Consider the following 56449-nt stretch of genomic DNA (forward strand, 5'->3'; position numbering starts at 1 on the left):
AACCCGGCAGCGAATCCGTAAAGTACGCATCCGCTGCCGGGGACGCCAAGCGTTACCAGCGGTGAAGAAGGTCGAAAAACCTTCGGTTTGTCAGGAAGTTGGCGCCATCTGTTGGTTGGGTTGATCGCTCGCTTCACGCGCTGAAAACAGCCCTTGACAAACACCACGGAATGCGTAGAATACGCCTTCCTCGCTGAGGCAGCACGGTTCAGGTCACCGAGCCGGCCACAGCGAACTTAAGAAAGTTGCTCTTTAACAATTTGATCAGGTAATTCATGTGGGCGCTTGCCGATGAGGGTGAATCATCACCCAATATCAAGGCAAGCGAACACCAAGATACTCTTCGGAGTATCGCAGTGAATTCGTTTGAACCTTGAGCCAAGTTTGATCCGCTTTTGTTGCCTTCGGGCAGCGAGTAAGGATCGCATTGATCTTAAACTGAAGAGTTTGATCATGGCTCAGATTGAACGCTGGCGGCAGGCCTAACACATGCAAGTCGAGCGGTAACAGGGGTAGCTTGCTACCCGCTGACGAGCGGCGGACGGGTGAGTAATGCATAGGAATCTGCCCGATAGTGGGGGATAACCTGGGGAAACCCAGGCTAATACCGCATACGTCCTACGGGAGAAAGGGGGCTCCGGCTCCCGCTATCGGATGAGCCTATGTCGGATTAGCTGGTTGGTGAGGTAACGGCTCACCAAGGCGACGATCCGTAGCTGGTCTGAGAGGATGATCAGCCACATCGGGACTGAGACACGGCCCGAACTCCTACGGGAGGCAGCAGTGGGGAATATTGGACAATGGGGGGAACCCTGATCCAGCCATGCCGCGTGTGTGAAGAAGGCCCTCGGGTTGTAAAGCACTTTCAGTGAGGAAGAACGCCTGGTGGTTAATACCCATCAGGAAAGACATCACTCACAGAAGAAGCACCGGCTAACTCCGTGCCAGCAGCCGCGGTAATACGGAGGGTGCGAGCGTTAATCGGAATTACTGGGCGTAAAGCGCGCGTAGGTGGCTTGATAAGCCGGTTGTGAAAGCCCCGGGCTCAACCTGGGAACGGCATCCGGAACTGTCAAGCTAGAGTGCAGGAGAGGAAGGTAGAATTCCCGGTGTAGCGGTGAAATGCGTAGAGATCGGGAGGAATACCAGTGGCGAAGGCGGTCTTCTGGACTGACACTGACACTGAGGTGCGAAAGCGTGGGTAGCAAACAGGATTAGATACCCTGGTAGTCCACGCCGTAAACGATGTCGACCAGCCGTTGGGTGCCTAGCGCACTTTGTGGCGAAGTTAACGCGATAAGTCGACCGCCTGGGGAGTACGGCCGCAAGGTTAAAACTCAAATGAATTGACGGGGGCCCGCACAAGCGGTGGAGCATGTGGTTTAATTCGATGCAACGCGAAGAACCTTACCTACTCTTGACATCCTGCGAATTCGGTAGAGATACCTTAGTGCCTTCGGGAACGCAGAGACAGGTGCTGCATGGCTGTCGTCAGCTCGTGTTGTGAAATGTTGGGTTAAGTCCCGTAACGAGCGCAACCCTTGTCCTTATTTGCCAGCGCGTAATGGCGGGAACTCTAAGGAGACTGCCGGTGACAAACCGGAGGAAGGTGGGGACGACGTCAAGTCATCATGGCCCTTACGAGTAGGGCTACACACGTGCTACAATGGTCGGTACAAAGGGTTGCCAACTCGCGAGAGTGAGCCAATCCCGAAAAGCCGATCTCAGTCCGGATCGGAGTCTGCAACTCGACTCCGTGAAGTCGGAATCGCTAGTAATCGTGGATCAGAATGCCACGGTGAATACGTTCCCGGGCCTTGTACACACCGCCCGTCACACCATGGGAGTGGACTGCACCAGAAGTGGTTAGCCTAACGCAAGAGGGCGATCACCACGGTGTGGTTCATGACTGGGGTGAAGTCGTAACAAGGTAGCCGTAGGGGAACCTGCGGCTGGATCACCTCCTTAAACGATGTCTTCCCCTCGCGGCAAGCGCTCACAATGAATTACCTGATCAGAATGCTGTTGATGAGCAGTGATAAGCGTTTTCTTCACATTAAAAAAAGAAAAAAGGTCTTTCTTTTTCTTTTGAAGTGAAAAAAGCATCCGCTTACCACTGCGCATAGCAGTCGCTCTTTAACAATGTATATCATGCTGACAGAAACGCGTTGAACGCGTTTCTACGTAAATTGTATTGTGATACGTCTCAAGCGTATCCGGCAATCGTTATCATTGCGAACCCCAGACCCCTTCGGGTTATAGGGTCAAGCAATGAAGCGCACACGGTGGATGCCTAGGCAGCCAGAGGCGATGAAAGACGTGGTAGCCTGCGATAAGGTTCGGTGAGGTGGCAAACGACCTGTGACCCGGACATCTCTGAATGGGGAAACCCACTCATCACAAGATGAGTATCTTGCGCTGAATACATAGGCGTAAGAGGCGAACCAGGGGAACTGAAACATCTAAGTACCCTGAGGAAAAGAAATCAACCGAGATTCCCCTAGTAGCGGCGAGCGAACGGGGACCAGCCCTTAAGCGTGTGACTGATTAGACGAACAGACTGGGAAGTCTGGCCATAGCGGGTGATAGCCCCGTAGTCGAAAATCTGATCACGTGAAATCGAGTAGGTCGGGGCACGAGAAACCTTGACTGAAGACGGGGGGACCATCCTCCAAGGCTAAATACTCCTGGCTGACCGATAGTGAACCAGTACCGTGAGGGAAAGGCGAAAAGAACCCCGGAGAGGGGAGTGAAATAGATCCTGAAACCGTGTGCGTACAAGCAGTAGGAGCCCACTTGTTGGGTGACTGCGTACCTTTTGTATAATGGGTCAGCGACTTATATTCAGTGGCGAGGTTAACCGTATAGGGGAGCCGTAGGGAAACCGAGTCTTAACTGGGCGACACAGTCGCTGGATATAGACCCGAAACCGAGCGATCTATCCATGAGCAGGGTGAAGGTTGAGTAACATCAACTGGAGGCCCGAACCAGGATCTGTTGAAAAAGATTTGGATGACTTGTGGATCGGAGTGAAAGGCTAATCAAGCTCGGAGATAGCTGGTTCTCCTCGAAAGCTATTTAGGTAGCGCCTCACGTATCACCGCCGGGGGTAGAGCACTGTTTCGGCTAGGGGGTCATCCCGACTTACCAACCCGAGGCAAACTCCGAATACCGGTGAGTGCCAGCGTGGGAGACACACGGCGGGTGCTAACGTCCGTCGTGAAAAGGGAAACAACCCAGACCGTCAGCTAAGGTCCCCAAATCCTGGTTAAGTGGGAAACGATGTGGGAAGGCTCAGACAGCTAGGAGGTTGGCTTAGAAGCAGCCATCCTTTAAAGAAAGCGTAATAGCTCACTAGTCGAGTCGGCCTGCGCGGAAGATGTAACGGGGCTAAACCAGGTACCGAAGCTACGGGTTCATCCTTACGGATGAGCGGTAGAGGAGCGTCGTGTAAGCCGATGAAGGTGTGTTGAGAAGCATGCTGGAGGTATCACGAGTGCGAATGCTGACATGAGTAACGATAAAGGGAGTGAAAAACTCCCTCGCCGGAAGACCAAGGGTTTCTGTTCGACGCTAATCGGAGCAGAGTGAGTCGGCCCCTAAGGCGAGGCCGAAAGGCGTAGTCGATGGGAAACGGGTCAATATTCCCGTACCGGACATGATTGCGATGGGGGGACGGAGAAGGCTAGGTGAGCCAGGCGTTGGTTGTCCTGGTGAAAGTGAGTAGGCTTGGGTCTCAGGTAAATCCGGGACCCTCCAAGGCCGAGACACGAAACGAAGACACTACGGTGTCGAAGTCATTGATGCCACGCTTCCAGGAAAAGCCTCTAAGCTTCAGATCATGTGCGACCGTACCCCAAACCGACACAGGTGGTCAGGGTGAGAATCCCAAGGCGCTTGAGAGAACTCGGGTGAAGGAACTAGGCAAAATGGTGCCGTAACTTCGGGAGAAGGCACGCCGGCGTAGGGTGAGAGGACTTGCTCCTTCAGCCCGAACCGGTCGAAGATACCAGGTGGCTGCAACTGTTTAGTAAAAACACAGCACTCTGCTAACGCGCAAGCGGACGTATAGGGTGTGACGCCTGCCCGGTGCCGGAAGGTTAAGTGATGGTGTTAGGATTCGTCCGAAGCTCTTGATCGAAGCCCCGGTAAACGGCGGCCGTAACTATAACGGTCCTAAGGTAGCGAAATTCCTTGTCGGGTAAGTTCCGACCTGCACGAATGGCGTAATGATGGCCACGCTGTCTCCACCCGAGACTCAGTGAAATTGAAATCGCCGTGAAGATGCGGTGTACCCGCGGCTAGACGGAAAGACCCCGTGAACCTTTACTATAGCTTCACACTGGACGCTGATGTTGCCTGTGTAGGATAGCTGGGAGGCTTTGAACCCCGGACGCCAGTTCGGGGGAGCCAACCTTGAAATACCAGCCTGGCATCATTGGCGTTCTCACTCAGGTCCGTGATCCGGATCGAGGACAGTGTGTGGTGGGTAGTTTGACTGGGGCGGTCTCCTCCCAAAGCGTAACGGAGGAGCACGAAGGTACCCTCAGCACGGTCGGACATCGTGCAATGAGTGCAAGAGCATAAGGGTGCTTGACTGCGAGACAGACACGTCGAGCAGGTGCGAAAGCAGGTTCTAGTGATCCGGTGGTTCTGTATGGAAGGGCCATCGCTCAACGGATAAAAGGTACTCCGGGGATAACAGGCTGATACCGCCCAAGAGTTCACATCGACGGCGGTGTTTGGCACCTCGATGTCGGCTCATCACATCCTGGGGCTGAAGTCGGTCCCAAGGGTATGGCTGTTCGCCATTTAAAGTGGTACGCGAGCTGGGTTTAGAACGTCGTGAGACAGTTCGGTCCCTATCTGCCGTGGGCGTTGGATGTTTGAGAAGAGCTGCTCCTAGTACGAGAGGACCGGAGTGGACGACCCTCTGGTGTTCCGGTTGTCACGCCAGTGGCATTGCCGGGTAGCTATGGTCGGACGGGATAACCGCTGAAAGCATCTAAGCGGGAAGCCCCCTTCAAGATGAGACATCCCCGAGGCCTAGAGCCTCCTGAAGGGCCCAGCGAGACCAGCTGGTGGATAGGCACGGTGTGGAAGCGCTGCAAGGCGTTGAGCTAACGTGTACTAATGGCCCGTGAGGCTTGACCCTATAACACCCAAGGGGTCTGGTCGTAGTGATAACGAAAACCGGATACGCAGCAGTGAGCCAAGGCGCTTGCTGACAAGAGACGATCACACAACACGTCAATGACGCCTCAGCATGATATGCATTACCTGTTACGCCTGACGACCATAGCGAGCGTGAACCACCTGATCCCATGCCGAACTCAGAAGTGAAACCGCTTAGCGCCGATGGTAGTGTGGGGTCTCCCCATGTGAGAGTAGGTCATCGTCAGGCACTTATCCCGTAGAAAGCCCCGAGCACACTGTGTTCGGGGCTTTTTGCTGTGCGTTGCATACGTCGAAACACCCAGCCATAGGCTGGGTGTGAGCATCGTCAGGCGCAGAGCGTTTCCATGGCTTCGATAAAGCTGTCCATTTCGTCGTCCGTGCCGATGGTAATGCGCAGGAAGTTGTTCAGCGCCTCGGTGTTGAAGTGCCTGACCAGAATGCCGCGCTCACGCAGGCCAGCGAAGAGCTGGGCACCTTCATGGTGAGGGTGCTGGGCGAACAGAAAGTTGGCCTTGGAAGGCAATACCTCGAATCCAAGCCGCTCCAAACGCTGGCGGGTGCGCTCCCGGGTGGCGATCACGTTATTGCGGCAGGCGTCGAAGTGTTCGGTATCCTTCAGGGCTTCGATGCCCACCAGGCTAGCCAGGCTATCTACGGGGTAAGAGTTGAAGGAGTCCTTGACCCGCTGCAGGCCTTCGATCAGCTCGCTGAAGCCAATCGCATAGCCCAGACGCAATCCTGCCAGGCTACGTGACTTGGAGAACGTGCCCGTGACCAGCAGGTTCGGGTAGCGGCTAATCAGCGACACGGCGCTGTCAGCGCCGAAATCCACGTACGCCTCATCCACCAGCACCACGCGGTCGGTGACTTTCTGCAGAAGCGCCTCGATAGCTTCCAGCGGGTGAGCGTGGCCCGTGGGGGCGTTGGGGTTGGCAAAGATGACGCCGCTTCGCTCACTCGCGCTGGCCAACGCATCCATATCCACTTCCCACTGGGCATTCAAGGGATGCTTGCGCAGCTCTACGCCGTAAAGGTTGGCATATACCGGATAGAAGCTGTAGGTGATGCTGGGTACATCGAGAGGTGCCCCTTGGCAAAAAAACGCCTGAAATGCGAAGGCCAGGACTTCATCGGAGCCGTTGCCCACAAAGGTTTCCGCGACGCTGACGCCGTAGCGGCTGGCCAGGGTTTCACGCAGCGCCAGAGAGGTAGGGTCGGGGTAGAGCCGTAAATGATCGGTAGGGTATTGGGCCAGCGCCTGGCTGACACCAGGGGCCGGGGGGTAGGGGTTCTCGTTGGTGTTGAGCTTGATCACGCGCTCGCGGGGCTGCTCGCCGGGAATATACGGGGTAAGATCCCTGACGGCAGGGCTCCAGTATTGGCTCATGGGGGTAACCTGATTGTGCGGATGTGAATATCCCCATGGTCGCCTGATGGCCGCAAGAGCGCAAGCATTCCCATTGGCCGCGATTCGGCCCATACTTCTCCTGTGAAGGGGTGGGCGTCGCACCTTGTAGCGGTTATGCTGTCATAAGCGCGCGAAAGAAATGTATGTCCAACACCATAAGGAGACACGCAATGCAATTCAGGAGTTTGCTAGCCGGTTCGGCTATGTTGGCACTGCTGGCGGGCTGCGCAGCTGGCCCGACGGATCAGCGCGACGACGCAGGCATGAGTGCCTCACAGACTAACTATCAGGGTACTCTGCCCTGCCGTAACTGTGACGGCATTGACCTGGATGTGACCATGCAGGGTGAAGAAATGGCCGCTCCGGAAGAGCGTACCTTTACCTTGAATGCGACTTACCGCAATCACCCCCAGACACCGCCCGATGAAAACTACGCCGGTAACTGGGAAGTGCTGACGGGTACGCCTGCCGACCCCGACGCGACGGTCTATGAACTGACACCGGACGGTGACGGCCAGATCTACTACTTCCAGCGGATCGACGAGCGTACGCTCGAGCTGATCGACCCGGAGCGTCGTCGCTTTGAAAACGGCGAGATGCTGCAACTGCGTCGCCAGTAATCGCTGAGCGCATCGCATCAAGGCGGCCATTGGCCGCCTTTTGTATGTCTGGCGGTGGTGAAAAAGTAGCAATGACGGTCGTGACAACCGTCTTAACGACCGTCGCAACAACCGTTGTAACAACAGTGGCAAGTACAGTGGCAAGTACAGTCATGCGAGACAGGAGCGGCTAGCGGTGGCAAAAGCAAAGAGCGCCTTTGTGTGTACCGAGTGTGGTGCCGAGTATCGCAAGTGGCAGGGGCAGTGCACCAGCTGTCAGGAGTGGAATACGCTCAGTGAGATCCGGTTGACCAGTGCGCGGCCTGGCAGCGGAACGACGGCGACCGGGCGCGCTGGCTATGCGGGCAACCTCTCGAAGGAAGTCGTGGACCTCAGTAACGTCGACCTCAGCGAAGTGCCTCGACTGACCTCCACTTTTGCCGAGTTCGACCGTGTATTGGGAGGCGGCCTGGTACCGGGCTCGGCCGTGCTGCTGGGCGGGAATCCTGGGGCAGGCAAGTCGACGCTGCTGCTGCAAACGGCCTGCAAGCTGGCTCAGCAACGCCGTATTCTCTATGTGACCGGCGAGGAGTCGCTTTCCCAGGTCGCCATGCGAGCACATCGCCTGCAGCTTCCCACCAACGGCTTGAAAATGTTGGCGGAAACCAGCGTCGAGACCATTCTGGCCGTTGCCGAGCGTGAAAAGCCCGAGATTCTGGTCATCGACTCGATTCAGACCATGCACCTGGAGGATATCAGCTCGGCGCCCGGCGGCGTGGCGCAGGTGCGCGAGTCTGCCGCAGCGCTGACCCGCTTTGCCAAGCAGACGAATACCGTGCTGCTGCTGGTGGGGCATGTCACCAAGGATGGCACCCTGGCAGGCCCCAAGGTGCTCGAGCACATGATCGATGCCTCGCTACTGCTGGAGGGCGGGGCGGACTCGCGGTTTCGCACCCTGCGTGGCCAGAAGAACCGCTTCGGAGCGGTGAACGAGCTGGGCGTGTTCGCCATGCTGGAGCAGGGCTTGAAGGAAGTGAAAAACCCCAGTGCCATCTTCCTGTCGCGCCAGGAAGAGCAGGCTCCCGGCAGCCTGGTGATGGTGGTATGGGAAGGCACGCGGCCGATACTGGTGGAAGTGCAGGCTCTGGTCGATGAGTCAGCCCTGGGGAACCCGCGCCGGGTCGCCGTCGGGGTCGATCAGAACCGCCTGGCCATGCTGCTGGCGGTATTGAACCGGCATGGTGGGCTGTTCACCGGTGACCAGGACGTGTTCTTGAACGTGGTGGGCGGGGTCAAAGTGCTGGAAACCAGTGCCGACCTGGCGGTGCTACTGGCGGTAGTGTCGAGCCTGCAAAACCGCGCGCTGCCCAAGGAGCTGGTCGTGTTTGGCGAAGTGGGGCTTTCCGGCGAGATTCGCCCCGTGCCCAGCGGGCAGGAGCGTATTACCGAGGCGGCCAAGCATGGCTTTTTGCGCGCCATCGTGCCGCGCGCCAATGCGCCAAAGCAGTCGCCCAAGGGCATGGAAGTCATCCCGGTCGACAAGCTTAGCGATGCCCTTGAGGCGTTGTGACATGGACTATGCTGGATAGCAGAAACGCCAGCCCCGAGCACAGCAAAGGAGAGTCACCATGAGTTCGATTCGATTGACCCAGTACAGCCATGGAGCGGGCTGCGGCTGCAAGATTGCCCCAGACGTGCTGGACGGCATTCTGGCCAAGGCGGGCCCCGCCGCGGGGCATCAGCGCCTGATCGTGGGCAACCAGGGGCGAGAAGACGCCGCGGTGTACGACCTGGGCGATGGGCGGGGCATGATTGCCACCACTGATTTCTTCATGCCCATCGTCGATGACCCCTTCGATTTTGGACGCATTGCGGCCACCAACGCCATCAGTGATGTCTACGCCATGGGCGGCACGCCGGTGATGGCGCTGGGCATTCTGGGCTGGCCACTCGACAAGCTCGCGCCCGAAATAGCCGGAGACGTCGTGGCCGGAGCGCAGGCGGTATGCCGCGAGTTGGGCATTGCGCTGGCGGGCGGGCACTCCATCGATGCTCCAGAGCCGATCTTTGGCCTGGCCGTCAATGGCCTGGTGTCGCTTGACCAGCTAAAGCTCAATAGCCAGGCCAAGCCCGGTGACTTGCTGTATCTCACCAAGCCGTTGGGCGTGGGGCTGTTGACCACTGCCGAAAAGCGCGGCCTGCTGGAAGCAGGGCACCAGGGACTTGCCCGTGAAACCATGCTCAAGCCCAACACCATTGGCGTCGCGCTGGCCGGTGTCAAAGGAGTGAACGCCATGACCGACGTGACCGGCTTCGGGTTGGCAGGCCATCTGGCGGAAATGTGCAGCGCCAGTGGCGTGAAGGCCCACGTGGACTTTCGCCGCTTGCCGCGCCTGGCCGAGGCCGAAGGCTACCGCCGCCAGGGAGCCGTTCCTGGTGGCACCCAGCGCAATCAGCAGGCGCTGGGCAGCGCCCTGCCCGCCATGGACGAAGCCCACTGGCAGTGGCTATGCGACCCGCAAACCTCGGGAGGGCTGCTGCTGAGTGTCGACCCCGCCTGGCAGGACGACGTGGAGCGCATTGGTCGCGAGCACGGCGTCACGCTGGAACCGTTTGGCGAGATGCAGCCTGCCAAGGGCAACGCCGTGATCCAGGTGGTCGGATGACGCTGCCCACGCTGCCTGCTTCTTTGGAGCTGGTGGCGCGTAATACGCCCTTGATCGATGTGCGTGCGCCGGTGGAGTTCGCCCAGGGCAGCCTGCCGGGAGCGGTGAACCTGCCGCTGATGGATGATGAAGAGCGCCGCCAGGTTGGCATTGCCTATAAACAGCAGGGCCAGCAGGCGGCGATTGCGCTGGGTGAACGGCTGGTCAGCGGTGCGGTGAAGCAGTCCCGGGTGCTGGCCTGGCAGGCTCACCTGGCGCGTTATCCGGATGCACTGATCTACTGCTACCGTGGCGGATTGCGCTCCCAAATCAGCCAGCAGTGGCTGGCCGAGGCGGGCCTGCTGCGGCCCCGCATCGAAGGTGGCTGGAAAGCACTGCGGCAAAAGCTCTGCCAGCGCATCGACGAGGCCGCCCACCAGCCGCTGCTGGTGGTGTCTGGCCTGACGGGCTGCGCCAAGACGCCGTTGATCAACCAGTTGCCCAATGGCATCGACCTGGAGATGTGTGCCCAACACAAGGGGTCTGCGTTTGGGCGTCAGCCTGAGGAGCCCGCCACGCAGATCGATTTTGAGCATGCGCTGGCCCAGCGGCTGATTGGCCAGCCAGGCAAGCTGGTGATGGAGGACGAGTCGCGGCAGATCGGCAATGCCAATATCCCGCTGCCGCTATGGCAGGCACTGCAACAAGCGCCGCGCATCCGCATTGAAATGCCGCTGGACTGGCGGTTGGACCAGCTGCGCCGGGACTATATCGAAGCGTTGGAGAGAGGCTATACGGCCCGCTTTGGCCCCGATGAGGGGCGTCAGCGCATGCAGCGACAGCTCGCAAGCGCCCTGGAACGGCTGGCCAAGCGGCTGGGGCATGCACGGCTACAGCGCTTGCAGCGGCTGCAGGCCATGGCGTTTCGTGCCCACGAGACGGGCGACGTCCAGGCTCACGAGGCGTGGCTGGCCCCGCTGCTCACCGAGTATTACGACCCGCTCTATCGTTACCACCTGGAGAAACATCAGAGCCACCGGCCGCCCGAACTGCACGTGGGGGACTGGGAAAGCTGCCTGGCCGCCGCTCGGCAGTGGAGTGCCTAGCGGCGGCCAATACGCATCAGAGGCTTTTGAGCCACTGGGTCATGACCCGGTCCAGCAGCGGCGCCAGACGCTGAAAGCGCTTGGGATCTGCCTGTATCTGATCGCCGGTTTGCAGGAAGCGCCCGGCGGAAGGGCTCCTGGCCGTGGGGAGCGCCTCGGCATTCAGCAAGGAAGCCGCGCTGGCCTGGGTCATTTCGAGATGGCATAACAGCGCCACCACGCGACCAGCATCCCAACTGAACCCCTGGAGGGGCGCCGCCGCACTGCCGCCCAGGGGCAGCGCGCCGTCCGGCAGACTAAATACCAGGCGGTGCCACATGAAGGCATCGAACTGCTCGGGCAGGTCAAAGGTGCTCTCCGGCGCTAGGGTGACAGGATGCCAGCCCGTTTCGGGGTAGGTGCCGGGGGCGATGACGGCGCCCAGGGCTTCGGCGATCCATAGCGCCCCCAGGCCAATGCCCATGACGGGCTTTTGGCCATCGAGGTAGCGGTGGATGAGCTTGCGCTCTGCCTTTTGCCAGGCGGGCGGGGTGCTGAACAGCGCGTCGGGGCCGCTCAGCACGATGAGCGCGTCGCACTCGCCAGGGCGCGGGGTCAGCTCCCCTGCGTATAGATGAAAAACGGTGTAACTATGGCCCATGCTCTCCAGCCAGTCTTGCAGGCGAGCGGGTCCATGGTCAGGGCCGTGCTGTAGCAGATGAATATGCATGGTAATCTCCTCGCCGGCCGCACACATCAAGCGCGGCGGAGCTTGCCCGCCGCGAGTGTGGGACGATAACGTATCGCGTCCACTTCACCAATACCGTTTATCAATACCGTATTATCAATACCCTCTTCATCAACACAGTGACCCAGGACATCAGCATGGTGGCAAAACCCACAGGATTCTATCAGCGTCTGCAACTGCTGCCGCTGCCCGCCCAGCAAGCCTTCATGGCGGCCTTGTGCGAGCGGCTGCTACCCAACTACGCCCTCTACGAGCAAACCACGGGCCACGGTGATGGGCATACCCTGCGTACCGTGCTGAGCCTGGTGTGGGAGCGCTTGAGCGTGCCCAATGCCAGTATCGACTTTGCCCGTCAGGCGGAAAAGCTGGCGGAGTGCGAGCCACCGGCCAGCGATGACAGTTTCGGGGCGCGCCGCGCGCTGGACGCCGTGGTCTCGATCTCGGCGCTGCTGGATACCTTGCAGGGTGAGTCGCCGGAGGCGGTGCTGGACGTGAGTCGCACCTCCCGGGCAGGAGTGCGGGCATTCATCGAGCTGACCGAGGGAGAGGTGGAGGCACAGGCGCTGGCGCTGATCATCCGCGACCACCCGCTGATGGCCGATGAAAACGACTTTCAGGATGCGGTGCTGGAAGCCGTCAGCGAGCCGCTCACCAAAGCGGCGTTAAAAGAGATTCGCCTGCTGGGGCGCAACAACGGCATCAGCAACCTGGGGCTTTCACTGGAAGAGGGCGACGAGTAGCCGCCCTTGGGTCTTGCGAACGAACGGCCTTAAAAACGGACGCCCTTAAAAACGGACGCCCGCCGTGATCATCATGCCCGCCGTGCCGAACACGATCAGGTCCGACTCGACGCGCCCCCATTGAATGCCCACGCTGGGCAGAAGGGCGGGGGCGATTTCGTAGCGGTTGAAGGGAATCTTGTCGCGGAACTCATCCTTGTAGCCCCGCAGCAGCCCGCCGGTGAGCTTGGCGCGCACGTTGATGTTGTCGCCCAACTGCCCTAGCGGAAACTCCCGCCCAGCGTAGAAGTACCAGGTGGGCTGGTCGAAGGAGTTCTTGAACCAGGCGGCACCCGCTAGCCAGCGGTCAGGGTTGTGCAGCTCGACGCTCACCAGATCCTGCTGGTTGGTGTGCTCCGGGTCGGGGCTGAAGTGCCGGGTCAACAGGCTGGTTTGCACCAGCGTGTGGTCCAGCTCGAAGGCCGGTGGCCAGTCAGGCATAGAAAAGGCCGAGGCAGATGCGCTCAGCCAAATCATTGCCAGGCCACCTAACCAGGTGCAGGCACGGGGCATGTCACTCTCCTAAAGACGCATCTCGATGCCGCGCTCGGCCATGTAACGCTTGGCCTCGGGAATCGTGTGCTCGCCAAAATGGAAAATGCTGGCGGCCAATACCGCATCCGCACCGCCTTTCAATACGCCGTCCACCAGATGGTCCAGGTTGCCGACGCCACCCGAGGCAATCACCGGCACGCTGACGGCCTCGGAAATGGCGTGGGTCACGCCCAGATCGAACCCGATTTTGGTGCCGTCGCGGTCCATGCTGGTCAGCAGCAGCTCGCCTGCGCCGAACTCGGCCATTTTCCTGGCCCACTCGACGGCATCCAGGCCTGTCGGGCGGCGCCCACCGTGGGTGAAGATTTCCCAGCGGTCGGGTTCGCCCTCCTGAGAAACCTTCTTGGCATCGATGGCCACCACGATGCACTGGCTGCCAAATCGGTCGGCGGCTTCCCGCACGAACTCCGGGTTGGTCACGGCGGCGGTGTTGATCGACACCTTGTCGGCGCCCGCGTTGAGCATGGTGCGAATATCGTCGCAGGTGCGAATACCGCCCCCCACGGTCAGCGGGATGAACACCTCGCCAGCGATCCGCTCGACCATGTCCACCGTAGTGGCGCGGTCTTCGTGGCTGGCAGTGATGTCGAGGAAGGTGATTTCGTCGGCGCCTTGCTGGTTATAGCGCTGAGCGATCTCCACCGGGTCACCGGCATCGCGGATGCCGACGAAGTTCACGCCCTTCACCACGCGCCCGGCATCGACATCCAGGCAGGGAATAATGCGCTTGGCCAGGCTCATGCACGGCCTCCGCTCAGCTCATCGCTCAGGCGCTGGGCCTCGGCGACATCCAGGCTGCCTTCGTAGATGGCGCGTCCGGTAATCGCCCCCAGAATGCCGCTGTCGGCCACGTCGCACAGCGCGCGAATGTCATCCAGGTTGGTGACGCCGCCCGAGGCGATCACCGGCAGGCCGCCTTCGCGGGCCAGCGCCGCGGTGGCTTCCACGTTCACGCCCTGCATCATGCCGTCGCGGGCGATGTCGGTGTAGACGATGCTGGAGACACCATCGTTGGCGAAGCGCTTGGCAAGCTCGGTGGCCTTCACGGTGGACACCTCGGCCCAGCCGTCGGTGGCCACGAAGCCATCCTTGGCATCCAGGCCCACGATGATGTGGCCCGGGAAGGCGCGGCACATTTCACCGACGAATTCCGGCTCCTTGACCGCCTTGGTACCGATGATCACGTAAGAGACCCCGGCGTTCAGGTAGTGCTCGATGGTGTCCGCCGAGCGGATGCCACCGCCGATCTGAATGGGCAGGTTCGGGTAGGCGCGGGCAATGGCCGTCACCGCGTCGCCATTGACCGGTTTGCCTTCGAAAGCGCCGTTCAGGTCCACCAGATGCAAGCGACGCGCACCGGCTTCTACCCAGCGCGCGGCCATGGCCACCGGGTCGTCGCCGTAGGAAGTGGCTTCGTCCATGCGGCCCTGCTTCAAGCGCACACACTGGCCGTCTTTGAGATCAATCGCGGGAATTACCAACATAGTGAAACCTCTCAGGGCGTCCAGGTGACAAAATTTTCCAGCAGGCGAAGGCCTGCGCGGGAGCTTTTTTCCGGGTGAAACTGCACCGCGAAGGTAGCATCGCGGCCAATCGCCACGTGGGCGCTGACGCGACCGTAGTCCGTCGTGCCGAATACCTGGGCATCGTCGGCGGCATTCACGTAGTAGCTGTGCACGAAATAGAAGTGTTCGCGGTCATCGATGCCGGCCCACAGCGGGTGGTCATGATGCTGGGCGACCAGGTTCCAGCCCATGTGCGGCACTTTCAAACGCTGCTCCTGGGCATCGCGCATGTCCGCCGGGAAGCGGTCGACGCTGCCCTGGAAGAAGCCCAGGCAGTCCACGCCGCCATTCTCTTCGCTGCGCTCCATCAGCATTTGCTGACCCACGCAGATACCCAGCAGCGGCTTGGCCTGGCGGGTCAGAATCTCCTCCACCAGCCCGCGCAGCTCGGTACGCTCCAGCTCGCCCACGCAGTCGCGGATGGCCCCCTGGCCAGGCAGCACCACGCGGGTCGCGCCCAGAATGCGCCGAGGGTCACGGGTAATGATCACGTTCTCATGGGTGACGTGTTCGAGCGCCTTGGCGACCGAGTGCAGGTTGCCCATTCCATAATCGATCACGGCAATGGTCATGAAGCGCTCCTTGTCGAGGTCATCGAGCGATGGCTGATCGCTGCGTTAGGCATTACAGGCACCCTTTGGTGGAGGGCATCTGCCCGGCCATGCGGGGGTCTTCCGACACGGCGATGCGCAGGGCGCGGCCAAAGGCCTTGAAGATGGTTTCTGCCTGGTGGTGGGCGTTGAAGCCCTTGATGTTGTCGATGTGCAGCGTCACCCGAGCATGGTTCACGAAGCCCTGGAAGAACTCCCAGAACAGCTGGGTGTCCATGCTGCCGATGGTATCGCGGGTAAATTCCACGTTCATGAAGAGGCCGGGACGCCCGGAGAAGTCGATGACCACCCGTGAGAGCGCTTCGTCCAGCGGCACGTAGGCGTGGCCGTAACGGTAAATGCCGCGCTTGTCGCCAATCGCCTCATGAAAGGCCTGGCCCAGGGTGATGCCCAGGTCTTCGACGGTGTGGTGGTCGTCGATATGCAGGTCGCCCTTGGCGTCGATATCGAGGTCGACCATTCCGTGCCGAGCCACCTGGTCAAGCATATGGTCCAAGAACGGAACGCCCGTGTGGCAGCGAAGACGGCCTTCACCATCAAGGTTGACGCTGACCGTGATCTGCGTTTCGTTGGTGTCACGGCTAACCGTGGCAATACGCGCTGACATGTTGCATCTCCTGCGCCGAGGCGCACTCTGAGGAATAATCGGCGGGCGGCGGCTGCGGCCAAAACAAGCATTATAGAGAATCGGCCCCCCCATCCGCTACAATGCGTGAAATGTCGCCGCCAATTGCGGCGCTCAAACAGCAGCCTGGCTGCATTGGCAACGAGGATTTCACCATGCCGGTGACACTGCAATACGTCGACCAGGCCCGATGGGACGCCGATGAGCAAGTGCGTATCGACCTCGTGCGTATCTATGAAGACGCACCGCAAGAGCGCATGCCACCCCCCAGGGTCTTGCCCTTCATAGAGCAGCATTTACAAGGGCAGCACGTGTTTGCCTGCGCCCTGTTCAACGACCGCCTGCTGGGAGCCGTGGCGGTGCAGGAGGGCGATGACCGCGCCTGGTGGCTATCCGAGCTGTGCGTGCGCAAGACCACGCGGCGGCGTGGCGTGGGCTCACGGCTGATGGCGCTGATGGGCGAACAGGCCAAGGAAGAGGGCCGCGTACTGCGTATTGCCACCACCACGCTGCCGCTGGCCGACCGCGTGCTGCTATCCAAATTGGGCTATCGGCCCATCGCCGATGCCGAGCCAACGGAACCGGGCCTCCCGGCCACCAGTGATTTTGTAGAGCTAGACCCCCAAGGGAAAGGTTAATGAAACAGCTACTCCGTATTTTACTGGCGGCCATCGGCATTCTTGCCATTGCCGCCGTCGCTGCCGTGGTCTACGTCACCACCTTTCTGGACCCGGAAGACTTCAAGCCCCGGCTGACCGCCGTGGTGGAAGAGCAGACAGGGCTCAATCTGGCGCTGGAAGGCCCGATCAGCTGGTCGTTCTACCCGCGTATCGGTGTCAGCGTCGAGCAGGCCCGTGCCTGGCTGCCCGAACAGTCGGTGGACGAGTCTGCTTTCGCGGCGATCAACCGGGCCGAGGTGAGCGTGGCCTTCGCGCCGCTGCTACGGGGTGAAATCGCCGTGGATGGCCTGACGCTCGACGGCATGCGCCTGAACCTGGTGAAAAACGCCGAAGGCGAGGGCAACTGGGAGCCGCTGCTGGAGCGCCTCTCCGAACACAGCAACGAGTCCGCCGAAACCGTGCTGGCACCTGCAAGCGCAGGCCCCAATGCCGATGCGGGCAACCTCTCGGTGGTGCTGAACATCGCCAGCGTAGAAGTCAAAGGGGCGGATATTCGCTACCGCGACGAACAGAGCCAGGCCCTGTGGCGGGTACAGCCGCTGAACATTTCAGGCACCAACGTCAATCCGGTGCGCTCCTTCCCGCTCAAGGCCATGTTCACGCTCTCCCGGCACAACCGCCTGGATGCCGAAGTGCTGGAGCGCACGCCGGACATGACCAGCGAGGTCAACCTGGAAACTCGCCTGCGCCTTGGCCTGCAGGATGAGCAGATCACTCTGGAAAATACCCAGCTCACCACGCAGACCCGCCCAGGCGCCAACAGCGAGCCCCAGCAGCTCAGCCTGAAAGCGTCTGAAATCGTGGCGCGCATGGGCGAGCAGCAGCTCAGCATTCGCCAGGGCGTGCTGGATGCCGGCCTGCGCCATGCCGACAACTGGCAGGGAAGCCTGGCCCTTTCGCTGGCGTTCGGCCTGGAAGGCGACCTGGCCGCTCAGACCGCCCAGTTGAAGGACCTGCAACTGACCGGGCCGGATGGCCTGCGGGTCAGCGGCCACCTCAACCTCGAACAGCTGCTGGAAGCGCCCCAGTACAGCGGCCAGCTCACCGCAGCCCCCTTTACCCTGCGGCCCTGGATCTCGCGCACCGGCGCAACGCTCAATACCACCAGCGAAGCGGCGCTGAGCGACGTGGCCCTGACCAGCCCGGTCGAAGGTGATCTCTCGCGCATCGCCTTGCCACGCCTGTCGTTGGTCATCGATGACAGCACCTTTACCGGCGACGTGAGTGCTGCTCTGGATGGCAGCCAATTGAGTTTCAACCTGGACGGTGACCAGCTCAACCTGGACCACTACCTGCCGCGGCCTGTCGCCCCCGAGCAAGCCAGCCGGGGCCTGCTGCGCAGCGCCTTTGCCCAGGCCGAAGAAGCCCTGCTGCCCCAGGAGTGGCTCAGCGGCCTGACCCTGCAGGGTGATCTCAGCGTCGGCGAGCTGCAGTTGGCGGGCATGACCTTCAACGACACCCAGCTGGCGCTGCGCGGTGACGAGGGCAACCATCGCCTGACCGGCTTCGAATCGCGTTTCTATGGCGGCGAACTCAACGCCACCGGCGCGCTGGACGCCACCGACAGCGTGATGACCTGGCAATTCGCGCCGCGCATCAGCAATGTGCAAGTGGCCCCGTTGATCGAAACCTTCAGTGACGAAGAGGCCCCGCTGCGCGGCCGGTTCAATCTGGAAGGCGACTTGACGACCCAGGGCAACAGCCGTCAGGTGCTGCTCAGCAACCTCAACGGCGAGCTGGATGCCCGGCTGAACGAAGGCACTATCCTGCGTACCAATATCTCCCGTGAGATGTGCGAGCTGGCGGCGCTGCTGGAAGGCCAGGGCACCACCCGTGAGTGGCATCCCGATACGCGCTTCGAGCGCTTCGACGCCACGTTCCAGGTACGCAACGGCGTCGTGCACAGCGATGACTTGTCGATCACTCTGCCGGGTATCGAAGTGCAAGGCGAAGGCGAGCTCAACCTGACCTCTCAGGACTTCATGACGCTGGCCAATGCGCGGCTGGTCGATACCGCCGACGCCGCCTGCCAGGTGAACCCGCGCCTGGAGCAGCTGCCGCTGCCCATCCGCTGTGAAGGCCACCTGGGGGATGATAAAGCCGAATGGTGCCGCTTCGACCGCACCGCGTTCCAGGCCAGCGTGGTGGATTTGCTGCGCACTGAAGCGGGCGGCCGTCTGGAAGAAGAGCTCGAAGAGCGCCTGGGCACCACCATCGAGCGCATCGACGAGCGCCTGGGCGAGGGCGCGGGCCAGGAGCTGCGCGAAGGTATTCGCCGCCTGTTCAATTGATACGCCTGCCTTCCTATAGAGAAGGAGGCACCACCCCCTGCATGCGCCGGCCTTACCGCCGGCGCTTTTTTCATGGCAAGCACTTCAGGAGTGACCATGGCCGAGATGCCTACGCCGTGCCTGGCGGCCGATGAGTTTCAACACCGTCTACTGCGCTGGTTCGACCAGTATGGCCGCCACGACCTGCCCTGGCAGTCACCCCGCAGCGCCTACCGCGTCTGGGTGTCGGAAATCATGCTGCAGCAAACCCAGGTGGCCACGGTAATTCCCTACTTCGAACGTTTCATGGAGCGCTTCCCCACGCTGGAGGCCCTGGCCTGCGCCCCCCAGGATGAAGTGCTGCACCTCTGGACAGGGCTGGGCTACTACGCCCGCGCCCGCAACCTGCACAAGGCGGCCCAGCTGGCGCTGGCCGAGCATGGCGGCGAGCTGCCCACCCAGAGCGTCGATACGCTGATGACGCTGCCCGGCATCGGCCGTTCCACTGCCGGGGCGATCATTGCCCAAAGCACCGGCCAGCAGGCCGCCATTCTGGATGGCAACGTCAAGCGTTCGCTGACACGGCTGCACGCCGTGGCGGGCTGGCCCGGCCAGCCTGCGGTAGAGCGCTCCCTGTGGGCGCTGGCCGAGTACTTCACCCCCACCACGCGGTTGGCCGACTACACCCAGGCGGTGATGGACTTTGGCGCCACGCTGTGCAAACGCAGCAAGCCCGACTGCTCCATCTGCCCGTTCAACGACGTCTGCCGCGCCTACGCCCAAGGCGAGCCGCAGCGCTTCCCGGAATCGAAGCCCAAAAAAGTTACCCCCACCCGTGAAACCCTCATGCTGATGCTGCAGGACCCCCAAGGGCGCGTGTGGCTGGAACAACGCCCGCCCAGCGGCCTGTGGGGCGGGCTCTGGAGCCTGCCGCAGTTCGAGCGCCACGGCGAGCTGAACCACTGGCTGGAGGATAACGTCGTTGCCGCCCGGCGCCTGGCGCCGCTGCCCGCCTTTACGCATACCTTCAGCCACTTCAAGCTTTTGATCACCCCGCAGCCGGTGAGCTGTGAACGGCTCACCGGAGTACGCGAAAATGGCCTATGGTATGACGTTCACCAGCCACCTGCGTTAGGCTTGGCGGCACCCGTCAAATCGCTGCTGAGCCAGCTGGCGCCGTTTGACCTCGACCCAGCACCGGGGCCAGCGCGCTGACCACTGGCACGATTTTCATTAGGCATCCGCCCAGGAGCTATTCCATGAGCAACACCGTTTTTTGCCGCAAGTACCAAAAAGAGCTGCCCGCGCTACCTTTCCCCCCGCTGCCCGGCAAGCAGGGCCAGGAAATACAGGCCACGGTGTCACAGCCCGCCTGGCAAGAGTGGCAGGCCCTGCAAACCCGCCTGATCAATGAAAAGCACTTGAACATGCTCGACCCCGAAGCACGCGCCTACCTGATGGAGCAGATGGAACGCTTCCTGAACAACGAAGCCACCGACCAAGCCGAAGGGTACGTGCCCCCCAGCCAGGCATAAGCCCCCGCCAGGGTACCGCCGTTACCCGCAAAGGGCGCAGGTGTGGCCGTGGCTCACGCGGCCCAATGTGCCCTAAGCATGTGACGAGAAAGAAAGTTTCACAAAGGTGTTGACGAAAACCGAAGCTTTTGGTTTAATACGCACCGTTGGCAAGGGCCAGATAGCTCAGTTGGTAGAGCAGGGGATTGAAAATCCCCGTGTCGGCGGTTCGATTCCGTCTCTGGCCACCACAACGTTGGGGTATCGCCAAGTGGTAAGGCACCGGTTTTTGGTATCGGCATTCCCAGGTTCGAATCCTGGTACCCCAGCCATTGCCAACAAGATTTCTTGTTGATTGGCTAGCTTAACGGCAAATCAATCAAATTTTCAAGAAAACGCGACGCGCCGACATAGCTCAGTTGGTAGAGCAACTGACTTGTAATCAGTAGGTCCCGGGTTCGACTCCTGGTGTCGGCACCACTAAAAGTGGTTTAAAAGCAAAGCGTTAGAGAACATGATCAAGCCGCCCTTCGGGGCGGCTTTTTCGTTTCCGTAGTACTTTACATAGATATGGGCATTTAAATGAGTCTCACATACCAATCTCACGCTGCCGCAGGGGGGCGATATAGCTCACCTGAAACAACGACTGTGTCTGTAAGTATTGACTCGCTAGAGGGTACGTTCATGGACTTCGCTCTAGCATGTCTGCTTTCACACAAATATGTTGAGATGGGGCATACCGGCTATTTGGAGCCATTTGAAGTGCGTGTAAAAAATGACCCAAGAGAGCCCGGTGAGATTTGGTCACCTACTTCTTTCAAGGCCGATCTCAAAAAGGTTAAGGAAGCTCTAGGTATATCTGAAGATGAAAATGTATGGTCTAGAATTAATGAAGCACTAAAAGACAATATAGGTGAATCGATTGTGATCCCTACCTATAAACATATTGACTAAAGTGCAGTTAAAACCCTTATTCTTCACCAGGGTGCCTCACCACCGGCACGCTCAGATCGTTGGTATCCATCATTGAGGCTGAGCGGTGCCCGCTAGCTTCTTGTTTTTCGTGGCGGGTGCCTTTGGTGTCGGTGATGCCGCGCCGTTTTAAGTCGTGAAGGCCGAAGAGCTCTTCCCCTGTAATGATTCCCTCTTCGATGGCCAACCTGATCAACCGCTGCCAGGCAGTGTCTAGGCCCGATTTACGTAGCTCGCTGCTGTCCGCCGCCACGATGAGTGGGCGGTTTTCTGGGTGCATCGGTACCGGTCTGCCTTTGGCTTTCCAAATTCCAGCGCGGCGCTCGGCGGCGGCGGACCAGGCGGCGGATAGTCTTGGGTACCAGCGAACGACATTATCCCGGGAGCCTTTGCGGCGGTTAGTCATCACGCCATCGGCCGTGCTGTTGGCATCGGTTAGCGTGACGACCTCAATCCCGCGTAAGCTGCAAATTTAAGTCAGCTTCATCACGATCCAGAGGTAAGGCGCGCACGCGCCTTTTTCACCGCGTGTGCGTTGGCCACGTTGCTGGGCAAATTCAGTCAGTCGAGCGATGGCGACGTCACCCCATCTTCAGTAGCAGCACCAGTGTAGGTCCAACGATAGGCATAAAAGAAGCAGCTCAGGCCCCGTAGTGTGTTACGGGGCCTGAGCGAGTAGGGGGTCTGTGCAATCAGAGGTGGCGGCTGGTCACTTACTGCAGAACAGTTATGCAGCTGTCATTCACTGTACTAGCTTTAGAGTTGGCTTTCTCAGGGCTTCGCGCATGCTCAGGCCTGTGACTTCCTGAATGAATTTTGGTTGTACTTCAAGTTTTCTCGCTAGCTCAGAAAAACCAAGGTTTTTCTTTTCTAGTAAAACTCTTAATGACTTCTCTAATAGCTCTGGAGGCTCAGGTGCTATTAAATGATCTTCCTTTTCACCTTGTGTTTCGCCGTATTTTCTAAGAGTGATAACGCCTGTTTTGTATTGGGATTCTGTTATGAGGTCAAGTTGCCTGGCTCTATACAATATAGCAGCTTTACTAACTTTCCAGTTTAATTTGAATTCCCTCATCCCCTTCCAGTCTAGCCTATTACCATTTGGGCGAGGATATAGCTTAAGCATCATTGGCCTTGGGAGTAATAAAGCGCTTGCAAACCGATTGGCTTGATTTTCAGTAGTTCTGTCACCAGTGACAATGCCTTCATGCATTACGAGATGTCCGATTTCATGGGCAATGTCGAAGCGTTGTCTACATACGCTTTCTTTTGCTGTGTTTCTCACAATAAAAGGACGCTCAACAGAAACAGATAAAGCATCGACCTCTTTCGATACAATATTAAAATTAGTGACAATTGCACCTATGTTTTCTGCTAAACGAGTCATGTTATGTATAGGTGCTAATCCTAGTCCCCAGTGTTTCCTACATTCCTCTGCTGCTTGTTCGATATCATCATTTCTCATGATGTTTTGAAAGCAGGGGATGTTCACAGGAGGGAATTTTAGCTCTTTCTCCAGCTCCTTAATAAGCAGGTGCATCATCTCTCCTCGAGCTATTGCGACCTGCTTGATGCTATTTTTAGTTGAGAATAGCTTGCGGAAATGAAACTGATCTTCGTTGAGTCGATACTCTTTTTTACTAAAAAAATTAGGCAGAACATACAAAGCATGAGCTAGAGACTCAGACAGCTCCGGCGTAGGCGAGCTTTGCCCCGTCTCTAGCTTATGCAAGTATTGGCGTGTTTTGCCAACCTTCTCAGCAACCTCTTCTAAGGCAAAGTCATTAAATATCCGTGCTAGTCTCAAAGATGATCCGTCAAAAGTAAAGCTCATCGTTATTACTCATCGAGAGCGTCGTTAGAACGCCTTTGTTGAAATGGAATGTTGTCAGCTTCTTCACTGCTATTGGTGTCGTCAAGAACATCAACATCAGGAGACAGTAACTCAGTAGCAGGGGGAGTATCTTTATCAACCGAATGTAGAATAGTGGCGCTAGATGCATACGCCCACGTACTTACCTCGTTTTGATATGCGTTATAGCCAATAAAGAAAGCGCGATCCTCATCCTCTTCAGTCATTGCCCGTTCTACAATGAAACGCCACATGACTGGCTGCTGGTCATCTTCAGCGAATAAATCGTCTACTTGATTGCGTCGAAAGAAACCCTTTTTAGAAGGTGTTTCAGGATCATCCCGGAAAAAGCGGCAGGGAACATTCCCGATAAAGAAAGTTACGTCCATACCAGGACTTGCCAATGTTAGCCAATCGAAGCGGCCGCTTTGACATAGTTGGATAAGAGCATTCCGGGAGCGCCCAAAGGTAGTAGTTTCACGAGTGTATGAGTCATCATGCTCTGAGTTCAGCTCTCTTCGAGTGTTGAACCTGATGTCTAGCAATAGCTCTGCAATAGTTGTCAAGCGTTCATCTGTAAGTTCGGCATAGAAAGCTGAAGGATGAGGTAGGATCATGATGTTTCCTGGCTGATTTTGAGTTTTGTCAACCAAAATATATGGCTATTCTGCGGATTTGTCAACCAGCCTCTTTGCTGATTAAATCAAGCAGCTTTAGCTTGTTCGTCATCATTCGCCGCCCCCTGTGCCCTGTAGAGCGCTTCATTGGTGAACACGTAGTAGCGCACTGCGCCGCCCCTGATGCCGGGTACCTTGATAGACGTTTTGCCTTCATGGTCAAGCTGAAGCACGTCATGGGCCTTTAACACCTTGTTGGCTTGGCGTGCTGAGGGTAGCCCCGCACGGCTCCACACCTCTTTTGTCCACGAGGCTGAACCAATGTAATAGGTCGTGATGGTACGGCACTCAGCGCCGCTACCTAGCGTTTCTGTGCGTCGATAGCCCAGCTTATTGACGGTGCGCGGTGCATGGGTATCGTGCTGGTAATCCACGTTCAGCCGAGAGAATCGCGCCTCTCCGTGCGTTTCAATCAGGTGGCAAAGAGCATCGAGCACCTTGGCTTCTTCCTGACTGCCAGCCCCGCCGCGCTCAGTCAGCCAGGCAGAGAAACACGCCTTAGCGGCGTTCCATGCGGTATAGGCAGGCCAGCCCGTTGCTCCCCACTCGGTGGCGTATTCACCCGCCAAGGCCACCAGGGCAAAGCGAGCAGCGGCGCGGTGCGCTTGCCCGCTGGCATCCTTCGGGAGTGTCTCTTTCTCAAAGGCTTGAAGCGTTTTGGGAAACGCTTTGATGATGGTACGCATGTTATCAGGGGTGGTGAGTGCTTCCAGGAACTTCACTAGCGGTGTGCCGTAATACTTATTAACGCTGGCCTTCAGGGAATCAGACAGATCCGCCGCGTTGTCGAAGCCATGAAGCTCTTGAAACAGGCCCATGCCAGCGCCAGCATCGGCAGGCACGCCAAGCATGCGAATATCCATGCCCGCCCGGTGCATCTGGTTGGCTTCATCCATGTGCTGTTCAAGCGTCTTCTCCCCCGTAGAGAGAAACAACAACCGCCAGCGGCGCACGGGCTTACCGTTGCCGCGATCATTCGCCCGGGCCTTCCCGGCACCGTTGCCCAGCATGTAGACCGTTTCACCGATGATACGCGGGCTACACATGCCTATTTCATCCAGGGCAAGCAGGCCGTCAGAGTGGGCGGAAGCGATCGACTCAAGGGCGTTATCAGTAGAGCGCCAGCTACGCACCAGCTTAGGCGAGCCGTATACGGAAACAGCCGCTTGAAGGTGTGTGGTTTTACCGCCTGAACTCTCCCCGTACAGGTGGAAGCCACCCGACTCTAGCCCCAGCAGGTGAAGCAACGGCCCGGCAAAAGCAACGCACACGCTTAGTGCTAGCCTGTCATTACCAGGGCAGAGCGCCCCAATGTGGGTTTGCCACTCTTCTAGTGTGCCCGCCTCTTCAATGCTGGGAAGCTCAGCACCGTGGTTAGTTTAGTGGTCAGTCCAGTCACTCATTTAGCAGGCTCCTGAGTGTGCCATGTTGTTCGGGATGGGCGATCAGCAAGCTGTTCCATTCGTCGGGATCATCGTGGCCAGCAAGGTCGCTAACCTGGCACCCAGCCTCACGTGCGATGACAATACCCGCTGCAATATCCCAAAGCTCTAGCTCCGCACCTTGAGACCAGAAGGCGTCAAACCTGCCCATGCCTGCATAGGCAATTTCCAATGCCGCAGAGCCGGGGCTGCGAATGCCTGCCACATGGGGCATCAGCGCCGCGAGCTGGCGTTGGCTCGTCATACAGTCGCCTTTATGATGGTACGGCAAGCAAGTGCCAACCAGCATCTCGTTGAGGGGGCGGGCCGATAAGATGGGTAATCGTTCGGACCCTTGGTAGGCCCCTTGGCCGCGCACGGCCCAGAGCATTTCGTCCAGTAAGGGATGATAGACCACACCCTGTGTGAGTGTTGCGCCTTGGCGCACCGCGATAGAAACCGAAAAATGCGGCACCCGGTGCAGGAAGTTGTTAGTGCCGTCGAGCGGGTCGATGATGACGGTAAGGTCGCTACTGCGAGACGACGTAACGCCCGTTTCCTCGCCAAGAAATCCCACCTCTGGATGCGCACGCTGAATGGTATCGATAATGGCGTGTTCAGCTGCCTGATCGTAATGGGTGACGAAGTCCGAGCTTCCCTTGCGTTCGAAGTCGATACCCCCCGCTTTGTGATACCCCTCAGTGAGGACTTTTCCAGCCAGCCGGGCTGCTTCTTGCAGCGTATGCATAAGGTCTGGCTGCGCTGTATGGCTCATCGCGGCACTCCTGGTACGGGGTTTTGGGCAACGTATATCACTATTACCTTAAGAGGGCTATGTGGCAATAGTGTGACATCGAAAGCTCCTTTCTCCGCATTAAAACGATTTATTGATGTTGCTTCGCTTCTTGTCTTTTGTTGTTTTTCTAGTTGGTCGGTTGCTTTCTTATTAATACATATCCCAACACCCAATCATAAACATTAAACGTTCATGATTGTCGTTCTCTTTCCTTGATATGCCCTCGGCGTTCACTAACCTCAAAGGGCTCGAGCGATAAATCGAGCGCTCTCAATCAATGAGTTTTGCCGATTACATGCAATAAGGAGATTGATCATGGCGAATAATCGCAACGATGGCGGAATGAGTCGCGAAGAGGCAGGACAGAAAGGCGGTGAGGCGACTTCCCGCAACCACGGTAAAGAGTTTTACGAAGAGATTGGCCAGAAAGGCGGCCAGAACAGCGGCGGCAATTTTGCCAACGACCCTGAACGTGCCTCGGAAGCAGGCAAGAAGGGCGGCGAAAATAGCCATGGCGGTGGTGGCAACCAGCGCTGACCGCATCGGGCTCGGCCACGCCAGGCGTGGCGTTGATGCCCGTCCAGGAGCGCCAATGTGCCGTTGGCGCTCCCTTTGATCCCGTTGGTTGAACGGGTTCGAAGCCACGGATACCGGTGTGCACTCACGACTCAAGGAGAGATGGATGAATAGTCCCGTGAATGACAAGAACTTCGACATGGTGAGCACGCTTTATCATGCGTCCAAAGGTGTTCAGCTGTGTTCGCAGTTCTCGGAAGATGCCAAACAGCACTCGGACGACGAAGCGCAGCAGTTTTTCGACCGAGTGGCCAAAAGCTATGAAGACATTGCCGAGCAGGCACGGAAGCAACTGAAACAGAAGCTTTGAGTGACTGGCCAGGGGAGTGCCCCTTGGCCATCACCTCGGCTATCAAGGAGGAGATCGCGCTATGTTCCACCATTCCAGCAAGCTTCAGTATCCCGTGAAAGTGGATAAGCCCAACCCCGAGTTCGCCATGTTGCTGCAACAGGCCATTGGCGGCATCGAAGGGGAAATTCGCGTGGCCATGCAGTATTTTTTTCAGGCCATGGGCGCGCGGGGCGATGATCGAATTCGAGACATGCTGATGTCTACGGCGACGGAAGAGCTGTCGCATATCGAGATGCTGGGTCATGCCGTCGCCTTGAACCTGGAGGGCGCGCCCGTGGCCTACCAGGAAGCCACGGCTCAGGATCCGGTGATGAACGCCATTCTGGGTGGCGCCAACCCCCGCCACCTGCTTTCGTCGGGGCTGTCGGCCATGCCGGTGAACGCCAACGGCGTGCCTTTCGACATGAGCCATGTATACGCCACCGGCAATATTGCCGCCGACATGCTGGCCAATGCCACCGCCGAAGCGGGTGGCCGCGTGCTGGCCTCGCGGCTGTACAACTGGACCGACGACCACGGCATGAAGGATTTTCTGTCGTTCCTGATTGCCCGGGATACCTACCACCAGCAGCAGTGGCTGGCGGTCATCGAAGAGCTGGGCGGCTTCGAGAAGCAGTTGCCGATCCCCAACGCGACGCCTCAGGACCATGAGGCCATGCAGCACTCCTACTACTACCTCAATACCCTGCTGGACAAGGAAGCGCCCCAGGGCCGCTGGGCAGAAGGCCCTTCGCTGGATGGCCGCAGTGAATTCAGCGTGCGCAACCAGCCATCACCGGAAGGGCAGGAGCCGAGCCTGGGCGGGGCCAAAGAGAAGTCTGACGCCCAGAAAGAGCAAATCGACCCGAACAAGTAGGCTTGTGACACAAGGAGAGGACACCATGGAAGCTCACTATCTGGAAAACTGGCTGCGCGATGCCCATGCCATGGAAAAGCAGGCTGAGGATATGTTGAAGTCTCAGGCGAAACGTCTGGAACATTACCCTGAGCTGCGCGCCAGAATCGACCAGCACCTGCATGAAACCGAGCACCAGGCCGAGAAGCTGGAGCGGGTCATGCATGACCTGGGCATCGACACCTCGGCCATGAAAGACCTGGGCGGCAAGCTCTCTGCCTTTGGCCAGGCGCTGGGTGGCATGATGGCGGGTGACGAAGTCGTGAAAGGCGGCATTGCCAGCTACGCCTTCGAGTGCTTTGAAATTGCCAGCTATCGCGCGCTGATAGCGGCCGCCGAAAAGGCCAATCAGCCTCAGGTGGTACAAGTCTGCCAGGAAATCCTGCAGGAAGAGCAGGCCATGGCCGACTGGTTGAGCCAGCATCTTGATGACACCACCCAGGCCTTTTTGGCTCGGGCTGAAAATGATGACCTGAAAGCGAAGAGATAGCGCGGCCTAGCCCAGCCCTGCTATGCCCGCTTCCCCGGCCTTTGGCCGGGGTTTTTTGTGGTTGGCCCGCCAGAAAAGCGGGCCGAGCGTCAGAAGATTACAGATGGTCCCGAGGAATCCTCGACGACCAGTTCTTGGAAAACACGCGATACGACTGCTCGTAGGCATCCAGCTGGGCGTGGACGATAAAGTGCGTGTCGGTACAGCTCAGCACCGTGCGGGTATACACCTCGGTATCCCAATCGCCCCGTTTGAAGTGGCTTTCGGTGAGGGTTTCTCCCCGAGCCGAGGTGAAATCATCCGTCACCGTGCTGTAGTACTCCCGCGCACAGCGGTGTACCTCGGTGCCCGTGTCGTCGATGCAAAAGCGCCCCTGATCGTTGATGACTTCCAGGGTCGAGCGCTTGGTGGCCAGGTCACGGTGCAGCAACCAGTTGTGCTGGCTGGGGGCCAGCGGCGTCGTGGCCAATGGGGGCGCTTGCTCGGGTGGGCCAAAGGGCTGCGCGGGCTCGTGGTCGGGGGCGTGCCGTACCGGCAGGTGCAGCGCGCACTGGTCGTAAATGATATCCACCTGAGCAGGCCGAGGAGAGAGCCATGCCAGCGGCCAGTAAGAGGTAGAGAGCGAGACCCTCAACTGATGGCCTGCAAGGAAGCGCTGGGCAATGCCGTTCATGGGAATGCTCACCCGGTAAGCTTCGCCTGGAGTCAATGGGCTGGGATGAGCATCGCTGTCGCGGTGGGTCAGGTTCAATAGCCCGTAGGTAACGCGGGTGGCCTTGCCGTCCGGGGCCACGTCGGAAAGGCGAACGGCCAGCATGGCCTGGGGCTGGTCGCTAGCCACCGTGAGAGTCACGCTGGGGATGCCGACGATGTCTAGCGGCTCGGAGAGCGGGCCGCTGCTGAAAATCAGCGACCCGCCATCTTCTTCACGCTGGTCGCCGGGCAGGTCGGGCGTGGCGGCGTAGGAGCACCACTTGCCTGCCGCCATGCCCACGCTGATGGGCGACTGCAAGCCCTGGCGGGGCGGCGAGGCCTCCTCGGCAGGAGGCACCGTGGTCAAGCGGTAGGGCTGCAGGTAGTAGCGCGTAGGTTGAATGCGCGGAGAGGGCCATTGCGGTTCGCTTACCCAGCGCCCTGGGCGATGGCAATAACGGTTGTCGGGGGGCACGCTGTCCTGCTGCCACACCTGCAGCATGGGGTCGTCCATGATGCCGTTCTGCTTGCCCTTCAGCCAGTAATCCCACCAGCGCAAGGCTTCCTGCAGAAAGCCAATGGCCGGGCCGGGAATGCCCTGATGAGGGTACTTGTGGCCCCAGGGCCCTATCAGGCCCTTGCGCGGTACGTCGAGGTGCTCCATGAGGCGAAACACGGTATTGGTAAAGCCGTCGGCCCATCCGCCTACCGCGTAGACCGGGCAGCGTATGGCATCGTAGCGTTCTCCCACCGAGCTTGCCGTCCAGTAGTCGTCGCGGCGCTGGTGGCGCAGCCACTGGTCGATCCAGAGGCCGCTGTGCTCCATGCGCTCGAACCACATCTCCCGCCAGCGCTCACCGACGATCTCCGGGTCGGGCGGCAGGGCGTTGAAGGCCAGCATGACGGTGGCTTCCGACAGGTTGTCGCCCAGCAGGCAGCCGCCCATGTAGTGCATGTTATCGGCGTACAAATCATCGCTGGAGCAGAGGCTGATGACGGCTTTCAAGGCCGGTGGCTGGCGGGCCGCCACTTGCAGGCTGTTGAAGCCGCCCCACGAAATGCCCATCATGCCGACCTGGCCGCTGCACCAGGGCTGCTCGGCCAGCCAGGCAATCGCCTCCACGGCGTCCTGCTGCTCCTGCTGGGTGTACTCATCGGTGAGCACGCCATCCGAGTCACCGCTACCCCGCATGTCGATGCGAATACAGGCATAACCATGGCCCGCCATGTACGGGTGATTGCCGGCATCCCGCCCGCGGGTTACGTCGCGCTTGCGGTAAGGGATGTACTCCATGATGGCAGGAAACGGCGTGTCATCTGGCGTTTCGGGTAGCCACAGCTTGGCAGCCAAGCGCTGGCCATCGCGCAGGGGAATAAAGACGTTTTCGATGTGGCGAACGGGGTAGGGAAAGTCGCGGACGATATCCATGGGGTCTCCTTATCGGCGGATCGGTTCGATCTCGAAATTGAGAAAGTCCAGGCAGTATTGATAGCGCTCCTCTATTTCTTCATGGGTCGTGCCGGAGAGATGCAGCGTGCCCAGGCGATAGCAGAAGCTGTCCTGGTGCATCAGCTGGCTGAGCTGCTGGCCGGGGGCGACATCGATGAGCACCTCCGTGTGGGGTAGGCGGGCTTGCAGCTCGGCGATCTCGGCAGGGCTGGGGATGCGTTTGACCACGCCATCCTCATGGGGGTATGGAATGAAGCATTTGGCCGCCACGGGCGCGACGCCCTGGCGGCTGAGCAGGGAGGGGCGTTGGCCCAGCGCAATGTCCACGGCGATCTCGTGATTGGACATGCCGTCCACCAGCACGAAAATATCGCTATGGGACTGCGAAATGCGGGTGTTGAACTCGATCAGCCAGAGCTGCTGGCGAGCCTCGTCCCACATGAACTCGGCATTGAAGCAGCCATTGTTGTAACCGATGTGGGTCAAAAAGCGCTTGGCGGTATCCACCATCTTGTGATGCACGTGCTCGGGCAAATGGCTGGGATACTCCAGCCGGTCGAACAGAGACGCCGAGTGCTCTGCCTTGGGCTGAGCAATGATGCCGTGCACATTGAACTCGCCCTGGAAGACAGACCCCTCCGGCGCGGCCTGGACACCGCTGATCAGCGACTCCGCGATGCACGCATTGCCTCCCAGGTGGGCGATGTCATCGGGCAGCTCGGCGTAGGCCAGCGCTTCGTTGAAGGCGTCGCCCAACTGACGAATGCCCTGGCGAATCTCGCCGATGGCATGGTGAAAATCCGCCTCGTTCTCGATCTTGAAGCCCAGGTGGGAAGAAAAGGCCTTGACCGGCTTGAGCCAGAACGGAAAGGGCAGGGTGACCTGTGCCAGTGGCTCTTCGGCGAACGGGTCGAGGCCGCAAAAATCGGGCACCACCTCAGGAATGACGTGTTGCTGCTCGATACGGCTCCACAGTTTGTGCTCGCACTTCAAGACGCTGGTGAGCGAAGGAGAGGGGATTTGATACTGCTGGCACAGCAGGGGCACCATGACGCTGGTAGGGAAGTCCCATTGGGCAATGATGGCATCAATGGTGCCGGGAAATGCCGAGAGCTGTTTTTCGACTCGTTTCAATAACTGGTTGAATGAGACATTGGGTGCCTCGACCGCGCTTTCGACGGTCAATAGTCCATGCAGTTCCAGAGACTTTCTATCTCTTAATGTTTGTAGTGCTTTTTGTTGCTTTTCTTCCAAAGCGATAATAAAGACATTGCGTTTCATGGCCTGCTCCATCAGGTAACGTTAGGCGTGAGATCCTTGTCGCCGTGATGAAGATTATGAAATGAAAAGTTTATTGGCTAGTCTATTATAAGTCGTCAGTTTTAAAATTAATGTATGTGGCAGAGGTGCGTTAAAGCTACAGGAGTGAATGTTTTTGGATGTTGCTGAAATGTTGCTGAGAAAGAGGGTGGTTTTTTGATGATTTTATGTCTAATTTTTTAGTGGGCCGTTTTTATAAAGAAAGTTTTGATGGTTTGATGTCGGTGTTGGGCGAATGCAATGTAGTGTTATGTTATTAAGGTTTTTTAGGGTTTGCGTGTTTTTATTAACAAATGTTAATCATGATAGGTTTCTTGGCGTTTGATAGCGCAAACTATGAAAGTTTCTTGTTTGTATGTTTATAGTTGTCTATATTTTTGTCGCGTTATCTTCCTTTTAGTGTATAGAAATTATAAAAAATTCCGGGTGAGTATAGCATTTGTCTAACTACAAAGGAGTGTAGAGATGAATAAGTTTGAAGTCGCAATGGTTTGCCGGGCCCCCTGGGGGCCGAGGGTGGTTGTATAAGTATTGGTGAAGTGTTGGGGCTGTACGGTGAGCTGGGGGCAGAGTCACTGGAGGCCTTGGCCAATGTTCGACAAAAACCTGTCGAGCTGAAGAGAAACCAGAAAGTCTTTTCGCTATGCGAGGGGCGTGCCGATATCTTCGTGGTGAAAGAGGGCTGGGCAAGTCTATCCCATGCCACTTCTACACGTGGGCAAGATATTTGTAACGTCTTCATGCCGGGCGATATTATCGGAATGCGAGAAAGCTTTTTTGAAAGTCACGATATCGTGATTCTCTCGCTGACACATTGCAAGTTGGAAAAAGTATCGGTAGATGATTTGCATGCGTTGTTTAAAACCAACGACGAAATTCGCAAGGCCATTACCTCGTATGTCATGGTCAACGACAATATTACCATCGAGCGTTTGCGAAGTTGTACGCATCATCGGTCAGAAGAGCGAGTGGCGCACTTCTTGTTGGAAGTCTATGCGCGATTCAATTTCAAAGGCCTGCTGAACAGCAACGTATTCTCCTTTCCGGTGACCCAGGACATCGTAGGAGAGCTTCTGGGCATGACCAGCGTGCACGTCAGCCGCTGCATGACCGCGTTGGAGCAGAAGAAGCTGATCCGCAAGACGCGTAGCAGCATCAAGCTGCTGCAGCCGGAAGAGATGGCGCGTAATACGGGCTTCGACCGGGATTTCATCTACGGCCATATATGCCTGGGTTAGCGCACGCCCCTCGCCCGCCACCCGCGCCGCTTCCCTCGAGCGGCGCTTTTTTTGGCCCGATGTTTATCAAACATTGAAATTCGCCCGTAGTCCGCTGTGCGCAGGGTGGTTGCTGCGGTGGGCCTCAACGGGGTGTCCATGAGCATGAAAAAAATGTCATAACGCACGTTATGAGCGGGGTTCCCAAGGGTTGCAAGCCGTCATGCGTGGGCTAGGCTTCTCCCTGCACTGTGTTTCTGAATGAGACACGTTTTAACTGAAATTTAATCATACAAGGAGTGGATTAGATGACAGTCGGCAATACACCTCTCAAAAACCTGACGGCCCACAAGCAGTACAGCGACATGGCAGATACCCCTTCTGCCAGCAATACGCGAGTGGACCTCTATCCTACTCGGCTGGCCACTGCGCCGGCATCATTGACCCAGGCACGCCGTGACGACGTGGTCAAAGGGCGTGCGCTCCCGGGGCCGCTTACCCAGGCGCAGCTGGATGAGTTCGAGCGCAAGGGCTATCTGTTTATTCCAGACCTGATCCATGGCGACGAGCTGGATGCGCTTCGCGATGAAATCGAGTCGTTGATGAGCAACGATGCTTACCGCGAGCGGGAGTTCAGCATCACCGAGCCGGAAAGCCAGGAGATTCGTTCGCTGTTCGCCGTGCACCATCTCTCTTCCCGTCTGGGGGCGCTGGCCAGCGACGAGCGGCTGGCAGGGGCGGCACGTCAGATCATCGGTGACGACCCTTACGTGCATCAGTCGCGTATCAACTACAAGCCTGGCTTTGCAGGCAAGGGGTTCAACTGGCACTCGGATTTCGAGACCTGGCACGCCGAAGACGGTATGCCCAACATGCATGCGGTCAGTGCGTCGCTGATTCTCACCGATAACCACGAGTTCAACGGCCCGCTGATGCTGATTCCAGGGTCGCACAAAGCGTTCGTGCCCTGCCTTGGTGAAACACCCGAGGACAACCACAAAAGCTCGTTGAAAGCCCAGGAGGTCGGGGTGCCCAGCCCGGAGGCACTGCGTTACATGGTCGACCAGTACGGCATCGAAGCGCCGAAGGGGCGAGCAGGGGGCTTGCTGCTGTTCGATTGCAACACCCTGCACGCTTCCAATGCGAACCTGTCGCCGGACCCGCGCAGCAATGTCTTTTTCGTGTTCAATCGGCCGGACAACCGCTGCGGTGCGCCGTTTGCCGCCCCCAAGCAGCGGCCCGCGTTTCTGGCCCATGGGCCTGATCAGCCTTGGCAGCCGGGTGTTTAAACGTTTACGTGCCTTGGGTACATAAGGCAGGGTGCAAGAAAAGCAGCGGGAAGGTTGTGGAACAAGCGCAAGGGTGGGGTAGACTAGTGCGCCTGTCGTTGCGAATGCGGCACGCATAATGAGAAGGAGAATACCCGCCATGCGTTTTGTTCCACAGTTTACCGATGGCCAGGAGTTTCCCCACGCGCTGGGCAAAGTCGTGTGTGTAGGCCGCAACTACGCCGACCACGCGAAGGAACTGGACAACCCGGTTCCCAGTGAACCGCTGCTGTTCATCAAGCCGGCCACCAGCGTGGTGGATTTGACCAAGCCGCTGGACCCGCCGTTTTCACGCGGTGAAGTGCATTATGAAGTCGAGCTGGCGCTGCTGGTAGGGGAAACCCTGACCCATGCCACTCAGGATGAAGCGGAGCGTGCCATTGCCGGGATCGGCCTGGCGATGGATTTGACGCTGCGCGATGTGCAAACCACGTTGAAAGAGAAAGGCCATCCTTGGGAAATCGCCAAGGCTTTTGATGGGGCTTGCCCGCTGTCGCCGTTCCTGCCGTTGAGCCGCGTGCCCAACTGGAACGCGCTGAGCTTCACGCTGGAAATCGACGGCGAGGAGCGCCAGCACGGCGAAGGCTCGGACATGATCTTTGCGATCCCGACGCTGGTCGCGGAAATGAGCCGGCATTTCACCCTGGAGCCCGGCGATGTCATCCTGACCGGCACGCCTGCTGGTGTGGGCGAGCTGACTCGCGGCGCATCACTGCGCTTCACGCTCACCGGCGGGCTGGAGATCAACACCAGCGTGGTCGAATAAACGACCCCATCGGCTGAGCGTCAAAAGCCCCCGCTGCCCTGGGCAGCGGGGGCTTTTTTTATGCTGGAATGTCAGGCGAGAAGGGGGCTCCTGCCCTCTTGCTCCTGGGCGTTACGCCAGAGTACTACTTCAGAGCACTAATCCAGATCGCTATTCCAGATAAGTGTAGCCTTCCAGCCCTTCGGTCAGGCTGGCGGCAAAGTGCGCCTGCTCTTCGGCCGAGAAGCCGCTGGTCACCAGCTGTTCGGTCAGCTTCTGCTTCAGGACGCGGGCATCGAAATTGACGTAGGCAAGCACGTCCGCCACGGTGTCGCCTGCCTGCGGGTTGGAGAGTACCCACTCGCCGTCGGCGCCCAGAGCGGCATCCACCGAGTCGGTATCGCCGAACAGGTTGTGCAGGTCGCCGAGAATCTCCTGGTAGGCACCCACCAGGAAAAAGCCCAGCCAGCGCTCGTCATCGTTGGCCCATTCCGGCAGCGGTAGCGTGCTCTCGACGCCCTGGCCGTCCACGTAGCTGTCAATGCGGCCATCGGAGTCACAGGTGATGTCCTGAATCACCGCGCGGCGAGTGGGCGCCTGGTCCAGCCCGCTGAGTGGCAGTACCGGGAAGATCTGCTCGATCCCCCAGACATCCGGCACCGACTGGAACAGCGAGAAATTGACGAACAGCTTGTCGGCCAGTTTCTCGGCCAGCTCGTCCATGATTTCCCGGTGGGCACGGTTGCGGGTATCGAGCTTGCCCCGCAGGCGCGCGCAGGCAGCCATGTAGAGGCGTTCGCCTTCGGCGCGGGCGCTGATGCTGCTCAAGCCCAGTACGAAACGATCCTGAAGCTCGCTGACGGCTTGCAGCAGGTCGTGCCAGGCTTCGACCAGCACCCTGGGCTCCTGGTGTTCGGCCAGCTGGTCCAGCACGCGCCACAGTTCATCCACCTGGGGGTCGTCGGTAACGCTGCGTACCGGCGGCGTGTGGTCGATACGCTCTTCACCGATCACGTTGGTGATCAACACCGCATGGTGAGCGGTCAACGAGCGGCCGGATTCACTGATCAGGTGTGGCTGTGGCAAGTCGGCTTCCTGACACAGCTGAGCGAAGGCGCTGACCACGTTGCGCGCGTACTCCTGCATGGAGTAGTTGGCCGAGCAGTAGCTGCGCGAGCGGGTGCCTTCGTAGTCGATCCCCAGGCCGCCGCCCACGTCCACGGTGTCGATGGGGGCGCCCAGCGCCATCAGGTTCTGGTAGAAGCGCGCACATTCGCGCAGGCCGCGCTGGATGTCGCGGATATTGGCGATCTGGGAGCCCAAATGGAAGTGCACCAGCTGCAGGCTGGCCAGGGCGTCCTGGGCGCGCAGGGTGTCCACCACTTCCAGGATCTGGCTGGCGGTGAGGCCAAACTTGGACTTTTCGCCACCGGTGTTCTGCCACTTGCCTTTGCCTACCGAGGCCAGGCGCGCGCGCAGGCCGATGCGCGGCGTCACGTCCAGCTCCCGAGCTTCTTCCAGAATCAGATCCAGCTCGGAGAGTTTTTCCACCACCAGATAGACGCGGTGGCCCAGCTTCTCGCCCAACAGCGCCAGACGCACGTATTCACGGTCTTTATAGCCGTTGCAGACGATCAGCGACGAACCGCCGTCGGAGAGCGCCAGGACGGCCAGCAGCTCGGGCTTGCTGCCCGCTTCCAGCCCCACGCGACCGTTGCCACGCTCCGAGGTGGCCAGAATCTCTTCGACCACGCGGCGCTGCTGGTTGACCTTGATCGGGTACACTGCCGTGTAGCCGCCTTCATAGGCCACATCCTGCATGGCGGCGTCGAAGGCGCCACACAGCTGCTCGACGCGGTCGTGAAGAATGTCGCTGAAGCGTACCAGCACCGGTAAGCGCAGGCCGGCCTGCTGCAGCTGGCGAACCAGCGCGCTGATCGGCAGGGCAGGGCCTTCGGCATCGCTGCCCAGGGGGCGCACCAGCGCCTGGCCGTGGTCATCGACATCGAAGTAACCGCTGCCCCACTGGTCCATGTTCCAGGTACGACGGGCGCGTACGGCGGGGCTGCTGGTTGCGGCCATGTCACTCATCAGGAAGCCTCCGGAATAGGGAGTGCCCCCAGCGCGATGCGTGCCTTGAGGATCACGCGGAAACGCTCGGGGTCGTGGGGGATAAGGTCATGGGCAGGCGGGTCCACATACACCACCAGCAGGCGCGACAGCCAGTAGCGCAACGCCGTCAAGCGCAGCATGGTGGGCCACAGTGCCCGCTCGGTGTCGGTCAGTGGGCGGCGTGCCTGGTAGGCGCTCAAAATCGCCTGATAGCGCTCGGCGTTCAGGCTGCCGTCCTCGTTGGAGGCCCAGTCGTTGATGACGATGGCCAGGTCGAACAGCAGGTCGCCGGTGCAGCCATTGTAGAAGTCGATGATGCCGCCCAGGCGGTCGCCTTCATACAGGGTGTTGTCACGGAACAGGTCACCGTGCAGCGCCCCTTGGGGCAGCGCGCCATACTGGCTGAACGCGGTCTCGAAATCATCGACCTCGTTTTTCATCAGGGTCTGGTCGTCGGGGCTGATGTAGGTCAGCACCTTGTGATGCACGGCGCGCAGCCAGTGCAGATCGCGGGGGTTGGGACGATGCCCCGGAAAATGCTGCGAGACCTTGTGCATACGCCCCAGCGCGCTGCCCAGCGCCTGGCACTGGACCAGGTTGGGGGCGGTGGGGTGCTTGCCGGGCAAGCGCGGGAACAGCAGGGCCGGTTTGCCCGCCAGGCTGTGCAGCGCCACCCCTTCGCGGTCATGAATGGTGCCCGGTACGGGCAGGCCGTGTTCATCCAGGTAGTCCAGCAGCTCGACAAAGAACGGCAGCTCTTCGTGCTCGCCTTGTTCGAACAGCGTGAGCACCATCTCGCGGCGCTCGGTGGTCACGAAAAACGTCGAGTTTTCCGTGCCGCCTGCCACGCCCTGAAGGGACACCAGGCTGCCAACATCGAATTTTTCCAGAAACGCGGCGACCTGTGCGTCGCTCAGCGGAGTAAATACAGCCATGAGAATCTCGCCCAGGTTGCTAAGCCGGTCATTGTAGCGGCTTGGCGCGTCAGTTGGCAGCGCTGTGAACGGTGAAGGGTCGCTTTCGCAGTGCTTTTCTGCAGTCGCGCCGCCGAACGCGTATCATTGAAGAATAGACGCTCTTACTGTTCTGCTGACTATGGAATCTGGTTATGGCCCGTGCCCCTATCGTGCTAGTTGATGGCTCTTCGTACCTTTACCGTGCGTTCCACGCGCTGCCGCCGCTGACGAACTCCAACGGCCAGCCCACGGGCGCCGTGAAAGGCGTGCTGAACATGCTCAAGCGGCTGATCAAGGACTACCCCGATAGCCCCATGGCGGTGGTCTTCGATGCGCCGGGCAAGACGTTTCGCGACGACATGTACAGCGACTACAAGTCCCACCGCCCGCCGATGCCCGATGACCTGCGTAGCCAGATCGAGCCGCTACACGCCTGCGTGAAAGCGCTGGGGCTGCCGCTGCTGTGCATCGAAGGCGTCGAAGCCGACGATGTCATCGGCACGCTGGCGCATCATGCCACCCAGGCCGGGCGCGACGCGGTGATCTCCACCGGCGACAAGGACATGGCCCAGCTGGTGAACCGCCATATCACGCTGGTCAATACCATGAAGGAAGAGACCCTGGACGAGGCCGGTGTCGAGGAGAAGTTTGGGCTGCCGCCTGCGCTGATCATCGACTTCCTTGCGCTGATGGGCGACAAGGTGGACAACATTCCTGGCGTGCCCGGCGTAGGAGAAAAAACCGCCATTGGCCTGCTGCAAGGCATGGGTGGCGGGCTGGAGACCATCTATGGCGACCTGGAACGGGTCACCACGCTGAGCTTTCGAGGAGCCAAGACGCTCCCCAAAAAGCTGGAAGAGCACCGCGAACAGGCGTTTCTCTCCTATCGGCTGGCCACCATCAAGGTCGACTGCGACCTGCCCGTAGGGCTGGACGACCTGGAGATCGCTCACCCGGATCGGGAAGCGCTGGTGGCGCTCTACAAGGAGATGGAGTTCAAGCAGTGGCTGGCGGAGCTGCTGGAGGGCAAGGACGAGGGCGTGGACGACGTCAGCGGCGGCCAGCCAGCCCCGCAGGCCGAGCAGGTGGCGTCGGGCACGGCCCCAGGCCCACGCCGCGACCACGTGATCACCGAGCAGGCCGAACTGGACGCGTGGCTTGAGCGGCTGCGCAGCGCCGAGCGCTTCTGCTTCGATCTGGAAACCACCAGCCTCAACTACATGGATGCCGAGATCGTCGGGGTCGGCCTGGCGCTGGAACCCGGTGAAGCGGCCTATATCCCGCTGGCCCACGACTATCTGGATGCGCCTGCCCAGCTCGACCGCCGCAGCGTTCTCGAGGCGCTCAAGCCGCTGCTGGAAGATCCCGGCAAAACCAAGATCGGCCAGAACCTCAAGTACGATATTTCCGTATTGGCCAACGTGGATATTCACGTCACGGGGCCGTTTGCCGATACCATGCTGGCGTCCTACGTGCTCAACTCCACCGCGACCCGCCACGACATGGACTCGCTGGCCCTCAAGTACCTGGGGGAAAAGACCATCTCCTTCGAGGAGATTGCCGGGAAAGGCGCCAAGCAGCTCACCTTCAACCAGATAGCTCTGGAACAGGCCGCGCCCTACGCCTGCGAAGACGTGGACATTACCCTGCGCCTGCAGCAGACGCTGCGCCCGCAGGTCGAGCAGGAAGGCCGCCTGGCCGAGGTGCTCGATCATCTGGAGCTGCCGCTGATCAAGGTGCTGTCGCGGATCGAGCGTAACGGGGTGGCGCTGGATGCCGAGCGCCTGCACCAGCAGAGCCAGCAGCTGGAGCAGCGTATTCGCGAGCTTGAAAGTGAAGCCTTCGAGCTGGCGGGCCGCGAGTTCAACCTGGGGTCCCCCAAGCAGCTGGGCCAGATTCTGTTCGAAGAGCAGAAAATTCCGGTCATCAAGAAAACGCCCAAGGGCGCGCCTTCCACCGCCGAAGCCGTGCTGGAAGAGCTGGCGCTGGACTACCCCTTGCCCAAGGTGATCATGCAGCACCGTGGCCTGGCCAAGCTGAAGTCCACCTATACCGACAAGCTGCCGCGCCTGTTGAACAAGAAAACCGGCCGTGTGCACACCAGCTATCACCAGGCGGTGACCGCCACCGGGCGGCTCTCCTCGTCGGACCCGAACCTGCAGAACATCCCGATTCGTACCGAAGAGGGGCGCAAGATTCGCCAGGCCTTCGTGGCCCGCCCCGGGTATCGCATCGTGGCCGCGGACTACTCGCAGATCGAGCTGCGCATCATGGCCCACCTGTCGGAAGACAAGGGGCTGCTGGAAGCCTTCGAACAGGGCCGCGACATTCATACCGCCACCGCCGCCGAAGTGTTTGGCACCGCGCTGGACAAGGTCACCGCCGACCAGCGCCGCAGTGCCAAGGCGATCAACTTCGGTCTGATCTATGGCATGAGCGCCTGGGGGCTGTCGCGTCAGCTGCATCTCGAACGCCAGCAGGCGCAAACCTACATCGACCGCTACTTTGACCGCTACCCAGGCGTCGCCCGCTATATGGACCGTATTCGTACCCAGGCGGCGGAAGATGGTTTTGTCGAGACCGTCATGGGGCGGCGGCTCTACCTGCCCGAGATCCACTCGCAGAACCGCAACCGCCGCCAGGGGGCCGAGCGCACCGCAATCAATGCGCCCATGCAGGGCACGGCGGCAGACATCATCAAGCAGGCGATGATCGACGTGGATGCGTGGCTGGCGGAGGGCGCGTTCGATGCCCTGATGGTCATGCAGGTGCACGACGAACTGGTGTTCGAGGTGGCCGAGGCGCAGGTAGAGCGCTTTATTGAGCAAGTGCAGGCACGCATGCAGGCCGCGGCCTCGCTCAGCGTACCGCTGATTGTGGAAGCGCAAAGCGGCGCGAATTGGGATGAAGCCCACTAACGAACGAGAGAGCACTCGCCAATAACACACAACCCCCACAGCGGTCGCTGCGGGGGTTGTGTTGAGTGCGTTACTTAAGCACCGGCTTCAAAAGCGTGTGCCCAAGCCGCGCTTAACGCCAGCTAACGCGGTCGAAGATACGTACCGCTTCCGGGTTGTTCTCACCTAGGATGCTGATGTTGATGTCGTCTTTAGCGAAATCGCCCCAAGACTCCAGCACCGGGTTTTTCTTCACGCCTTCTACCACCGGGAACTCGTAGTTACGCTCGGCCAGTACTTCTTGCGCTAGGTCTGAGGCCAGGAACTCCAGGAAGCGAATGCCGTTCTCGGCGTTCTGCGCGTTGGCGACCAGACCTGCGCCACCCACGTTGATGTGCGTGCCGCGGTCATCCTGGTTCGGGAAGATCACGCCCACTTTACGGGCGGCTTCGCGGTCGGAAGCTTCGCTGGAGTGCAGCAGACGAACATAGTAGTAGTGGTTGGCCACGCCCAGCTCGCATTCGCCGCTGGCCACGCCCAGAATCTGGTCGGTATCACCGCCTTCCGGGTTGCGCGCCAGATTGTTGACCACGCCCTGCGCCCACTCTTGCGCTTCTTCCGCACCGTGGTGCTCGATCATCGAGGCCAGCAGAGACTGGTTGTAGATGTTGTTGGAAGAGCGGATACAGATCTTGCCTTCGAACTGTGGGTCGGCCAGGTCTTCATAAGTAGCGATCTGGCTCGGGTCGAAGTTATCACGGTTGTAGAAAATCACCCGTGCGCGCTGGCTTAAGCCAAACCACATGCCTTCGGGATGACGCATGGACGCCGGCAGGCGCTCGTTCAGCACGTCGGAATCCACGGCCTGGAACAGGCCATCCTGCTCGGCACGCCACAGGTTGCCGGCATCCACGGTCAGCATGACGTCGGCAGGGCTGGCCACGCCTTCACGCTGCATACGCTCCATCAACTGATTGGCGTCGCCTTCCAGCACATTCACCTTGATACCCGTTTCTTCGGTGAACGCGTTGTACAGAATCTCGTCTGAGTCGTAGTGGCGAGCGGAGTAGATGTTGACCTCGTTGGCCAGTGTGCTGCTGGCAAATGCCGAGCCAGCCATGACGGCGGCGACAGAGACTGCAAGACGTGCCTTTTTCATAATATACACCATAAATGTTTATGATAATAAGTCGCATTGGCAAACTGCGCCTCCTATTGAAACGTCTTGTTCCATGGACGTCAAGCGAAATGCTAATGACACGCAACACTTTTTGTGCATGTACGTGCATCTGCCGTCAATAGAAAATAGAATGCAAATAACTTTCAACCGTGTTCGCAGTCAGGCATCTGCGCTGCGCACTAACCATGGGTGAACGAATGACGGCAACGGTGTCATTTTCAGAGGTGGCAGCATCGGCGGCGCTGTCGCTGCGGGGTGTCGAGCACACGTTTGCAGCCAACAAGGTGGTCAAGGGTATCGACCTGGAGATTGGCCAGGGCGAAGTGGTGTGCCTGCTGGGCCCTTCCGGCTGCGGCAAGACCACCCTGCTGCGTATCGCGGCAGGCCTGGAAGTGGTGCAGGAAGGCGAGGTCAGCCTGGACGGGCAGGCCATCGCGGCCCCTGGCAAGCGCCATGTGCCGCCCGAAAAGCGCAACGTGGGCCTGGCGTTCCAGGATTCGGCGCTGTTTCCCCATCTGAGCGTGCTGGAAAACGTCACCTTTGGTCTGAAACAGCTGCCCTCCAGCCAGCGCCGCGCGCGTGCTTTGGAGCTGTTGGAGCAGCTGGGCATGGCCGCCTATGCCGAGACTTACCCGCACATGTTGTCGGGAGGCCAGCAGCAGCGTGTCGCGCTGGCCCGCGCGCTGGCGCCTACGCCGCGGCTGATGCTGCTGGACGAGCCCTTTTCCAGCCTGGATGCCCGGCTGCGGGATCGTATCCGAGACGACACGCTGCACGTGTTGAAGAAGCTGGGTTCGGCCACGCTGCTGGTGACCCACGACCCGGAAGAGGCGATGTTCATGGCGGACCGCATCGCCCTGATGCGCGATGGCAAGATCGTCCAGACCGGCACGCCTCGCGAGCTTTACTGTGCGCCCATCGACCCCTTCGTGGTGACTTTCTTTGGCGAGGTCAACGAGCTGGCGGGAGTGGTGCAAGGCGGGCGAGTGCAGACCCCCGTGGGCGCGGTGGATGCCAGCTGGCTGCCGGAAGGCAGTGACGTGCAGGTGATGATTCGCCCCGAGGCGCTGCGTATTCAGGAGCGAGACCTGCCAGCCGAAGCGCACAGCCATAGCCACGTGGTCATGGCCAAGCTGCTGGGCCGCACCAGCCTGATCCACCTGTGTGCCCATGGCACCGATGGCCAGGAAGCGCACCTGCATGCCCGTGTGCCTGGGGTGTTCCTGCCCCAGGAGGGCCAGCCCATCGACATCGATCTGGACCACTCCCAGGTATTCATCTTCCCACGCTGAGGCGCGGGAAGATGTGTGTTTGAACTTACTCGGCCTGGCTGCCGGGGCGCGCTCGGCGCATGGCCAGGCTGAGGAGAATCACCGGTAGAATCCCCACCACCACGATGGTCAGCGAGGCCGTAGAGGCCTCCGCCAGCCGCTCGTCCGACGCCAGGTTATGGGCGCGTACCGCCAGCGTATCGAAGTTGAACGGCCGCAGGATGATGGTGGCCGGCAGCTCCTTCATGGCATCGACGAAGACCAGAATCCCCGCCGCCAACAGGCTACTGCGCATCAGGGGCGTATGAATGCGTCGCAGCGTGCCCCCTGCGGTTTGGCCCAGGGTGCGCGAGGCGGCATCCATGCTGGGGGTGACCTTGCCCAGGCTGGCTTCCACGGCATTGAACGACACCGCCAGAAAGCGCACCACGTAGGCGTAGATCAGAATGAAGGCCGTGCCGCTGAAGACCAGCCCGATAATCTTGCCGTAGTTGGCGTGCAGCCAGGAGTTGAGGGTGTGGTCCAGCCAGGCAAAGGGAATCAGAATGCCGACCGCCACCACGGAGCCCGGAATGGCGTAGCCCATGGCCGCAATGCGGGTGAACAGGCGTGCGCTGGGGGAGTTGTTGAGGCGTACGCCGTAGCTCAGCAGCACCGCCAGCCCTACCGCAATCAGGGCCGCAATGGCCGACAGCGAGAGGCTGTTCAGGGCAAAGCCGATGAATCGCGTGCCGAACAGGCTGTCGCCAATCCGAATCGCCATGTTCAAGAGCAGGCCGCTGGGCAGCAGGAAGCCGATGGTGATGGGCAGCAGGCAGGCCAGAAACGCGCCGGTGGCCTGCCAGCCGCGCAGACGGTACTCGGGCAACTGCTGGTAACGACTGGAGGTATGGAAGTAACGCCGCTTGCCCCGTGACCAGCGCTCCAGCAGTACCAGCACGATCACGAAGGTCAGCAGGCAGGCCGCCAGCTGTGCGGCCGCCACCGGCTCGCCCAGTCCGAACCAGGTGCGGTAGATACCGGTGGTGAAGGTATCCACGCCGAAGAATTGCACCGCCCCGAACTCATTGAGAGTTTCCATCAGCACCAGCGACACGCCGCCCACCAGCGCAGGCCGCGCCAGGGGCAGGGCCACGGTGCCAAACAGGTGCCATGGCCCGCGCCCCAGCGTGCGTCCCACATCCAGTACGCACACCGACTGCTCCAGGAACGAGGCCCTGGCCAGCAGGTAGACGTAGGGGTAGAGCACGAAGGTGATCAGCGTGATGGCGCCCCCCAACGAACGAATGTTGGGAAAGTAGTAGTCGCCCACTCGCCAGTCGAACCACTCCCGCAGCATGCTCTGCAGTGGCCCCGCCACCTGCAGGAAGTCCGTGTAGGCATAGGCGATCACGTAGGTGGGAACGGCCAGCGGCAGCAGCAGCGCCCACTCGAAGATGCGCTTGCCGGGAAAGCGGCACATGACCACCAGCCAGGCGGTTCCCGTGCCAATCACCAAGGTACCGAGGCCTACCCACAGCACCAGCCAGAAGGTATTGCTGAGATAGCGGGGCAGGACGGTGCTGGCCAGGTGCTGCCAGATGCCGTCGGTGGGCAGCACGATATGGCCCAGAACCACCAGAATCGGCAGTGCCACGGTCAGCGCGATGAGAAACAGCGCAATAGACCAGGGGTTGAGCGACAGCGCAAAGCGTGAAGCGACCCCTGACAGCAGAGCCGATGATGAGCGGCGAGCGGGCGTGGACACGTCGTGATCTCCTTGGACGAGAGGCTGCGTGGCTCGTCAATGCGAAAAAATAGCGGTTGCAAATAGTATCACCTGCGCCGATGGGGTGCAGCTCATCGGCCGCCCATTAAAAAACCCTGCCCGTGGGGCAGGGTCGAGGCGTGTGCCCGTGGGGCTCCGTCAGTGGGCGGTCCAGCCGCCGTCCACCATCAGCGCGCTGCCCGTAACCAGCGCCTGCATGCCGTCCAGCCTGAAGCCGGGGGCCTGGGGCAGGGTCATGCGTCCACCGCCGAGGCGTAGGGCACCTCCTGTTTGCCATAGCGGCGCACGCGCTCGTTGGCCTGTTCGGCGTGGCCTGCAAAGCCTTCCAGAATGCAGAGTCGTGAGCAGTAGCTGCCGATCTCAGCCGAGGCTTCATCGGTCAATACCCGCTGATAGGTGCAAGTCTTCAGGAACTTGCCCACCCACAGGCCACCCGTGTAGCGTGCTGCCTTTTTGGTGGGCAGCGTGTGGTTGGTGCCAATCACCTTGTCCCCATAGGCGACGTTGGTGCGCGGGCCGAGGAACAGCGCGCCGTAGTTGGTCATGCTCTCCAGGTAGAAATCCGGGTCTTCGGTCATGACCTGAACGTGCTCGTAAGCCATCTCGTTGGCCACTTGCAGCATTTCCTCGTGGCTGTCACAGACGATGATTTCTCCATGGCTCTCCCAGGCCTGGCGCGCGATATCGGCGGTAGGCAGTTTCTGCAGCAATTCCTCGATGGCCGCCAGGGTGTCCCGGGCCAGCGCTTCGGAATTGGTCAGCAGGGCGGCGGGGGAGGTCGGGCCATGCTCTGCCTGCCCCAGCAGGTCGGTGGCGCACAGCAAGCCGTCCACGCTCTCGTCGGCAATCACCAGCGTCTCGGTGGGGCCCGCGAACAGGTCGATGCCGACACGGCCATATAGCTGGCGCTTGGCCTCGGCGACGAACGCATTGCCAGGACCCACCAGCATGTCCACTGGCGCGATGGAGTCGCTGCCGATGGCCATGGCGCCCACGGCCTGAACGCCGCCGAGTACCAGAATCTCATCCGCGCCTGCCAGGTGCATGGCTGCCACGATGGCGGGGTGGGGCTTGCCCTTGTAGGGCGGCGCCGCCGCTATGACGCGTTTCACCCCGGCGACCTTGGCCGTCAGGACGCTCATGTGGGCAGACGCCACCATGGGGTAGGAACCCCCGGGGATATAGCAGCCCACTGCGTTCATCGGCAGATGTTTGTGGCCAAGGATGACGCCGGGGCGGGTTTCGATCTCGACCGGCTGCATGGAGGCCAGCTGCGCCTCGGCAAAGCGACGTATCTGGGCCTGGGCAAAGCGAATGTCGTCCAGATCACGCTCGGACACTTCGCTCATGGCCTGAGCAATCTCGGCTTCGCTCAAACGGAAGTTTTCCGGTGACCAGCCATCGAACTTTTCCGACAGCTCGCGAATGGCGGCGTCGCCTCGGGCCTGTATGTCGGCCAGCGTACGCTCGACGGTTTCGCGTACCTGGCGGTCCGCTTCGGCGCGGGTTTCGAGGGAGGCACCGGCTTTGAGGTGGCGAATCATGACGCTCTCCTGAAAAGGATTGTTATTGGGTAGAGTCAGTTGGGTAGGGTCAGCATGATGGAGCAGAATAAGGCTAGGGCCTGTTGCATACGAATGCAAACAATTTTGGAGCATGCTATGTTGAACCGGATGCTGGTCTTGCACGCCCTATTTGAAATGCGCCTGCCAGGGCGGGTTGCGCCATGGATTCAGCAGGGCAAGAACAATAAAATCACATGAGGTGAGTGGTCATGAGTACACAGGTAGCCGTCATTGGCGCGGGATTGATTGGGCGTGGTTGGGCAATCGTCTTTGCCCGAGCGGGCGTCACGGTAAGGCTTCATGACGTGGACGAGCAGCAGCTGACGCTGGCCAAGGGGCTCGTGATGGCGTCGCTGTTCGACCTGCAGGACGCCGGATTGATCGACCAGCCGGTGTCGTGGACTACGCCTGGCGCAGGAGCGTCGCGAGATATTGTCGGAAGCACAGCTGGCCGAACGCCAGGCCTGGCGTGACCGCCGCCTGATGGCGCTGATGGCCCATCAGCGTCAACACGCCTAGCGCGGCGGGTGCCGGGGCCTTGCGACCAACCAGAGGATGAGCATGAAAAAACGGCCCGTGACGTCACGGCAAGTGGCAGAACTGGCGGGGGTGTCGCAGTCGGCGGTCAGTCGCTGTTTCTCTCCCCACGCCAGCATTGCTCCCCAGACCCGGGAAAAGGTATTGGCGGCGGCCCAGCAGTTGGGCTACCGCCCCAATGCCATCGCCCGCTCCTTGATTACGCGCTCGTCGCGCACCATCGCGGTCGTCATGACCCAGTTGGATAACCCGTTCTACGCCCAGATGCTGGAGTATGCCGCGCGGCGGTTTCAGCAGCATGGCTATCACCTGCTGCTGTTCATGAGCAGCAACGAGCAGCAGACGGCGGGCGTCATGGCGGACATTCTGCAGAGCCAGGCAGACGGCATTCTGATGCTGGCAGCGACGCTTTCCTCTTCGCTGGCCAGCGAGTGTCTCGCTCGGGGCATTCCGGTGGTGTTGATCAACCGTACGGTGGCCTTCGAGGGGGTCAGCCAGGTCGCCAGCGATAACTACCGTGGAGGCTATTGGGTGGGTGAGTTTCTGGTCTCTGGCGGTTATCGGCGCATCGCGCTGGTGGCCGGGCTTGCCGACTCTTCTACCAGCAGCCAGCGGCGTGATGGCTTCATGGCGGCGCTGGCGGCGCAGGGTGTCAGCTGTTGGGGGGAGGCATGCGGCGACTATGACTTCGCGGCGGCCCAGGCGGCGACCCGCAAGCTGTTCGAGGCGGCGCCCTACCCGGATGCAGTCTTTGCTGCCAATGATCATATGGCCATTGCGGTGATCGATACGCTCAGCGGCGAGCTGGGGCTGCGGGTGCCTGAGGACGTGGCGGTGGTGGGGTTCGACGATATCCCCATGGCGGCCTGGCCGAGCTATCGGCTCACCACGGTTCAACAGCCGGTCGAGCCCATGGTGGACGAGGCGGTGGCTCTGCTGCTGGCGCAAATCGCCAGTGGGCAGGTCGCGGGGGAACGGAAAGTATTGCCGGTGACGCCCATCGTAAGGGCCAGCGCCCCGGCAACGGGGCGTGGTGTTGCGTCATCTTCATGAAGTTTGCCGCCTTGCACGGCAAGGCGGCAACGCGAGGGCGTCAGCTTAGCCCAGCAGCATGCGGGGCAGGCCGGTGACCAGCCACGGGAAGAACGACATCAATACGCACGCCAGCAGGATCAGCGCCACGAAGGGAACGACCGCTTTGTAAAGGTCGACGATCTCTACCCCAGGCGGTGAAACCCCTTTCAGATAGAAGAGCGCATAGCCAAACGGTGGCGTGAGGAAGGAGGTTTGCAGCACCACGGCCACCATCACCACGAACCACAGCGGATCGACGCCCATTTGCTGAACGATGGGCAGCATGATCGGGAAGCTGAGCAGGACGATGCCCGTCCAGTCCAGGAACATGCCCAGAATGAACACCAGAAACAGCATCATGATCAGCGCGCCGGTGGTGCCGCCCGGCATGGCCAGCAGCAGGTCCTGAATCACCTGCATGCCGCCACCCCGTGAGAACACCCCGGTGAAGGCCGTCGCGCCCACCAGCACCAGCATGACCATGGTCGTGGTCTTGCCTGCTTCCAGCAGCGTCTTGAAGCAGGTGGAGACCCGGCGGTCACCAAAGATCAAAAACAGGATAAAGGCAATGAACACGCCGATGGCCGAGGCCTCGGTAGCGGTGGCCACGCCGGTGAAGAGCGCGCCGAGTACCCCGAGGATCAGCGACATGGGCGGCACCACGTACTTGCCCAGCATGATCAGCAGTTGCCGAGTGCTGACTTCCGCACGCTCTTCCTTGGGTACCGGAGGGCCATAGGAGGGCTTGAAGTAGCAGATCAGCAGTACGTAGAGCGCGTACATCACCCCCAGCATCAGGCCGGGAATCATCGCCCCTGCAAACAGGGCGCCTACCGATACCGGCGAGTAGCTGGCCATCAGGATCAGCATGATGCTGGGCGGAATCAGGATGCCCAGACAGCCGCTGGCCATGATGACCCCGGTGCTCAGCTCCTTGTTGTAGCCATACTTGAGCATCGGCACCAGGGCGATCATGCCCATGACGGCAATGGAGGCGCCCACGATACCGGTGGTGGCGGCCAGCAGGACAGAGACGATGACCACGGTCAGTGCCAGCCCGCCCCGCAGGTTGGCCAGCAGCAGGCGCATGGCATCGAACATCTTTTCGGTGACCCCGGAATCGTTGAGAAACCGTGCCATCAGGACGAACAGCGGTATGGCAACCAGCACATAGTTGTCCATGGCGTTGCCGAAGATGTTGTTGATCAGGGTGCCCAGCACCCGCTCGCCAGGGCCGAGAAAAGCGCCGATGACGGCAACGCCGCCGAGCACGAAGGCCAGAGGGTGGCCCATGAACAGGCCGATCAGCAGCCCGCCAAACATCACCAGCGCCAGCAGTTCAGGACTCAGGTTCATGCTGATTTCTCCTCGCGCAACTGCATGATGGCCCGCAGTACGATGGCAATGGCTTGCAGCAGGATGAGGGCAGCCGCCACCACGATAACGCCTTTGATCGGGTAGACGGGAATCGACACCATGCCGTAGGTGGTTTCACCCCGGGTATAGGAGCGTTCGAAGAAGCGCCAGCCGTAGGTCAGCAGCATCCAGATGAAGGGAACGAAGAAAATCACGTAGGCCACGACTTCGATCAGGGCCTGTCGCTTGCGTGACAGCAAACGTTTCAACACGTCGACCTCGACATGGGCGTGGTGGCGCAAGCCGTAGGCAGCCATCAGCATGAAGTGGGCACCAAACAGCATCTTGGTAACATCGAACGCCCAGTCGCTGGGGCGGCCGAAGAAAAAGCGTGACGCAATGTCGTACAGGACGATGAGGGTAATGATGGCAATCAATGGCGCGATCAATCGCCCAAACAGCTCATTGATTGCATCGATCGCCTTGGCAATCGCATTCATGGAAGATCTCCGCGGTCAGCACACAAAACCGCCCCGGGCAGCCCGGGGCGGTGCAGAAACGCCTTACAGGCAGGCTTCGATCTCTTCCAGTGAGGGCAGGTTATCCATGGTGCGGCTCATGTTGAAAGGAGCCGAGACGTCACGCCATTTGGCGTAGTCTTCCAGGTAGGTCACCATGGAGTGGTAGACCTTGGCGTGGTCGCTGTTTTCACAGGCGCCGCGCACGATGACCTCGTTGGTGATCTCCTGAATACGGGCCAGGTCTTCGTCAGAGAACTGGTTGATGGTGATGCCTGCATCGATGAACCTTTGGGTGGCATCGGTGGACTCACGCTCGGACCAGGCCAGCGACCAGGCCATGGTGGCGTCGGCGGCGATACGCAGCTTCTGCTGGGTCTCTTCCGACAGCGCGTTCCAGGCGTCGAGGTTGATCATGACACCGAAGACGCTGGCGGACTGGTGCCAGCCAGGCGTGGCCCAGTAGTCGGCCACTTCGGCAAAGCCTGCGTTGTAATCCACGCCGGGGGTGGCGAACTCACCGGCATCGATCACGCCACGTTCGATGGCCTGATAGACTTCGCCACCGGCCAGGGTTACCTGAGAGCCACCCAGGGCTTCCAGCACGCGGCCCTGGTCACGGCCAGAGAGACGCAGACGCTTGCCTTCCAGGTCGGCAATGCTTTCGATGGGCGTACGGCCCATGAAGCCGGACTCGTTGTTGAGCGCGGCATAGGGCAGGTACATCATGTTGTACTGGCCGTAAATCTCTTCGTACAGTTCACGGCCGCCCCACTGCTGAATCCAGTTGATGTAGTCAACGGCGTTGAACAGGCTGGTGGTGGTGGCCAGCGGCGAGAACGCGGGGTTCAAGCCTGCCCAATAGCCTGGCCAGTCACCGGCGGCTTCGATACTGCCGGTTTCGGTGGCATCGAACACTTCCGTGCCGGGCATCAGCGTACCGCCCGCGCGGAAGTTGATCTGTACTTCGTCTCCCGCCAGCTGGTTGACCAGCTCGGCCCAGTGCTGATCGAGCTTGATCAGGTCGAGGTTTTCGGGCCAGGTGGAGGTCATGGTCCACTGCTCTTGTGCTTGAGCAGTCGTGGTGAGAGCGGCAAATGCGACACCAGCAGCAAGGCTGGTCAAGGCAAATTTTGTAGTCTTTTTCATTATCAATTTCCTGGTACTTTGGCGGTTGGCGTTATTAGTGTTGATTACCTGAAAGCAGGAAAGCACAGCGAGTAGGGCTGACGTTTACGTAAAGTAAAAGCGGCCAAGGCTGTACCGCTAAGCTAGCACACTCCCCCCGCTGCGGCGCAATATCAGAGTTTGCAGGAAGTTAACGCACGCCATGAAACATCGATTGATGTAAAAATTGTTTAAAAACATTTGGTTAGATCATTATTTAAACGGTTGGGCAGGTCTGGATGGCGCGTTGAAGCGTTGAAAATGTATGCCTTGTTGTACCAAAGTTGTAAGCAATCGACCCTTGAGGAGCGTGATGAGCGAAGCAAGTGATGACCGCTGCATATCACTACTGGTGGGCCATGCGCGGCGCTGGCAACGCCGCCGTTGGCGGGGGCTCGTGTGGCTCAGCGGGCCTGCCGAGCAGGCTCGCCGACTGGCGCTCACGCTGTGGCACGCCCAGCCGTGGCAAGCGCCATTGTGGGTGGGCGACCCGCAGGAAGCCCCCGTGTCGCCTTGCCTGCCCGCAGCCAAAGCGCGCACGCGACTGGGGGCCGAGCATCAGCTGATCGTCATGGACGTCAGCGGCCGTGACGGGCTGGACCCGGATGCCCTGGGCGCGCTGGCCGGCACGCTGACGTCGGGCGGCATACTGCTGCTGGTGACCCCCGAGCCATGGGGAGAGCGCCCCGACCCGAACTACGCACGGTTTGCCGACCACCCCTGGGAATGGACCGCGCTGAGCAGCTTTTACCTGGCACGTTTGGCACGCCAACTGAGTGCTTCGCCTCAGGTGGTGCGCTGGCCGGTGGCTGGCCCGCTGGTGCTTTCCAGGCTGCCCGCCGGGCAGCCCTCGCCACGCCGCCCGGAAGACCCCGCCTGCCTGACGCCCGATCAGGCCCGTGCGGTCTCGGCCCTGAGCAAGCTCAAACGTCGTCGCCCGCTGGTCATCACGGCCGACCGAGGGCGCGGGAAAAGTGCGGCGCTGGGCATTGCCTGTGCGCGCTTGCTGCAACAGGGGAGCTACCCGCGGCTGCTGGTCACCGCCCCCAGAGCCAGCGCGTTGGACAGCCTGTTCGAGCGTGTCATGGCGCTGTGCCCTGAAGCGCAGCGCCATGGCCACGAGGTGCAGCTGCCTGCCACGGGAAGCTCGCTGTGCTTCTTGCCACCCGACCTGCTCGATACCCAGCTGGATCAGGGCACGTTGGGAGGCAACGGGGCGCTGCTGCTGGTGGATGAGGCCGCGGCACTCCCAGCGGCCATGCTGGCCCGCTGGCTGGCCGCGTTCCCGCGTATGGCCTTTGCCACGACGGTGCATGGTTACGAGGGTTCTGGCCGGGGCTTTGCGCTGCGTTTTCGGGAGGTGCTCGAGCGCCAGACGCCTCAGTGGCGGGAGCTGACCCTGGAAACCCCGATTCGCTGGGCAGCCAATGACCCTTTGGAAAGCGTCATTCAACAGGCGCTGCTGCTGAACGCGCCGCTACCTGAGGCCCACGCGCATGGCCTCATCGACGCGCAGACCCTCAGCCTGAACCAGGCACAGCTGGCCGCCAACGAACCGCTGCTGGAGCAGCTGTTTGGCCTGCTGGTGCAGTCGCACTATCGCACCACCCCCAGCGACTTGCGCCAGCTGATGGATGGCCCCGGCACGCGGCTGCGCATGATGATGGCAAGCCAGGGGCACGCCTCGGCTGCTTCCACGGGGGCCACCGATGCGGCGCCGCTGGCAGTGCTGGTCACTCGGGAGGAGGGCGGCTTTGAGTCGGCGCTGGCCGAGCAGGTGGCACTGGGCCAGCGGCGGCCCCAGGGGCATTTGCTGGCCCAGTCCCTGGCGGCTCACGGGGGCCATCGCGAGGCGTTGACCGCGCGCTGGCGCAGGGTGGTGCGCATTGCGGCTCACCCCGAGCGGCGTCGCGAAGGTTTGGGGCGCAGGCTGTTGGCAGCCGATATGGCCAGCGCAGCAGAGCAGGGCGTCGCGCTGTATGGCGCCACCTTCGGCGCGGAGGCGGGGCTGCTGTCATTCTGGCTGGCCCTTGGGTTCACGCCGGTGCGGCTGGGCGTGACCCGGGAAGCGGCCACGGGAGAGTATGCCATCATGGTCGCCAAGCCGTTGAACGAGACCGGCCAGGCCGTATTGCAGAGTATGCAGCAAGGTTTTGTGGCGTCTTTGCAGGGGCTATTGGCCTTCGAGCTACGCGATTTGCCCGCGCCGGTGGTAGCGCTGCTGCTGTCCGAGCTGCCGAAACGGCCGCTGAGTGCCGTGGAGCGACAAACGATCCACGACGTGGCCTATGCCCATCGCGACCCCGCCCTGGCGCGGGCTGCCTTGCAGGCGCTGGGGCGGGAGGCCAGTCGTATGCCGCTGGGAGAGGCCCGGCTAGCGCATCAGCAGCTGGTGGCCTGGGCTTACCAGAATCAACCGCTGGCCGATGCCCCGCGCGAAGCCACGCAGCAACTGCGCCGAGTGACACAGCAGCTGATGACCGCGTCGATGCTTTTCTCGGATGGGCAGGAGCGGTTAAAGTAGCCCGGTTATCGATGACGAAGAGTTTCCATGAACGCACATCTAGAAGCGCTCGCGCCCACGTTGGTGTGGCAGCATTTTCGCACGCTGTGTAATACCCCTCGGCCATCGGGCCACGAGGCAGCGCTGGTCGCCAAGCTGGAAGCCTGGGCCGATGGCCTGGGGCTTGCCCATGACCGGGATGCCTTCGGCAACCTGCGTATCCAGAAGCCCGCGTCGCCAGGGTGTGAGGCAGCGCCGGGCATCGTCCTGCAGGGGCACCTGGACATGGTGGCGCAGGCCAACGCTGGCCAGGCCCACGATTTCACGCGGGATCCCATCCGCACGGTGGTCAAGGAGGGGTGGCTGCACGCTGAAGGCACCACGCTGGGGGCCGACAACGGCATGGGCGTGGCCGCCATTCTGGCCGTGCTGGAGGACCCGGAACTGACCCACGGGCCGCTGGAAGCGCTGTTCACCCTGGAGGAAGAAACCTCCATGGGCGGGGCGCTCAATCTGGCTGAGCAGTGGCTCGAGGGCTCACTGTTGCTCAACCTCGATAGTGAAGACCGTGGCCAGGTCTACATCGGCTGCGCGGGCGGTGCCGACGTGGTGGTGGATGCCCAGCTGCCTGGTGCTGCGCTGCAGCCCGATGAGCAGGTCATCTCGCTCTCCTTGACCGGCCTCAAGGGCGGTCATTCGGGCATGGATATCGACAAGCCGCTGGGCAATGCCAACCGACTGCTGGTACGCGTGCTGTGGGCGCTTGAAGCCTTCGATGCGCGGCTGGTGAGCTATCAGGGCGGCACGCTGCGCAATGCCATTCCCCGTGAAGCCTTTGCCCAAGTGGCGCTGCCCGCCGACGATGTCGAGGCCGCGCTGGCCACGGTGGAAACCCTTGCCAGAACGCTCAAGGCGGAGCTGGGCAGCGGTGACCCTGGCCTGGTACTGACGGCTACGCAAGCGGCCCCTACCGAGGCCGAACCGCTGACCCGCGACGCCAGCGCCATGCTGCTGGCCGCCTTGCATGCGGCTCCTTGTGGGGTCGAGCGGATGAGCGCCGATGTGCCGGGAGTGGTCGAAACCTCCAACAATCTTGGCGTGCTGAGCGTGGAGCAGGGGCGTTTTCACCTCTGCGCATTGGTGCGCTCGCTGCACGACAGCGCGGCGATGGCCATGGCCGGGCGCTTCCAGGCGCTGTTCGGGCTGATGGGCGCCCGCGTGAAGGTCGAAAATGGTTACCCAGGCTGGGCGCCCAACCCGGAAAGCCCGCTGCTGGCCACCTTCAATACTCGCCATGCGGCGCTGATGGGCCACGCTCCGGAGGTGAAGGTCATTCATGCCGGGCTGGAGTGCGGGATTCTGGGCAGCAAGTACCCTCATCTGGACATGATCTCGTTCGGGCCCTTGATTCGCGGGGCTCACTCACCGGACGAGCGCGTGGAAATTGCTTCCGTGGCGGAGTTCTGGGCCATGCTGCGTGATCTGATCGAAACCCTGGCCAAGCAAACCGCCGTCTCGGCCAGTCGCCAAGTCTGAGCTGACATGCCCGCCCAGCAACATTGGCGGGCAACAAAAACGGCACCGCAAGGGTGCCGTGGGTGGTGTCTCGGCGGTGCGCCGCCGAGAGGCCTACTTGCCCAGGTAGGCGTTGAGCATCCAGACGGTCTTTTCCTGCTCGCGAATGTAATCGCCCGCCTGAGCGGCGGTACCTTCGTCGTCGGCGTCCGAGGCCAGCGACAGCAGCTCGCGCTGCAGCTCGATCAATGTCTGATATCCGCTGAGCACGCCTTTGACACAGGTTTTGCCGTCGTGGACATCCTTGTCTTCCTGAATCCGCGACAGGGCGATGTAGTCGCTGTAGGCGTGGATGGGCTTGTGTCCCAGGGTCAGGATGCGTTCGGCGACTTCGTCCACTTTGGTCAGCAGGTCGGTGTAGAACTCTTCGAACTTGGCATGCAGCTCGAAAAAGTCGTTACCCTTGACGTTCCAGTGGTAGCCCCGCACGTTCATGTAGAAAATCTGGTAGTTGGCCAGTAGATGATTCAGCTTTTCCGCAAGCTGGCTGGCGCTGCCTTCGTGTAGGCCAATGCTGTTGGTATCTTCCATTGTCTGCTCCTCCATCGTTTCGTTTTTTCCAGCTTAAGGCCCTGGTTGACCAATGCAAAACAGGTTTTTTGCATCGCCACCATAGCGGCCTGCCATGACCGGCGGTGAGCTGGCGACGGCTGACTCATCGCAACGTATCAAGAGATGTTGGCGACCCGGCGATTTTTCAAGGGGGCCGTCGCCTTCAGTGGGCCAGCCACAGCCGGGCTATGCTGTCGCAGCGGTCGCTGAGCAGTTCAGCGGTACGCGGCAGGGCGTCTTCCAGGCCCATGGGGCCATCGGCCAGGGCAAAGGCGGCGGTGACGCCTTCATTCAAGCAGGCCTGCCAGCCCTCCCCCAGGCTGCCCGCCAGCACGATGACCGGCTTACCCAGGCGCTGGGCGGCGCGGGCCA

Annotated in this window: 48 protein-coding genes, 3 tRNA genes and 3 rRNA genes (1 of these 54 cut by a window edge); 29 read left to right on the forward strand and 25 right to left on the reverse strand. The window is 60.3% G+C overall.

All coding sequences use genetic code 11. The features are described from left to right. Positions 1-435: 435 nt before the first annotated feature. A 16S ribosomal RNA gene (locus RVM26_RS00005) occupies positions 436-1968 on the forward strand. Here the strand turns inward: RVM26_RS00005 and RVM26_RS00010 are convergent. Next, positions 1966-2124, reverse strand: a complete 159-nt coding sequence (locus tag RVM26_RS00010; RefSeq protein ID WP_498939990.1) for a hypothetical protein — start codon at positions 2122-2124, stop codon at positions 1966-1968. The genes RVM26_RS00005 and RVM26_RS00010 overlap by 3 nt on opposite strands. A 138-nt stretch (positions 2125-2262) precedes the next feature. Here RVM26_RS00010 and RVM26_RS00015 point away from each other — a divergent pair. Both RVM26_RS00015 and rrf read left to right on the forward strand, forming a co-directional pair. Continuing rightward, positions 2263-5155: ribosomal RNA gene (locus RVM26_RS00015) — 23S ribosomal RNA — on the forward strand. A gap of 133 nt (positions 5156-5288) precedes the next feature. Continuing rightward, positions 5289-5404 (forward strand): 5S ribosomal RNA (rrf, locus tag RVM26_RS00020). Together the 16S, 23S and 5S rRNA genes form the textbook arrangement of a ribosomal RNA operon. A 99-nt stretch (positions 5405-5503) precedes the next feature. On the opposite strand, the gene hisC is transcribed toward rrf, so the two are convergent. Then, on the reverse strand, positions 5504-6565 hold the full coding sequence (gene hisC / locus RVM26_RS00025; protein ID WP_498940069.1) for a pyridoxal phosphate-dependent aminotransferase: 1062 nt from the start codon (positions 6563-6565) through the stop codon (positions 5504-5506). Positions 6566-6756: 191 nt separating this feature from the next. On the opposite strand from hisC, the gene RVM26_RS00030 reads away from it, so the two are divergent. The 4 genes from RVM26_RS00030 (at position 6757) to mnmH (ending at position 10936) form a co-directional block, all read left to right on the forward strand. Then, on the forward strand, positions 6757-7206 hold the full coding sequence (locus RVM26_RS00030) for a copper resistance protein NlpE N-terminal domain-containing protein (protein WP_287804563.1): 450 nt from the start codon (positions 6757-6759) through the stop codon (positions 7204-7206). Between the two features lie 175 nt (positions 7207-7381). Next, the gene (gene radA / locus RVM26_RS00035; protein ID WP_026001971.1) at positions 7382-8755 is read left to right on the forward strand and encodes a DNA repair protein RadA; all 1374 of its coding nucleotides are present in this window, start codon (positions 7382-7384) and stop codon (positions 8753-8755) included. 58 nt (positions 8756-8813) lie between these two features. Further along, complete coding sequence (selD, locus tag RVM26_RS00040) at positions 8814-9851, forward strand: selenide, water dikinase SelD (RefSeq protein ID WP_039182732.1); 1038 nt, start codon at positions 8814-8816, stop codon at positions 9849-9851. Continuing rightward, positions 9848-10936, forward strand: coding sequence for a tRNA 2-selenouridine(34) synthase MnmH (gene mnmH / locus RVM26_RS00045; protein ID WP_498940071.1), 1089 nt, complete (start codon positions 9848-9850; stop codon positions 10934-10936). Before selD ends, mnmH begins: the two co-directional genes overlap by 4 nt. 16 nt (positions 10937-10952) lie before the next feature. Here mnmH and RVM26_RS00050 read toward each other — a convergent pair whose 3' ends face one another. Further along, positions 10953-11645: a type 1 glutamine amidotransferase gene (locus RVM26_RS00050; RefSeq protein ID WP_287804554.1), complete on the reverse strand. Its 693-nt coding sequence runs from the start codon at positions 11643-11645 to the stop codon at positions 10953-10955. Positions 11646-11800: 155 nt separating this feature from the next. On the opposite strand from RVM26_RS00050, the gene RVM26_RS00055 reads away from it, so the two are divergent. Further along, positions 11801-12403, forward strand: a complete 603-nt coding sequence (locus RVM26_RS00055) for a YjaG family protein (protein WP_498940073.1) — start codon at positions 11801-11803, stop codon at positions 12401-12403. A gap of 45 nt (positions 12404-12448) precedes the next feature. Here RVM26_RS00055 and RVM26_RS00060 read toward each other — a convergent pair whose 3' ends face one another. Genes RVM26_RS00060 through hisB form a run of 5 tightly spaced genes read right to left on the reverse strand, consistent with a single transcriptional unit; the run spans position 12449 to position 15780 of the window. Continuing rightward, complete coding sequence (locus tag RVM26_RS00060) at positions 12449-12955, reverse strand: hypothetical protein (protein ID WP_039182746.1); 507 nt, start codon at positions 12953-12955, stop codon at positions 12449-12451. Between the two features lie 9 nt (positions 12956-12964). Beyond that, positions 12965-13738: an imidazole glycerol phosphate synthase subunit HisF gene (gene hisF, locus RVM26_RS00065; protein ID WP_498940075.1), complete on the reverse strand. Its 774-nt coding sequence runs from the start codon at positions 13736-13738 to the stop codon at positions 12965-12967. Further along, positions 13735-14481, reverse strand: a complete 747-nt coding sequence (gene hisA / locus RVM26_RS00070) for a 1-(5-phosphoribosyl)-5-[(5-phosphoribosylamino)methylideneamino]imidazole-4-carboxamide isomerase (protein ID WP_016916062.1) — start codon at positions 14479-14481, stop codon at positions 13735-13737. Before hisA ends, hisF begins: the two co-directional genes overlap by 4 nt. 11 nt (positions 14482-14492) lie before the next feature. Continuing rightward, a complete protein-coding gene (hisH, locus tag RVM26_RS00075) occupies positions 14493-15134 on the reverse strand; it encodes an imidazole glycerol phosphate synthase subunit HisH (RefSeq protein ID WP_016916063.1) in 642 nt (213 codons plus the stop codon). 52 nt (positions 15135-15186) lie between these two features. Next, on the reverse strand, positions 15187-15780 hold the full coding sequence (gene hisB / locus RVM26_RS00080) for an imidazoleglycerol-phosphate dehydratase (protein WP_498940078.1): 594 nt from the start codon (positions 15778-15780) through the stop codon (positions 15187-15189). Positions 15781-15953: 173 nt separating this feature from the next. Here hisB and RVM26_RS00085 point away from each other — a divergent pair, with 173 nt between their 5' ends. The 8 genes from RVM26_RS00085 to RVM26_RS00120 all read left to right on the forward strand — a co-directional run bounded on the left by RVM26_RS00085 (position 15954) and on the right by RVM26_RS00120 (position 21216). After that, complete coding sequence (locus tag RVM26_RS00085; protein WP_096923338.1) at positions 15954-16436, forward strand: acetyl-CoA sensor PanZ family protein; 483 nt, start codon at positions 15954-15956, stop codon at positions 16434-16436. After that, a complete protein-coding gene (locus tag RVM26_RS00090) occupies positions 16436-18769 on the forward strand; it encodes an AsmA family protein (RefSeq protein ID WP_287804545.1) in 2334 nt (777 codons plus the stop codon). The genes RVM26_RS00085 and RVM26_RS00090 overlap by 1 nt, the downstream gene beginning before the upstream one ends. 96 nt (positions 18770-18865) lie before the next feature. Then, the gene (gene mutY, locus RVM26_RS00095; RefSeq protein WP_498940080.1) at positions 18866-19963 is read left to right on the forward strand and encodes an A/G-specific adenine glycosylase; all 1098 of its coding nucleotides are present in this window, start codon (positions 18866-18868) and stop codon (positions 19961-19963) included. 44 nt (positions 19964-20007) lie between these two features. Beyond that, positions 20008-20283, forward strand: coding sequence for an oxidative damage protection protein (locus tag RVM26_RS00100; RefSeq protein WP_039182763.1), 276 nt, complete (start codon positions 20008-20010; stop codon positions 20281-20283). 154 nt (positions 20284-20437) lie between these two features. Continuing rightward, positions 20438-20513, forward strand: a tRNA-Phe gene (locus RVM26_RS00105). Positions 20514-20519: 6 nt separating this feature from the next. After that, a tRNA-Gln gene (locus tag RVM26_RS00110) sits at positions 20520-20594 on the forward strand. A 72-nt stretch (positions 20595-20666) separates the two neighbouring features. After that, a tRNA-Thr gene (locus tag RVM26_RS00115) sits at positions 20667-20742 on the forward strand. 204 nt (positions 20743-20946) lie between these two features. Further along, complete coding sequence (locus RVM26_RS00120) at positions 20947-21216, forward strand: hypothetical protein (protein ID WP_144979434.1); 270 nt, start codon at positions 20947-20949, stop codon at positions 21214-21216. A 16-nt stretch (positions 21217-21232) separates the two neighbouring features. On the opposite strand, the gene RVM26_RS00125 is transcribed toward RVM26_RS00120, so the two are convergent. The 5 genes from RVM26_RS00125 to RVM26_RS00145 all read right to left on the reverse strand — a co-directional run bounded on the left by RVM26_RS00125 (position 21233) and on the right by RVM26_RS00145 (position 25959). Then, on the reverse strand, positions 21233-21640 hold the full coding sequence (locus RVM26_RS00125; RefSeq protein WP_260851279.1) for a site-specific integrase: 408 nt from the start codon (positions 21638-21640) through the stop codon (positions 21233-21235). 336 nt (positions 21641-21976) lie between these two features. Further along, positions 21977-23068 (reverse strand): XRE family transcriptional regulator, encoded by a 1092-nt coding sequence (locus RVM26_RS00130; protein ID WP_287804539.1) that lies wholly within the window; start codon positions 23066-23068, stop codon positions 21977-21979. A gap of 5 nt (positions 23069-23073) precedes the next feature. Then, positions 23074-23703 (reverse strand): hypothetical protein, encoded by a 630-nt coding sequence (locus tag RVM26_RS00135; RefSeq protein ID WP_222114769.1) that lies wholly within the window; start codon positions 23701-23703, stop codon positions 23074-23076. Positions 23704-23789: 86 nt separating this feature from the next. Beyond that, entirely contained in the window at positions 23790-25115 is a 1326-nt protein-coding gene (locus RVM26_RS00140; RefSeq protein ID WP_498941691.1) for a DUF927 domain-containing protein, read from the reverse strand. Positions 25116-25158: 43 nt separating this feature from the next. Then, on the reverse strand, positions 25159-25959 hold the full coding sequence (locus RVM26_RS00145; protein WP_498940084.1) for an inositol monophosphatase family protein: 801 nt from the start codon (positions 25957-25959) through the stop codon (positions 25159-25161). Between the two features lie 336 nt (positions 25960-26295). On the opposite strand from RVM26_RS00145, the gene RVM26_RS00150 reads away from it, so the two are divergent. The 4 genes from RVM26_RS00150 (at position 26296) to RVM26_RS00165 (ending at position 28293) form a co-directional block, all read left to right on the forward strand. Beyond that, positions 26296-26517 (forward strand): con-10 family general stress protein, encoded by a 222-nt coding sequence (locus tag RVM26_RS00150; RefSeq protein WP_039182913.1) that lies wholly within the window; start codon positions 26296-26298, stop codon positions 26515-26517. Between the two features lie 145 nt (positions 26518-26662). Then, the gene (locus RVM26_RS00155; RefSeq protein WP_039182769.1) at positions 26663-26866 is read left to right on the forward strand and encodes a hypothetical protein; all 204 of its coding nucleotides are present in this window, start codon (positions 26663-26665) and stop codon (positions 26864-26866) included. Between the two features lie 61 nt (positions 26867-26927). Continuing rightward, a complete protein-coding gene (locus RVM26_RS00160) occupies positions 26928-27764 on the forward strand; it encodes a manganese catalase family protein (RefSeq protein WP_498940086.1) in 837 nt (278 codons plus the stop codon). Between the two features lie 25 nt (positions 27765-27789). Beyond that, complete coding sequence (locus RVM26_RS00165) at positions 27790-28293, forward strand: ferritin-like domain-containing protein (RefSeq protein ID WP_039182776.1); 504 nt, start codon at positions 27790-27792, stop codon at positions 28291-28293. 97 nt (positions 28294-28390) lie between these two features. Here RVM26_RS00165 and RVM26_RS00170 read toward each other — a convergent pair whose 3' ends face one another. Together RVM26_RS00170 and RVM26_RS00175 are read right to left on the reverse strand one after the other, a co-directional pair. After that, on the reverse strand, positions 28391-30415 hold the full coding sequence (locus RVM26_RS00170; RefSeq protein ID WP_498940089.1) for a CocE/NonD family hydrolase: 2025 nt from the start codon (positions 30413-30415) through the stop codon (positions 28391-28393). A gap of 9 nt (positions 30416-30424) precedes the next feature. Next, complete coding sequence (locus RVM26_RS00175) at positions 30425-31717, reverse strand: ATP-grasp domain-containing protein (protein WP_287808360.1); 1293 nt, start codon at positions 31715-31717, stop codon at positions 30425-30427. A 530-nt stretch (positions 31718-32247) separates the two neighbouring features. Between RVM26_RS00175 and RVM26_RS00180 the strand changes: the two genes are divergently transcribed. From RVM26_RS00180 to RVM26_RS00190, 3 genes are all read left to right on the forward strand, one after another. Beyond that, positions 32248-32994 (forward strand): Crp/Fnr family transcriptional regulator, encoded by a 747-nt coding sequence (locus RVM26_RS00180; protein ID WP_498940091.1) that lies wholly within the window; start codon positions 32248-32250, stop codon positions 32992-32994. Between the two features lie 287 nt (positions 32995-33281). After that, positions 33282-34262, forward strand: coding sequence for a 2OG-Fe(II) oxygenase family protein (gene thpD / locus RVM26_RS00185; protein WP_498940093.1), 981 nt, complete (start codon positions 33282-33284; stop codon positions 34260-34262). Between the two features lie 139 nt (positions 34263-34401). After that, complete coding sequence (locus RVM26_RS00190; RefSeq protein WP_039182787.1) at positions 34402-35067, forward strand: fumarylacetoacetate hydrolase family protein; 666 nt, start codon at positions 34402-34404, stop codon at positions 35065-35067. 150 nt (positions 35068-35217) lie between these two features. Here RVM26_RS00190 and speA read toward each other — a convergent pair whose 3' ends face one another. After that, positions 35218-37128, reverse strand: a complete 1911-nt coding sequence (gene speA, locus RVM26_RS00195) for a biosynthetic arginine decarboxylase (protein WP_167538928.1) — start codon at positions 37126-37128, stop codon at positions 35218-35220. A gap of 8 nt (positions 37129-37136) precedes the next feature. After that, entirely contained in the window at positions 37137-38093 is a 957-nt protein-coding gene (locus tag RVM26_RS00200) for a homoserine kinase (protein WP_498940095.1), read from the reverse strand. A gap of 173 nt (positions 38094-38266) precedes the next feature. On the opposite strand from RVM26_RS00200, the gene polA reads away from it, so the two are divergent. Next, positions 38267-41032 carry a DNA polymerase I gene (polA, locus tag RVM26_RS00205; RefSeq protein WP_498940097.1) on the forward strand — a complete coding sequence of 922 codons (2766 nt, stop codon included), beginning with the start codon at positions 38267-38269 and terminating at the stop codon, positions 41030-41032. A 112-nt stretch (positions 41033-41144) separates the two neighbouring features. Here the strand turns inward: polA and RVM26_RS00210 are convergent, their stop codons facing one another. Continuing rightward, positions 41145-42170, reverse strand: a complete 1026-nt coding sequence (locus RVM26_RS00210) for a Fe(3+) ABC transporter substrate-binding protein (RefSeq protein ID WP_498940099.1) — start codon at positions 42168-42170, stop codon at positions 41145-41147. A gap of 218 nt (positions 42171-42388) precedes the next feature. Between RVM26_RS00210 and RVM26_RS00215 the strand changes: the two genes are divergently transcribed. Beyond that, a complete protein-coding gene (locus RVM26_RS00215; protein ID WP_498940101.1) occupies positions 42389-43483 on the forward strand; it encodes an ABC transporter ATP-binding protein in 1095 nt (364 codons plus the stop codon). Positions 43484-43508: 25 nt separating this feature from the next. On the opposite strand, the gene RVM26_RS00220 is transcribed toward RVM26_RS00215, so the two are convergent. Continuing rightward, positions 43509-45209 (reverse strand): ABC transporter permease, encoded by a 1701-nt coding sequence (locus RVM26_RS00220; RefSeq protein ID WP_039182805.1) that lies wholly within the window; start codon positions 45207-45209, stop codon positions 43509-43511. A gap of 254 nt (positions 45210-45463) precedes the next feature. Continuing rightward, positions 45464-46774 (reverse strand): histidinol dehydrogenase family protein, encoded by a 1311-nt coding sequence (hisD, locus tag RVM26_RS00225; RefSeq protein WP_498940103.1) that lies wholly within the window; start codon positions 46772-46774, stop codon positions 45464-45466. Between the two features lie 230 nt (positions 46775-47004). Here hisD and RVM26_RS00230 point away from each other — a divergent pair, with 230 nt between their 5' ends. Continuing rightward, on the forward strand, positions 47005-47268 hold the full coding sequence (locus RVM26_RS00230) for a class I SAM-dependent methyltransferase (protein WP_498940105.1): 264 nt from the start codon (positions 47005-47007) through the stop codon (positions 47266-47268). Positions 47269-47356: 88 nt separating this feature from the next. Further along, the gene (locus RVM26_RS00235; protein ID WP_039182815.1) at positions 47357-48385 is read left to right on the forward strand and encodes a LacI family DNA-binding transcriptional regulator; all 1029 of its coding nucleotides are present in this window, start codon (positions 47357-47359) and stop codon (positions 48383-48385) included. 45 nt (positions 48386-48430) lie between these two features. Here RVM26_RS00235 and RVM26_RS00240 read toward each other — a convergent pair whose 3' ends face one another. The 3 genes from RVM26_RS00240 to dctP form a co-directional block, all read right to left on the reverse strand. Continuing rightward, entirely contained in the window at positions 48431-49762 is a 1332-nt protein-coding gene (locus RVM26_RS00240; RefSeq protein WP_144979458.1) for a TRAP transporter large permease, read from the reverse strand. Further along, complete coding sequence (locus tag RVM26_RS00245) at positions 49759-50262, reverse strand: TRAP transporter small permease subunit (RefSeq protein ID WP_039182820.1); 504 nt, start codon at positions 50260-50262, stop codon at positions 49759-49761. Before RVM26_RS00245 ends, RVM26_RS00240 begins: the two co-directional genes overlap by 4 nt. Before the next feature lie 63 nt (positions 50263-50325). After that, positions 50326-51429, reverse strand: coding sequence for a type 2 periplasmic-binding domain-containing protein (dctP, locus tag RVM26_RS00250; RefSeq protein WP_498940108.1), 1104 nt, complete (start codon positions 51427-51429; stop codon positions 50326-50328). A 331-nt stretch (positions 51430-51760) separates the two neighbouring features. Between dctP and RVM26_RS00255 the strand changes: the two genes are divergently transcribed. Beyond that, on the forward strand, positions 51761-53971 hold the full coding sequence (locus tag RVM26_RS00255) for a tRNA(Met) cytidine acetyltransferase TmcA (RefSeq protein WP_498940110.1): 2211 nt from the start codon (positions 51761-51763) through the stop codon (positions 53969-53971). Positions 53972-53998: 27 nt separating this feature from the next. Further along, entirely contained in the window at positions 53999-55486 is a 1488-nt protein-coding gene (locus RVM26_RS00260) for an aminoacyl-histidine dipeptidase (protein ID WP_498940112.1), read from the forward strand. 93 nt (positions 55487-55579) lie between these two features. Here the strand turns inward: RVM26_RS00260 and RVM26_RS00265 are convergent, their stop codons facing one another. Further along, a complete protein-coding gene (locus tag RVM26_RS00265) occupies positions 55580-56056 on the reverse strand; it encodes a Dps family protein (RefSeq protein WP_081192742.1) in 477 nt (158 codons plus the stop codon). Between the two features lie 184 nt (positions 56057-56240). Then, a protein-coding gene (locus tag RVM26_RS00270) for a glycerate kinase (RefSeq protein WP_498940115.1) crosses the window boundary here: on the reverse strand, positions 56241-56449 show its end. Its footprint extends 922 nt past the window's final position; the window shows 209 of its 1131 coding nt (coding positions 923-1131); the start codon falls outside the window, past its right edge; its stop codon occupies positions 56241-56243.

The sequence above is a fragment of the Halomonas sp. KM072 genome, assembly GCF_050710315.1.
Taxonomy (GTDB): Bacteria; Pseudomonadota; Gammaproteobacteria; order Pseudomonadales; family Halomonadaceae; genus Vreelandella; species Vreelandella hamiltonii.

What these genes read in the sequence shown, in the direction of transcription:
- mutY (WP_498940080.1), top strand. Translation starts at nt 18,866, where the DNA reads ATGGCCGAGATGCCTACGCCGTGCCTGGCGGCCGATGAGTTTCAACAC.
- thpD (WP_498940093.1), top strand. Translation starts at nt 33,282, where the DNA reads ATGACAGTCGGCAATACACCTCTCAAAAACCTGACGGCCCACAAGCAG.
- RVM26_RS00160 (WP_498940086.1), top strand. Translation starts at nt 26,928, where the DNA reads ATGTTCCACCATTCCAGCAAGCTTCAGTATCCCGTGAAAGTGGATAAG.
- RVM26_RS00130 (WP_287804539.1), bottom strand. Translation starts at nt 23,068, where the DNA reads ATGAGCTTTACTTTTGACGGATCATCTTTGAGACTAGCACGGATATTT.
- RVM26_RS00240 (WP_144979458.1), bottom strand. Translation starts at nt 49,762, where the DNA reads ATGAACCTGAGTCCTGAACTGCTGGCGCTGGTGATGTTTGGCGGGCTG.
- RVM26_RS00010 (WP_498939990.1), bottom strand. Translation starts at nt 2,124, where the DNA reads ATGCGCAGTGGTAAGCGGATGCTTTTTTCACTTCAAAAGAAAAAGAAA.
- RVM26_RS00100 (WP_039182763.1), top strand. Translation starts at nt 20,008, where the DNA reads ATGAGCAACACCGTTTTTTGCCGCAAGTACCAAAAAGAGCTGCCCGCG.
- RVM26_RS00165 (WP_039182776.1), top strand. Translation starts at nt 27,790, where the DNA reads ATGGAAGCTCACTATCTGGAAAACTGGCTGCGCGATGCCCATGCCATG.
- hisH (WP_016916063.1), bottom strand. Translation starts at nt 15,134, where the DNA reads ATGACCATTGCCGTGATCGATTATGGAATGGGCAACCTGCACTCGGTC.
- RVM26_RS00120 (WP_144979434.1), top strand. Translation starts at nt 20,947, where the DNA reads ATGGACTTCGCTCTAGCATGTCTGCTTTCACACAAATATGTTGAGATG.
- hisD (WP_498940103.1), bottom strand. Translation starts at nt 46,774, where the DNA reads ATGATTCGCCACCTCAAAGCCGGTGCCTCCCTCGAAACCCGCGCCGAA.
- RVM26_RS00210 (WP_498940099.1), bottom strand. Translation starts at nt 42,170, where the DNA reads ATGAAAAAGGCACGTCTTGCAGTCTCTGTCGCCGCCGTCATGGCTGGC.
- RVM26_RS00175 (WP_287808360.1), bottom strand. Translation starts at nt 31,717, where the DNA reads ATGAAACGCAATGTCTTTATTATCGCTTTGGAAGAAAAGCAACAAAAA.
- RVM26_RS00150 (WP_039182913.1), top strand. Translation starts at nt 26,296, where the DNA reads ATGGCGAATAATCGCAACGATGGCGGAATGAGTCGCGAAGAGGCAGGA.
- RVM26_RS00135 (WP_222114769.1), bottom strand. Translation starts at nt 23,703, where the DNA reads ATGATCCTACCTCATCCTTCAGCTTTCTATGCCGAACTTACAGATGAA.
- hisB (WP_498940078.1), bottom strand. Translation starts at nt 15,780, where the DNA reads ATGTCAGCGCGTATTGCCACGGTTAGCCGTGACACCAACGAAACGCAG.
- RVM26_RS00260 (WP_498940112.1), top strand. Translation starts at nt 53,999, where the DNA reads ATGAACGCACATCTAGAAGCGCTCGCGCCCACGTTGGTGTGGCAGCAT.
- RVM26_RS00230 (WP_498940105.1), top strand. Translation starts at nt 47,005, where the DNA reads ATGAGTACACAGGTAGCCGTCATTGGCGCGGGATTGATTGGGCGTGGT.
- RVM26_RS00215 (WP_498940101.1), top strand. Translation starts at nt 42,389, where the DNA reads ATGACGGCAACGGTGTCATTTTCAGAGGTGGCAGCATCGGCGGCGCTG.
- hisF (WP_498940075.1), bottom strand. Translation starts at nt 13,738, where the DNA reads ATGAGCCTGGCCAAGCGCATTATTCCCTGCCTGGATGTCGATGCCGGG.
- mnmH (WP_498940071.1), top strand. Translation starts at nt 9,848, where the DNA reads ATGACGCTGCCCACGCTGCCTGCTTCTTTGGAGCTGGTGGCGCGTAAT.
- hisA (WP_016916062.1), bottom strand. Translation starts at nt 14,481, where the DNA reads ATGTTGGTAATTCCCGCGATTGATCTCAAAGACGGCCAGTGTGTGCGC.
- RVM26_RS00145 (WP_498940084.1), bottom strand. Translation starts at nt 25,959, where the DNA reads ATGAGCCATACAGCGCAGCCAGACCTTATGCATACGCTGCAAGAAGCA.
- RVM26_RS00090 (WP_287804545.1), top strand. Translation starts at nt 16,436, where the DNA reads ATGAAACAGCTACTCCGTATTTTACTGGCGGCCATCGGCATTCTTGCC.
- RVM26_RS00255 (WP_498940110.1), top strand. Translation starts at nt 51,761, where the DNA reads ATGAGCGAAGCAAGTGATGACCGCTGCATATCACTACTGGTGGGCCAT.
- RVM26_RS00245 (WP_039182820.1), bottom strand. Translation starts at nt 50,262, where the DNA reads ATGAATGCGATTGCCAAGGCGATCGATGCAATCAATGAGCTGTTTGGG.
- dctP (WP_498940108.1), bottom strand. Translation starts at nt 51,429, where the DNA reads ATGAAAAAGACTACAAAATTTGCCTTGACCAGCCTTGCTGCTGGTGTC.
- RVM26_RS00055 (WP_498940073.1), top strand. Translation starts at nt 11,801, where the DNA reads ATGGTGGCAAAACCCACAGGATTCTATCAGCGTCTGCAACTGCTGCCG.
- RVM26_RS00170 (WP_498940089.1), bottom strand. Translation starts at nt 30,415, where the DNA reads ATGGATATCGTCCGCGACTTTCCCTACCCCGTTCGCCACATCGAAAAC.
- RVM26_RS00060 (WP_039182746.1), bottom strand. Translation starts at nt 12,955, where the DNA reads ATGCCCCGTGCCTGCACCTGGTTAGGTGGCCTGGCAATGATTTGGCTG.
- RVM26_RS00050 (WP_287804554.1), bottom strand. Translation starts at nt 11,645, where the DNA reads ATGCATATTCATCTGCTACAGCACGGCCCTGACCATGGACCCGCTCGC.
- hisC (WP_498940069.1), bottom strand. Translation starts at nt 6,565, where the DNA reads ATGAGCCAATACTGGAGCCCTGCCGTCAGGGATCTTACCCCGTATATT.
- RVM26_RS00235 (WP_039182815.1), top strand. Translation starts at nt 47,357, where the DNA reads ATGAAAAAACGGCCCGTGACGTCACGGCAAGTGGCAGAACTGGCGGGG.
- RVM26_RS00200 (WP_498940095.1), bottom strand. Translation starts at nt 38,093, where the DNA reads ATGGCTGTATTTACTCCGCTGAGCGACGCACAGGTCGCCGCGTTTCTG.
- speA (WP_167538928.1), bottom strand. Translation starts at nt 37,128, where the DNA reads ATGGCCGCAACCAGCAGCCCCGCCGTACGCGCCCGTCGTACCTGGAAC.
- RVM26_RS00190 (WP_039182787.1), top strand. Translation starts at nt 34,402, where the DNA reads ATGCGTTTTGTTCCACAGTTTACCGATGGCCAGGAGTTTCCCCACGCG.
- RVM26_RS00155 (WP_039182769.1), top strand. Translation starts at nt 26,663, where the DNA reads ATGAATAGTCCCGTGAATGACAAGAACTTCGACATGGTGAGCACGCTT.
- RVM26_RS00125 (WP_260851279.1), bottom strand. Translation starts at nt 21,640, where the DNA reads ATGACTAACCGCCGCAAAGGCTCCCGGGATAATGTCGTTCGCTGGTAC.
- RVM26_RS00030 (WP_287804563.1), top strand. Translation starts at nt 6,757, where the DNA reads ATGCAATTCAGGAGTTTGCTAGCCGGTTCGGCTATGTTGGCACTGCTG.
- RVM26_RS00085 (WP_096923338.1), top strand. Translation starts at nt 15,954, where the DNA reads ATGCCGGTGACACTGCAATACGTCGACCAGGCCCGATGGGACGCCGAT.
- polA (WP_498940097.1), top strand. Translation starts at nt 38,267, where the DNA reads ATGGCCCGTGCCCCTATCGTGCTAGTTGATGGCTCTTCGTACCTTTAC.
- selD (WP_039182732.1), top strand. Translation starts at nt 8,814, where the DNA reads ATGAGTTCGATTCGATTGACCCAGTACAGCCATGGAGCGGGCTGCGGC.
- RVM26_RS00265 (WP_081192742.1), bottom strand. Translation starts at nt 56,056, where the DNA reads ATGGAAGATACCAACAGCATTGGCCTACACGAAGGCAGCGCCAGCCAG.